The sequence below is a fragment of the Modestobacter excelsi genome (assembly GCF_005930495.1).
Lineage (GTDB): Bacteria > Actinomycetota > Actinomycetes > Mycobacteriales > Geodermatophilaceae > Modestobacter > Modestobacter excelsi.
This window is the reverse complement of the sequence record NZ_SJEX01000029.1, coordinates 1-51,149: the sequence shown is the minus strand read 5'-3', so window position 1 is coordinate 51,149 and position 51,149 is coordinate 1. Positions and strand designations below refer to the sequence as shown.

Below are 51,149 nucleotides of genomic sequence, written 5' to 3'. Positions count from 1 at the left end.
GTGGAGGGCGGGCGGCGCCCCGGGGTCCGTGCGGGCGGGGTCGCCGGGCGGCCCGGTGACGAGGGGTTCACGCCGATCCGGCTCACCGAGCGCGGTCGCCGGGTGGTCGCCGGCCTGTCGATCGCGGTCGGGTTGTCCATCGCCGCGGTCACCGTGGTCACCGTGCAGCTCGGCACCGAGTGGGGCGGGCTCGAGCTGGCCGGCTCGTCGACCGTCGTCGTCCAGCCGGGGGACACGCTCTGGTCGCTCGCCCAGGAGGTGGCCCCCGGGGAGGACCCGCGGGCCGTGGTCGACGCGATCGTCGACCTCAACGGGCTCGAGGACGTCGACCTGCTGCCCGGCGCGGTGCTGCAGCTGCCGTGACCGTGGCGGAACGGGCCGGTCGGCGCGTCCCAGCGCGTGGGGCAGGGGTGGCGCACGCGACGGGGGAAGACGCGCCGGGGCTCAGAGGTTGTACCTGTAGTGGTGCGGGGTTAACCTCACCCCAACATCTTGTAGTGACAGAGATGTAAGTCAGTCCACAGGCGCTTCCCCAGGTCAGCCCCAGGACATCCACCGGATGTCCCCCGGTCGGTCCACAGGCAGCCGCCGGGCGGTCGCCCTTCCGGGCCGCCGATCGACGAGGAGGTGCTCCGGTGCGTTGTCCGTTCTGCCACAGTCCTGACAGCCGGGTCATCGACTCACGCGAGACCGACGAGGGCGCGACGACACGCCGACGCCGGTCCTGCCCGGTCTGCGGCCGGCGGTTCACGACCGTGGAGGAGCCCGTGCTGGCGGTCGTCAAGCGCAGCGGCGTCAGTGAGCCCTTCGACCGCAACAAGGTCATCGCAGGCGTCCGCCGGGCCTGCCAGGGGCGCCCGGTCGACGAGGCACAGCTGGCCGTCCTCGCCGCCAAGGTCGAGGACGCCGTGCGCGCCACCGGTTCGGCCGAGGTGCCCAGCAACGAGGTGGGCCTGGCGATCCTGGGCCCGCTGCGCTACCTCGACGAGGTCGCCTACCTGCGCTTCGCCAGCGTCTACCGCTCCTTCAGCTCGGCGGCCGACTTCGAGAAGGAGATCGCCGAGCTCAAGCGGCTGCGTCCCGCGTCCACGGCCGGGGGCGCACCCCACGAGGGCGCACCCGGCGACGGCGATGGGCCCGGTCCACCCAGCTAGTCAGCACCCGCACCACCGGCTTCCGACGACCTCCGTCCGCCACCACCTGTACGCCCGAACGCCACACCAGGGAGCACGCCTTGACCGAGACAGCCGATCGCCTCTCAGCCAGCCGGAACCGTCGCACCGGCGGTGGTGGCAAGGCCCCGACCCGCGGGAAGGGCCTCAAGGTCAAGCGCGTCTTCACCACGGCGGGGGTGCACCCCTACGACGAGGTCGTCTGGGAGCGCCGCGACGTCGTCATGACCAACTGGCGGGACGGCTCGATCAACTTCGAGCAGCGCGGCGTCGAGTTCCCGTCGGAGTGGAGCATCAACGCCACCAACATCGTCACCACGAAGTACTTCCGTGGCGCGGTCGGCAGCCCGCAGCGGGAGACCAGCCTGCGCCAGCTCATCGACCGCGTGGTCCTCACCTACGGTGCGGCCGGCCGCGAGCACGACTACTTCGCCTCCGAGGGCGACGCCGAGGTCTTCGAGCACGAGCTGACCTGGATGCTGCTGCACCAGGTGTTCAGCTTCAACTCCCCGGTCTGGTTCAACGTCGGCACCGCCTCGCCGCAGCAGGTCAGCGCCTGCTTCATCCTGGCCGTCGACGACACGATGGACTCGATCCTGAACTGGTACCGCGAGGAGGGGCTGATCTTCAAGGGCGGCTCGGGCGCCGGCCTGAACCTCTCCCGCATCCGCTCCTCCAAGGAGCTCCTGTCCTCCGGTGGCACGGCCTCCGGTCCGGTCTCCTTCATGCGCGGCGCCGACGCCTCGGCCGGCACCATCAAGTCCGGTGGCGCCACCCGCCGCGCGGCCAAGATGGTCGTCCTCGACATCGACCACCCCGACATCGAGGAGTTCATCGAGACCAAGGCCCGCGAGGAGGACAAGATCCGCGCGCTGCGCGACGCCGGGTACGACATGGACCTCGGCGGCAAGGACATCACCAGCGTCCAGTACCAGAACGCCAACAACTCGGTCCGGGTGAACGACGAGTTCATGCGTGCGGTCGAGAACGGCACCGGGTTCGGGCTGCGTGCCCGCTCCGACGGCTCGGTCATCGAGACCGTCGACGCCCGTGAGCTGTTCGGCAAGGTCACCCAGGCGGCCTGGGAGTGCGCCGACCCGGGCATCCAGTACGACGACACGATCAACGACTGGCACACCAACCCGGAGACGGGCCGGATCAACGCCTCGAACCCGTGCTCGGAGTACATGAGCCTGGACAACAGCTCGTGCAACCTGGCGTCGCTGAACCTCATGAAGTTCCTCAAGGACGACGGCACCTTCGACTCGAAGACCTTCGTGAGGTCCGTCGAGCTGATCATCACCGCGATGGACATCTCGATCTGCTTCGCCGACTTCCCGACCGACCCGATCGGTGACACCACCCGGGCCTACCGCCAGCTCGGCATCGGCTACGCCAACCTCGGCGCGATGCTGATGGCCACCGGCCACGCCTACGACTCCCGTGGTGGTCAGTCGCTGGCCGCGGCCGTCACCTCGCTGATGACTGGCACCGCCTACCGTCGCTCGGCCGAGCTGGCCGGGGTCGTCGGTGCCTACGACGGGTTCGCCCGCAACGCCGACGCCCACGCCCGGGTGATGCGCAAGCACGCCGCGGCCAACGACGCCATCCGTCCGGTCGGCGCCGACGACGCCGACGTGCTGAAGGCAGCGACCGCCGAGTGGCAGGACTGCCTGGCGATCGGCGCGGAGAACGGCTGGCGCAACGCGCAGGCCTCGGTGCTGGCCCCCACCGGCACCATCGGCTTCATGATGGACTGCGACACGACCGGCATCGAGCCAGACTTCTCGCTGGTCAAGTTCAAGAAGCTGGTCGGCGGCGGCTCGATGCAGATCGTCAACCAGACGGTCCCGCGGGCGCTGAAGAGCCTGGGCTACCAGGACGAGCAGGTCGAGGCGATCGTCGAGTACATCGCCGAGCACGGGCACGTCGTCGACGCCCCCACCCTGCGTCCCGAGCACTACGAGGTCTTCGACTGCGCGATGGGCGAGCGGTCCATCTCGCCGATGGGCCACGTGCGGATGATGGCGGCGGTCCAGCCGTTCATCTCCGGCGCGATCAGCAAGACGGTCAACATGCCGGAGTCGGCGACCGTCGAGGAGGTCGCGGACATCTACTTCCAGGGCTGGAAGATGGGCATCAAGGCCCTGGCCATCTACCGCGACAACTGCAAGGTCGGCCAGCCGCTGTCCGGCGGCAAGGGCAAGAACGACGGCACCACGGCCGAGGTCGTGGCCGAGGCATCGTCCGGGACCCAGCCGACCACCGCGCTCGCCCACCCGGTGCGCAAGCGGCTGCCGAAGAAGCGGACCAGCGTCACCACGTCCTTCAGCGTCGCCGGCGCCGAGGGCTACATGACCGCCGGGATGTACGAGGACGGCAGCCTCGGTGAGGTCTTCCTCAAGCTGGGCAAGCAGGGCTCGACCCTGGCCGGTGTGATGGACGCGTTCTCGATCGGGATCTCCCTGGCGCTGCAGCACGGGGTGCCGCTGGAGACCTACATCCAGAAGTTCACCAACATGCGGTTCGAGCCGGCCGGCATGACCGACGACCCGGACATCCGGATCGCCCAGTCGGTGATGGACTACATCTTCCGTCGCCTGGCGCTGGACCACCTGCCGGTCGACACCCGGGCGGGCCTCGGCATCTTCAGTGCCGAGGAGCGGGCCGCCCAGGTCTCCGGCTCCTACGGCTCCTCCGCCTCGACCCCCGCCGTCGTGGAGGAGGAGGACGTCGACCTGGAGCAGCTGCGCGGCTCGGCGCCGATCGAGACGGCCAAGGTGGAGACCCAGGTCACCCCGGCCGGCCCGAAGTCGGTCAAGGAGGCCCACTCCTCGGCGGAGCTGCTCGAGCTGGTCACCGGGACGGCCACCGACGCGCCGCTGTGCATGACCTGCGGCACGAAGATGCGCCCGGCCGGCAGCTGCTACGTCTGCGAGGGTTGCGGCTCGACCAGCGGCTGCAGCTGATGGCGAGGCTTGCCGGGATGTCCTGCGGATTCTCGCGGAATGTCCCGGCAGGCTCGTCGAAATGTCACGGCGGCTTGCGCTGACATTGTGTATCAAGCTCGCCCAACCGCAAGATCTTGATACAGCCGCACTACAGCCGCCCCGGCCGCCTCGCGCGGCCGGGGCGGCTCCCCACTGGCCGTCCTGGCCACCCTTCTGCCCAACCCTGCCCTGACCTTGCAGTGGAGGCCCCACACAGTGCTGCCGCTTACCGACCACGAGCTGTGCGCCACCGTCCGCGCTGGCCAGCGGTGGGCGCGCGAAAGAGACATCCCCGACCCCGTCGCCTGGGCCGACCTCGCCCACGCCGCCGACGTCACCGCCGCGGTCATCCAGCGGCGCAGCGCTGGCGAGCTGGCCCCAGCTCGTTCGCACTCCTTGCCGCTGCCAAAGGGGGTCGGCGGGGAACTGCGTGGAATGACCGTGCCTGACCCGTTCGACGACGTTGTGTTCCGGGCACTGGTTGGGCGGGCGGCGCAGGCCATCGACGAGTCGCTGGGTGACGAGGTTGCCAGCTACCGGCTGACCGAGGCCGGCCCTGGGTGGCAGGTGCGTGACTACCGGTACGCCACCGGCCTGCGGATGTCCGAGCTCACCGAGGCGATTGCCGCACCGGAGTTCTGCGGCCTGGGCACGCTGGACGTTCGGCAGTACTACCCCTCCATCGACGTCACAGCCCTCGGCGAGCAGCTTGTCGCTGTGGGCGCCGACGCTGACGTGGCAGCAGCGATTGCCAGCTACCTGCGGTCCTGGCACGAGCTCTGGGGCGTCAAGGGGGTGCCCGTCGGGCCGGAGGCATCCGGGCTGCTGGGCAACCTGTTCCTCGTGCCGGTCGATCAGGCGCTGCGAGACGCCGGTGTCCGCTTCGGCCGGTACACCGACGACTACCGGCTCTGGCTGGACGACCCGGACTCGTGGCCGATGGCGCGCGACACGGTCATCGGCGCGGTGACCGCGCTGGGGCTGGAGGTCAACCCGAAGAAGACCCGGCACCTGCGGACAGCTCACGGTGTTGTGCGGATCTTGAGCAACCCCGACATCGGCGAGCTGAAGGACATGCTGACCGCCGACCCCGCCGGCGCGATGGCCGCGGTGCTGGACGCGTTCGACGCGGAGGTCGCCCAGCCAAAGCCGGACCCGACGCGCCTGCGGTGGCTGCTGAAGGTCCTGCTCAACCGTCGGAGCGACCATGCCCTGACCGCACTGCAGGGCCGGCCGGAGCTGATGCAGGCCGACCCGCGGCTGTGGGCGAACTACCTGAAGGTCATGTACGCCGCCCGCAAGCTGGACGTCGACTGGCTGTTGGAGCAGGCCACCGCTGAGCCCACTCCCGAGACCGCTGCGGTCGCGTACCACCTGATGGGCGTCGTCAGCGACCTGCGTGTCGGCCGCGAGCAGGGCCGGCAGCTGCGGACCTTCGCCACCGATCCGGACAAGCGGTGGATGCCGGTCCGGTGCGCCGCGGCTGAGGCATGGGGCTGGTCGGCGGACTGGAACGTGGGAGCGGCGACGGAGGCCGCACTGAACCTGGGCGATGCCCAGCAGCGGCGAGCGCTCGCGCTGACCCTGCGCCGCACCGAGTCCGGCCGGAAGGTAGACGCGGCGCTGACCAAGCTGCACACCACCGTTCCGGAGTGTCGTCCCGCGGTCGCCTGGATTCGGAGCGGAGCCCACCTTGCCGCCGCTTGATGACCCGGCCGCCGCCGGGCAACGGAGCGGGGGCAGGGTCGCTGGACAGTCGTACGCGCCGCCCGCACCGAAGAGCGCCGGCACAGGCAGCAACTGGCCGTTCCGCGACTACACGGATGTCCAGCCCGCGGCGCTGCGGGAGGCCTACGAGTGGTGGCAGGACATCTGTCGCGACGTCGCCCCCCGCCGCAGGGCCCGCCGCATGGAGCAGGCCGACCTCGCCCGCGACGCCGGCATCTCGCTGAACACCGTCCAGCGCATCGAGCGGGGCGACTGGACTGCAGCGCACAACCTGTTCCTCGTCTGCTCCGTCCTCGGCCTGCGCATCGAACAGACCGTTGAGGTCGCCGACCCCCGCCCGCCCTCGCCGGCGGACCGTGCCGCCCGACGTGGGCTGGCCCGGCCAGCCACCCACGACCGCGTCGCGACCCGCGAGGAGGTGCTCGCCGGCCGGGCAGTGCTGACGGCACTGGCGCGCCATCACGAGCTCGCCGAACCGCGTGTCGACCTCAACGGCACCGTCTACGTCCACGCCCCCCGGAGCGGCGACTTCGGCCCGCTCTGGCGGTTCTCCACCGTTCTTGCGCAGACGTTGGGCGTGTGGGTGAACGTCTCCGCCGACCAAGCCGCCGCCAATCGCAACGAGGCGCAACTGCTGTGAGCACGGGAGCTGAAGTGGCGAACAACATCATCCAGTTGACCGGGCGCTGGGAACTCGGAGCCTGCCTGGGCAAGGGCAGCTACGGAGAGGTCTTCGCAGCAACCGGAGAGGACGGGGCACCCGCTGCGGTCAAGATCGTCCCCAAGCGACCCGGCGCGTCGCGGGAGATGCTGCTGGCCGACCTGACGGCCCTGCAGCCAGCCATCCGCAACGTCGTCCCGGTTTTGGACTCGGGTGAGACGGAGAACGCCTACGCCATCGTTATGCCGCTGGCTGATGAGTCTCTGCGGGACCAGCTCGTGGCCGTCGATGGTCCACTTCCCCTGGAACAGGCGCTCGCCATCATGACGGACGTGGCTACGGCGCTGGCGGACCTCGACGGGCGCGTGGTCCATCGCGACCTGAAGCCGGAGAACGTGCTTCTCATCGACGGCAGGTGGTGCCTGACCGACTTCGGCATCTCGCGGTACACCGAGGCCGTGACGGCCACCGAGACCCATAAGGAGTCCGGGACGTTGCAGTATGCGGCGCCGGAGCGGTGGCGCTCGGAGCGGGCCACCGCAGCCACGGACGTCTACGCCCTGGGGGTCATGGCCTATGAGCTCCTGACCGGTGATCTTCCGTTCCCCGGACCGGAGGCCTCCGACTTCCGGCACCAGCACCTGGTCGCCGAACCACCACCGCTAGCCGGCGCGACGCCGCGGTTGGCGGCGCTGATCGAGGAGTGCCTGTACAAGTCGCCCGGGGCTCGGCCGGTGCCGGCGAACCTGCTCGCTCGGTTGCAGAAGGCTGCCGACACGACCCTGACGCCAGGTGGGGCGGCACTGGCCAGCGCCTACCAGCGGCAGGCCGAACGGGTCCGGGGGGAGGAAATCGCCGCATCGCGTGCCCGTGACGAGCAGGAACGGCGCGGCGAGCTCACCGACGCGGCCCGCAGGTCGCTGGAGCGCGTCTCCACCGCTCTTCTCGAGACCGTCACCGACCTCGCCCCCGGTGCCCTTGTGCAGCGCCGTCCCGAGGGCTGGTCCGTAGAGCTCCACGGTGCACGGTTCGGCGTGTCCACCCCCATTCCGATCGGGCAGGACGTCCGCTGGGACCCGTGGCGGCCATCGTTCGACATCATCGCCGCAGCAACGGTGAGCGTGGTCTTTCCCGCGAACGCCTACGGGTACGCCGGTCGCAGTCACTCGCTGTACTACTGCGACGCACAGCGGCAGGGCGCCTACAGCTGGTTCGAGACGGCATTCATGCACAACCCGATCCTGGGGGGCGTCATCCGGGGTCAGGAGCCCTTCGCTCTCCACCCGGCCGACCCCCTGGCTGGACCCGAGCCGGTTGGAAAGGCGCTGGCCAACGCGATGACGGAGTACCAGGTGGCCTGGCCGTTCACCGAGCTGGTCCCTGGCGAGTCCGACGACTTCAACGACCGCTGGATGGGCTGGTTCGCCGCCGCGGCCGACGGGCAGCTGTCGCGTCCGTCGATGATGCCGGAGTACCCGACTGATGGCTCGTGGCGGCGGTCCTGACGCTGGTCCACTTCACCTACCAGGGCGACGTCCGCTGTGCCCGTGGATCGCTACCGTCGGCCCGTGCCGTACCCACCGCGTGCCGAGGCTCGTGTCCGGCCCGAGTTCCGGGGGTCTGCCAGCCCGCGTCCTGATCCGGTGCTGCAGGAGCGGGTGGAGACCTATGTCGTCGAGCGGTACCAGGCCGGCGCGAGCCTGCGAGTCTTGGCCGAGGAGACAGATCGCAGCTTCAGCGCGGTGCGTCAGAGCCTCGACCGACGCGGGGTGCAGTGAAGAGGTACGGGAGCTCCGCGCCTCACCGACGCGACCGACGCGGGTAGTTCGCCCACCTGATGTGGGTGCCGCAGTCGGGTCACAGCAGTCTGGTGTCGGTCGGTGCGCCCGGGGCGTCCGCAGCGACGACGTTCACCCACGCCCCGACTGCTTCGGCGGCAGTTGCTGAGAACGCCCGCAGGGCTCGGTAGCCGGCGTCGTCGGCCGGCAGCGTGACGACGAGGTTGCCGAGCTCGTCGACTCGCAGGTCGGTCAGCCCATGCGCATCGGCCAGCTGCAGCAGCTGTTCCCGCGCCGTCAGGACCTGGTCACGAGTGGCGGTGTTCTGTCCTGGCCCACCGCCAGGCCCGGCCGGTCGACCGGCCCGGCGCAGCTCGACCGGCGAGAGGTCCAGGCCGGTCGCCGGCCAGACGACGGTGCCCGCGTCGTGGTCCACGACGACGGTGGCGAACAGCTCGAGGTCCCGGAGTGGCGCGCCCACCTCGCCCCACAGGTACGGCTCGACATCGACGATGGTCGTCGCACCGTCGGCCCAGCTCAGACCCAGGGTGTAGTCACCGGCCAGCTCGACGGCCGTGACGTCCACGAACGGATCCTCCCGGGGCGGGGCCCCGGACCCGGGCCGTGCAGCGGCAGCACCACCGGCTGCCGGTGAGGCCGGGGCCAGTGGGGCCGCCCGCAGCCGTAGGAGGAGCCAGCCGTCCTCGACAGCCTCGATGCGGGCCCACGACCAGGCGGCCGCCGACCCGGCCAGCACCACTGCGCCCGCCGCCGGTGCGCCGGCGGCAGGTACACGGGCCCACACCGTGCCCGGCTCGTCGGACTCGAAGTTGAGGTCCGCGGGGATGAACGGGCCGGGGCCGACGATCCGGACGTGTACCCGGCCGTCGTCGCTCACCTCGACGACCTGGACCAGGACCGGCTCCCGCTCGTCACCGGCCAGCAGGTAGGCACCCGGCCGCACGCGCGCGAGATCGCGGGCCTCGTCGGCGAACGCCCACGGTAGGCCCCGCTCGGAGGTGGTCTGCACGTCCAGCGGCAGGTCGATACGCACACGTGGTGGTGGGACGGCCAGGCCGGGCAGAGGCAGCTGACCTGCCCCGGCGGTCACCTGGTATTCGCCGAGCGCCTCGGTGAGGCGGCGGGCGAGGTCGTCGCGTTCGGCGCGCAGCGCGGTCAGCTCGGCGCGCAGCCGGGCGACGTGGTTCTCGCCAGCGCCCTCTGCGGCTTGCGACCTGTCGGGGTCGGGCTGGCTGGTCGGGATGTCGGTCACTGGGCCTCCTGCGCGGGGTCGAGCGCGGCGTGAGCATCGGTGGGAACGTCTCGTCCCGGGCGAGGCTGTGGGGGAACGAGCAGGGACACCGCGGCGTCGTCGGTGAGGCACAGGTCGCCGGCGTCGTCGGTCGTGAGCATGCCGGCGCCGCCCAGGGAGCCGGCGGCGACCTTCTCGGCGTTGGAACGGGCGAGCATGTGGCGTCCGCCGCGTCCGCCGCGCCCGGTGGGGTCGGTGACGGCGCGGGTGAGCGCGGCGTGCACCAGGCGGGCCTGCGTGGTGTCCAGGCCGGTGCGTGCGGCGTCGTAGCGCAGCACTGCGGCCAGGGCCTCGGCGGGCAGCGCGTCGGTGGCGCGGACCAGCGACACCCGGTTCTGCAGCCGGTGCACCCGCAGCCCGACCGCCGGCGCGGCCAGCTCCAGGCCGTTGATGGCGGTGGCCAGTCGGGCGGCATCCCAGCCCAGGACGTCGGCGAGGGACTCCACCGGCACCAGCACGGCCAGCGTGTGCAGCGCGGCGCCGAGCAGCCGCACGTCCTCGGGGCCCTCGCCGCGATCGTCGGCCCCGGCGTTCTCGCTGGCGACGACGTTCGGGCGGGTGGCGCTTGCCCGGCGATGGGGGAGTAGGTCGGCAAGGTCGACGCCGAGCATCCCGGCCAGCCGCAGCAGCAGGCCGAGGGGCTGTTCGGCGTGGTTGACGCCGGACTCGAGGCGGCCGACGACGGCGGTGGTGACGCCCAGGTGCTTGGCGATGTCGTTGCGGGACAGGCGCAGCTCCATCTTCCGCCGGCGGAGTAGGGCGACGTCCAGCAGCGGCACCGCGGCTGACGGCGTGCCGGTGTCTGCGGTGGGCTGGCTCGCGGCCGGCGTGGTGGTGTCCGGGGTCCCGGGCACTTTGGGACCGATGGAGGTGACGGCCACGCCCCAGCGGCGCAGCGTCGTGGCCGTGTCCGGAGCGCGCCGCTCGACCAGTCGGCTGGTGACCACGACGCCGAGTTCGGTCCGCGCTTCTGACAGCAGTCGGGCCAGCCCCTTGTGGGACAGCTCGCTGCCGGTGCTGGTGGTGAGTAGCGGAGCGCCGGGCACGGCACCGGAGGCCAGGCGCAACAGCCGCTGCTCGGCGACGTAGGCGGCGGCGTCGGGCTCGATGACCACGGTGATGCCGTCGGTGGTGACTGTGGCGCCGTCGGGTGCGACGTCGGCGACGGTGAGCGCGCAGATGGCACTGGACCCGAGCCGGGCTGAGGCCAGTGCGCACGCCGCGGCGCGGACCGGCAGGCGGTAGGCACGCAGTCGCCGCCACACCGCGGGGGTGCGGGCAGCCGCGGACGGGGCGGCCGCAGCGGTGCCCAGCAGCGCGGGCACGTCGACCTGGATGAGCAGCCCGCGCCACAGGCCGGCGACCTGCAGGCCGCGGACGTCGCACAGGAACTGGGTGAGCGTGCCGGCGCTGTCGTAGCGGTCCAGCAGCCACGCGGCGATGGCGTTGGTGGGGTCGGCCGCCGGGTCCGGGTCGGTGCTCAGCTCGTGGCTGGCGCCGCTGACGGCGGCGGCCAGCCGACGGTGGACCCAGCCTGCCTCTGCGGTGGTGAGGAGCCTGCGGCTGGCGGCCAGCAGGGTGGTGGCGTCCACCAGCGGCAGGTGCCGCGGCTCGCCGGGGTCGGCCAGTCGCGCGGGCAGGTTGTCGGCTGGGGCGGTGGCGTCGGCGGGCGTGCCGTCCGGGTCGACGAGCAGGCCGGGCCAGGCCGCGGTTGCGTCGCCGACGGTCATTTCGACCGCGCACCAGTCGCCCAGGGCGATCGTCACGGCCTCGGCGACCGGCGGGGCGGTGACCAGCCACAGCCGGGTGCGGGCGGCGGCGGCCAGCAGCACCAGGTCGGTGAGCATGGTGGGCGTCAGCGACTCGGCGCTGCCGACCAGCACGTCGGTGATGCGGCGCGCGACCAGTCGCACGGGTAGCAGCTGCAGGTTCTCATCGGCGTTGCGGCCGCTGCCGGTGACCCCGAAGTCCACCCCGAGGGCGGCCAGCAGGTCGCGGGTCAGCCAGTCGGTGCGCCGCATGCCGGGTCGAACCCTCACCGCTACCCGGCCGCTGTCGGGGTCGTTGGCTCCGGCCGGCCGCAGCAGCACGTCCTCGTCGTTGGCCACGTGCAGCACCGTGAACCCGGCGGCGTTGGCGGCCAGCGGCACCGGGTCGGCGGTGGTCGGGGTCATGGTCGTGGGCGGAGCCGCGGGCGAGGTCATGCCGGCACCTCCCAGGCGTCGAAGCCCGCGAGCGCGACCGCGGTGCCCAGCAGGCGGGTGGTGAGCGTTGGGTGGGTGGGCTTGCCACGGGCACGCAGTTCGTCGTTGGCGTCCTCTGCGGCGCGGAGCAGCTGCGCCCAGTCCCGGAACCGGCCGGCGCAGTAGCGGGCGTCGATGCGCTGCAGCAGCTGTGGGTCGGCCTGACGCAGGAGCGGATGCCAGGCCTGCAGGGTGCTCAGCAGCTCAGCGCCGGTGAGGGCGCCGAACGCGGCGGTACGGCCGCGCAGCCGGCTGCGGACACCGGCCACGCGGGCGGCCGCCGCGGGCAGGTCGCTGCCGACGAGCACCAGCGTCCACTCCGGCGCGTTCTCCTTGAGGTAGATGAGCTGGTCCAGCCCGCGGGCCTGGGCGCGGTGGGCCTCGTCGACGACGATGACCGGTGAGTGCTCGGTGAGCAGGTCGGCCAGGTCGTCGGTGCGGTAGTAGGACTCGCCGGTGGGGCGGGCACCGGTCAGCTTCTGCAGCAGCCGGGTGGTCATCTGGGTGTGCGTGGCGGTCGGCTCGGGCTGCAGGTAGACCGTGAGCCTTCCGGCGGCGGTCATCTGCTCGAGGAAGGAGAGGGCGCAGAACGTCTTGCCGGTGCCGGCCTCGCCCAGCAGCGCGGCGAGGTCGTTGTCGCCGGCGGCCCGGCGCAGCACCAGCATCGCCCGGTTGTAGGCGGCGGTGGGCACGTCGACGGCGCCGGTGAGGCCACGCAGGTGCCGGGCGTTCACGGCGCCACCTGCCCGCCGCCGAGCCCGCCATCCAGGTCGTTCTCCAGCTCGTCGGCCAGCTCATCGACGTACTCCGCGCTGAGGTCGGCGCCGAGGCGCGCGCCCAGGCCCGAGCTGCTGGGGCTGAGGTCCGCGGCCTGGCCTTCGTCGAAGTCGTCGTCGAGGTCGGGGCGCTGGTCGTCAGGGAGGACGTCGAACAGGTCGTCGAGGTTGGCGGCCAGCTCGTCGCGGGCGTACTCGGCGGCGTTCTGCCCGTAGGTGGTCTCCGCACCGTTGGTGGCCTTCGTCCGCTCGGCGACGGCGCGGCGCATCCGTGCCCCGTCGCGTTCGGCTTCCCGCAGCTGCTCGTACTGCCGGCGCCGCTCGACCAACAGGGCGGTGCGCTGCGCGGGGGTGAGGGTGGCCGACGGGTAGGCGGTGCACACCCACTCATCGCCGGTGAACACCTCGATGAACTGCCGCTCCAGCTCCACGTTGGGCAGGTAGCGGACGGTGACCTTGCGGCCGACGAGCCGGTTCAGTCCGGCGGCGACGTAGTCCACGCCGCGGAAGCGGATGCCGTTCTTGTTCACCGTGCGGGGGTTCTGGGTGGACAGCATCGCCGGCATCAGCTGCTCGACGGTGGCCTGGCGAAGCTGGTTGGTGTCCGCCGCCCAGCTGCGCAGCGGCGTGGTGTTCAGCGCCCCGTGGACGCGGGCGGTGTTGTACTGCTCCAGCGCCCACCGCTCGGCCTGGCTGATGAGCAGGTCCTCACCCAGCAGCGCCGCGCCGGAAGTGTGGTCGCCCCAGTACCGGTGGCCGGTGAAGGACTGCGGGCCGTAGGCGTAGCCGGGCATGGTGCTGTAGCACTCGCTCTGGCTGATGCCGTGCCAGGACTCGATCTTGCCCTTCTCCCAGCCGGCGTACGGGGTGACGGCTGACCCCATCGTGGCCAGCGAGACGACCAGCGCGGTGACCAGCTCGGCCAGGTTGGACTTGGCGTTGTCCCAGACAATCTGGTCGGGGATGCCACCGACCCACACTTCCTGCCCGTCGAGCATGTACGGCCGGCCCATCACGCCGCGGGCGATGCACGCGGCCACGTCTTCAGCGCGCGGCGGGCCGGGGGTGAACACCGTGGCCATCACCATCCGGTGCTTGGACTCGATGGCGGTGGTCTGGTGCAGCTTCACCGGCTTGGCGCCCCGGGTCGGAATGACGAACACCGGCACCTCCTGGCTGTCGAGCTCCCAGCGGGCGTTGCGCTGCTCGACCTCGACCTTGAGGTACATCCGCGACCCGATGAGGGTCTTGGCTCCCTCGCCCTTGACCGCGCGGGCGATGCCGTTGTCGTCGTAGCCGCGCAGCGCGGCGGTGAACGCCGGGTAGGACGGGGTGACCGGGTCGGTGGCCCGCAGCTGCTGCCAGGCCTGCTTGAGCGTGTGCGTCGCCGACACCACCCCGAGCACCTGCGGGCTGACCTGCCAGCCGACCCGGGCCGCCGGGTCGGGCACGTTGCGCACCCCGGCCACGCCGTCGGTGAGGTGCTCGGCGTGACCGGTCAGCCAGCGGCGCACCTGGCGGGGGCTCACACCGGCGGCGGCGGCGGCACGCCGCACCGCCTCATCGGGCACGCTGCCATCGGGCCGCTGCGCGGCGACCGCGATGGCCAGCGCCGCGCGCCGCAGCCATCCGGCGGTCACGCCGCCACCCCGGCAGGCCCGGCGAGGGCACCGGCGAAGTCGGTGCCGGCGAGCGGAACCAGCCCGGTGGACGGGCCGTGCAGCAGCGACGTCGCCGGCGCCGACAGCGCCAGCAGCCGGACCCCGGCCAGGCGCAGCCCGCGGGTCTCGGCCCAGGCGGTTGCCGCCGTCAGGCGGGTGAAGGTGCCGGTGTCGGCCAGCGGATGGCTGGGCGGCGCGGTGCGCACCACGTCGACAAGCACGTGGCCGGCGGCGGTGCGCCAGGTCAGCGGCGACTTCAGTGGGGCCATCGGGTCCAGCTCCCAGCTGCCGGGCAGTCGGAAGAACCGGTCGTACACGCCGAGGAAGGCGGCCAGCTGCTGGCGGGCGGCGGCGTGCCGGGCCGGCATGCCGTGTACGGCCACGATGCGGCCGGCCAGGGCGAGCGCGTCGGTGGCCCGCTCCCATGCCGGGCCACCGGCTGGAATGGCCAGGTGCTCGGCGAGGGCGAGCTCGCACCGGGCGTTGAGCGCCTCGTGGAATCCCCGGTAGCCCTGCCGCCGGCCCGGCTGCTGAGGCAGGGCGGTGGCCGGGGCGGGTCCGGCCGCTGAGGGGCGGTCGATGACGGCGTTCACGTGTGGGTGGTCCTCTCGTTTGTGCGCTCACCGGTCGGGTGCAGCGGACGGGGACCGTGCGCCCGTGGATCGAGCACAGTGGTCACCCGAACGCGACCGGTTGGCCCCCCGAGGGGAAGCGCTCGAAACGGCAGACGGCAGTCGTCGGCCCGTTTCGGGCGTCGGAGCGCCCCAGACGTCGAACAGGTGTTCGAACGCATGTTCGATCATGGAGACGCAGAACGCAAGATCATCCAGGACGGCTGACGCGTGACCACAGTGGCCGGTGGCCGGTCACCGACGTCGGCGTTGCGGTGCGCCGGGGGAGTTCAGGTCACCCTGGGCCGGAAGCGGGGGCGCCGCGGAGCTGTCGGTCCGGGCGTCGCACCAGGCACCCGGGACCTTCCTGAGCGTCGCGCGCCAGACGACTAGGAGGGTGGCGTGACGAGGCCACCGCGGTCGCGGCCGCTGCGCGCGCCCGCTGGCGGTACCGCCCCGCCCCGCGCCAGCCGCCGTGCCCGGCCGACGCCGAGGGGCTAGCCGCGCGCCGACTGGTTCCTCACCGATCCGCCTCGGCGGGATCTACAGGGTCAGCTGCACGCCGGTGTACTTGGTGGACGAGTTGGCGAGGTCGGTGGCGTCCGCGAAACCGAAGGCCGTGATCTGTGCGGTGGCCGGGACCATGTAGACGTAGGTCATGTCGGCTTCGAAGCCGGGCTGCAGCTGGTCGTTGCACTCGGGGTTGTCGCGGAGCTTGTAGAGGCTGTCGATGGTGTCGAAGTACCGCTCCTGGGCGTCGACGACAGCCGTGTCGATCGGAAATCCGCAGGTCAGATCCATGCTCACCTGGGCGTTGTTGACCACGTGCGTCTCCACGACTACGTACTTGCCGCCGGCGTCAGGCGGAGTGGGCGTGTACTCCTCGTAGCCGGAGCCGGGCGCGTAGCTGGTCTCGTTGAGCTCGATGGTGTCGGCCACGAACGCGCCGGTGACGGTGAGCGTGACGCCGCCGTTGCTGACCGTCTGCCCCACCGGGGCGAGCTGTGGCCCGTCGGCCGCACCGCTGCTGCTCGCGGCGGCCGCCGAGGTGGACGGCGCGGCTGCCTGTTGCTGGTCATCGGCGTTTTCGCCGCGCGCGGTCTCCAGCTGCACGGCGAGCGCCTGGTACTCGTCGCTGCCGGTGGGGTCGCTCAGGGCGGCGGAGGCACCGGCGCCGATGCCTCCGCCGACGACGAGGCCGACGGCCAGCGCCGCAGTCAGCTTCTTCCCCCGTCCGGCGGCGGGACGGGACGCTTCCGGTGCCGGAATGGGCGGCTGAGCGACGCCCGCCGGCGGAACAGGCGGCAGTGCGTCGGTTCGCTGCGGGCGGCTCTCGGTGTCGGTGGGCTCGGTCATTGTGTGCTCCCCGTGATTGTCTGCGCGTCAGCAGCCCTTCAGTCGGCCGCCGACGTCAGTCATCGGCATCGACGGCGTTTCGCAACAGCTGAACCCGCACGAGCAGGTGCCAGCGCTGAGAAGCTCGTCCGCCTCGCGAGCGTCGTGGATCTGGAGCGGCCTGCCCGGGCGGAGGCGACCTGCGCGGCTGGCGCCGCCCGAGCTGTCGCCAGCCCGACCCGGTTTCGCGCACCGGGTGGCCGTCAAGTTCACCCGGTCCGCAGTCACTTGATTCGTCGAACACGCGTATGACGACGCGCCGGGCCCCGCCGCGCTCCGCTTCTACGGTCAGCCGCATGTGGACCCCGACGCCGGATGAGCAGCTGAAGGCGGAGTTGCAGGCGGCGCTGGCCCGGCCGCACGCGTCCCACGTCTCCCCGCCTCGCCCGGTCGCGTTGAGCGGGGGCGGGGCCGGCGTGGACGAGCGCAAGGTCGTGGGCTGGTTGTGGGGCCGAATGAGGACCAGCGACGGGACGTGGCTGGGCCTGGCCACATTGTGGAAGGGCTCGTTCTTCGACGGCGCGGAGCTCGACTGGTTCCCGGCGGCGGATCTGCGCACGCTCGACTAAGCCCAGAGCCGGCTGGGTCAGTAGCGCAGCTGGCATGGCCGCCGGAGGGCTCTCCGGCGTTCCGGCCCGGCCGAGGTCATCGCCGCAGGCGTGCGGCCTCCTCCGCGAGGCCGGGATGGCCGGCATGTGCCGACCAGCACTCGGTGGCGCCACCGCGGGGGAGCTTCTCGGGCGGGAACGACACGGCCGCGGCGGCCAGGTAGCGGTCCAGGCTGCGCCGTTCGAATGCCAGCGCCGTGGCGCTGTCGCGCACCTCGGTGACCTCCAGGACGGTGCCGCCCGCGCGTCGGTGGGTCTGCAGCCGGGCGTCGTCTGCGCAGCGGCTACCGTGGGTGCACCGATGGCCACGTTCTCCAAGCGGACCCTCCGCATCCTGGGCGACGTCCTCACCGACTGGTCCACCCTCACGCCCATCGGGCACCTCTTCGAGGACAACAGCATCAGCCCGCCGCCGCCGGAGGTGGCCGAGGAGGCGGTGCAGGGGATCAACGGGCAGCGCCGGGGACTGACCGCGCAGTACGTCGCGTCACTCGATCTCAGCGACCCGGCGGACCGGCGCAAGCTGCTGCGCGTCTTCGACGATGTGCTCGCCGACGTCCTGCCGCGCGAGGGTGACGAGAACGGCGACCGGGCCCGCGGGAAGCTGCTGCGGGCGTTGACCGACGACGGCTTCGCGTTGGGCCCGGAGGGGCAGCTGCGCGCCGTGGCCGGCCGCCGGGTGGAGATCCCGCTGGACCAGATCGCCGACATCGAGGTCTTGGAGGAGCACTTGGTGCGCATCGACCGGGAGGTCGATACCGACCCGGCCGGCGCGCTCAGCGCGGTCAAGGCGCTTATCGAGAGCACCGCCAAGATCGTCCTGCGCGAGACCGGCGGCACGTGGGAGCGCAACGTGAAGTTCCCGACCCTCGTCTCCGGCGCGCAGAAGGCGCTCGGCCTCATGGTGGGCACTCTGGCGCCGGACAAGGCCGGGGACACCAGCCTGAAGATGGTCCTCGACGGCCTGTACAAGGTCGCCATCGGCATCGACGAGCTCCGCAACCGGTACGGCCGCGACCACGGCCGGGATACTCCGCTGCGGGGCCTCACCGAGCGGCACGCCCGTCTGGCCGTACACAGCGGCACGGCCTACTGCCGGTTCCTCCTGGACACGCTGGCCGACCCGGCGGCGCCCTGGCGCCCGGCAGCCGACCCGCCACCGGCGGGCCGCCGCGGCTAGCGTGCCGGCATGGGTCGAACGATGGGGGCGCCAGACGTCGAGGCGCTGGCCGCGCTCCTCGCCCCGTACAGCGACCCTGGCCTGGCCGCGGCGGGGCGGCTGGTCGACGTGCCGGCGGACGTCGGCGCCGCCGCGCTGCAGCACCTGCCGGCCGACCTGCGCGATGCGCGGCTCAACGGCACCCAGCCGGCCATGACCTGGCTCGTGGCGCAGGCCGCCGAGCTCGACGGCCGGCTCGTCGGCTCGCTGGTGCCCGGGCGGGCGTTCGTGCGCATCGACGGCATCCAGGTCGGCCGCGAGGTGGCGCGACCGCTGGCCACACGGATCGCCGCCGAGGTGACCGGCGCCCTGGAGACGGCGGTCGCCGAGGCGTGGGTCAGCTGGACGGCGCAGGAACCGGTGTGGACCGGGGGCGGCACCGACCTGCTCAACGCAGAGCTGCCTCCCGGCGCGGCCGTCGTCGGCCTGTGGTGGGACTGAGCCGTCCCCGCGGCGAGGTGCTGGTCGGCATGGGCGTCTCGCTTTCGTGGACAGTAGTCCCCGCCGATGCGCGTTGCGGGTGCTGCTGGTGACCGACCGACGGCTCGCCCGCCAGGTGGCGTGCAGGCCGGCCACGTGAATCAGCGCCTGCAGACGCGAGTCGTGCAGTGTGTCTGCTGTGGCCGGCGATGGCCGCCTGTGGCGCGTTGGCGCTGGCCGATGGGAAGCCGCACATACCGTCTGAACATGGCTGCTGGAGAACCCACCGCATCCGGCGAGGACACGATCCGCGAGCGCATGTGGGTCGAGCGCCCGGCCGGGACCCACCTCGGCAAGGCGAGCGATGGCGATGGCTACAGCCCGCTCGCGCGGGACGACGAGTCGAACGCGATCGACACCCACGTCCGGCTCCACCCAGACGACGAGGCCGACGAGGCCGACGACAGCGACGGGCTCCCGGACCTGCGGACGGTGGCCATCGGCGGGTTGGCGGTCGTCGGCGCCGTCCTCATCGTCAAGGAGCTGACGCCCCCCGCCCAGCGGTTCTTGCGGGAGCGCGCGATGCCGACTCTGAGGTCGGCGTGGGGCACGCTCACCCGCACCGGCGGCGGCAACAGCGAGGAGCGCCCCGACGAGCCCACCGCCGTCGTAGTCGCATCTACCGCCGCGGTCGCGGACGACCGGACCGCGATGAGCGCCGCCGAGGCGCGCGAGCGCTTCGCCGCAGCGCTGATCGCCAGAGCGTTCAGCGAAGAGCAGCTGAGGGTGCTGCGTGGCGCCCGGATCGTCGACGGCCCGGAGACTGCGGAGTCAGAGCGCGCACTCGAGCAGCTCACACCCGAGCAGTTGGAGTCAGGCGTCAGGTTGCTGCTCGAGAATGGTTCTCCGGAGGAGCTGCGCCACCTGCTCGGCTTCAACGGCCCAGAGAACGAACCCCTCGCGCTCCGTCTGACTGACGGCCCGTCGTAGCGGATGTCGTCGACGCGCGCGGTCCTCTTCAGGTCCAACCTGCGCGACTACCTCCTCGTCGAGGTGACCTGCAGGCATCCGCGCCACGGGACGCCCGCCCAGCGCGTCGCTCCCGCGAACTAGGCGGTTAGGCCCGCACGCCAGCCGGGGTAGGCGGCCAGCCGGCGTGCGGTGACCGTCTCCTGCGGCAGCCGGGCGCCGCCAGTCAGCAGCCCGACGGCGCTTCCTCGCTGCTCCTCCTCCAGCCACCGGGCAAGGCTCGCGGCCCGCTCGGGGGCTACCACCGGTTGGCCCGGCTGCGGGGTCCCGGCATCCAGGAGCAGCTGGTACAGGCCCGCCGCCGGCCGCACCGCGGGCAGTCCCTCGGCGACCGCGACCACTGCGGCCGATGCCGGGATGCGCAGCCCGTCGGCGTCGACGTCACCGAAGTACGCCACGGCGCGGACCCCGGACAGGTCGGCGGTGGAGACAACCGACGCCTCGAACGCCGCACCGGCGCCCCACGCGATGTGTCCGACCTCGCCGGGGGCGACGGTCAGGGCGCGGCTGAGGGTGTCGAAGGTGTCGGAGTTCTCCACCACCAGCAGCACCGGCCCGTCACCGACCCTCCGTGCGGCCAGCGGTGGCCGGGCCCGGAACGTCCGCAGCAGCCCGAGGGTGAGCCGGCCGGGGCTGAACAGTGCGGTGGTCAGCGTCCGGTCCAGCTGCTTCTCCCGGCCGAACAGCTCCAGCGACCGCTCCCGTAGCGGCACCACGTCGTCGTCGCGGCCGCGGTCCCGCAGCCAGGCGTTGATCGTCTGTAGGGCGCTCACCTGACCGACCGTCAGCCGGGCCGACATGGCCCACGCGAGCTCCGGTCGCCACGGGACCGCGCGGGCCAGCGCTGCGGCCGACTCGGTTGGTGCGGCCGCGGGCAGCGTCACCCGGGTCGGCAGCGGCGGCATCGCGGTCCGGTCAACCGTCTTCGACGGGGTCAGCACCCCGGCGGCAGCCAGCGCGGTCAGGGTCGCGGCGAGGGTCTCCCGCCGAGTTGGGGAGGCGGTGCTGGCAGGGTCGGCGGCGGCGAACAGCGCCCACACGTCGGCCAGCGGAACGGTGCGCCCTGGCCACTCCTCCAGTGCTGCTGCGAGCCGGCCGGCGCGGGGCGTCAGCAGGGCTGGGCCGCTCATGCCGGGCGCCGGTACACCCGGGCGGCGGTGACGGTGCCGGCCGCCGTGGAGCCGGAGGCGGTCTCCTCCGGGCGGTAGGGGTCGGGCAGGTGCTGGCGGACGACCTCGGCGACCCGGATGTGCTTCAGCCCGGCGCGCAGGTCGGCGTCGTTGCGCAGCCGCACCCACAGCGGGAACGCCGACAGGGCCCGGTCGTCGAAGATGCCGGTTGTGTAGACCAGCTGGACCCCCAGGGCGGCCGCGACGCCGCGCTGCAGGTCCAGCAGGTACTCCGCGCTGGCCTTCCCGATCGGGTTGTCCAGGAACAGGACACCGGAGTGCCGAGTGCGCAGCTGGCCGCGCTCGTTGCCCCGCAGCGCGGCCATCGTGCAGTACAGGACGATGGCTGCGGTGAGCTCCTGCCCGCCGGAGAACACCTCGTTCATCTGCTCGATGGCGACGCGTTCGTCGCGGAGCACGGAGTCGGGCTTGAGGACCTCGACGGTGAAGCCCTTCGGGACGCCCGCGTGGACGGCGGCGATCAGCAGCGCGAACCCGTCCCGCTTCGGCGCCGTCCCGCGTGCGCCCGGGACCCGGGCGGCGGTCGTGGCGGCGAGCTCGTCGACCACCTCGCCGACGCGGGCGGCGAGCAGGGTGGCGTCCGGGTCGCTGAACCGGATGCGAAGGAACTCCTTCCCGGTCCAGTCGCCGAGCCCATCGGGGAGCTTGGACAGGGTCGTGGCCTTCCGCAGGGTCTTCAGCGCGTTCTCGGCCAGCCCCGCCAGCCGGCCGACGAGCAGCGTCCGGTGCTGGTTGGCCTTCTCCAGGTCGTGGGTGAGCGAGGTCAGGCGCGCGGTGAAGGAGCGGAGGAACTCCGGCGCCCGGGCGGCCAGCGCGTCCCGCTCCAGCCCGATCAGGATCCGCCGCGACGTGCTGCTGGTCATCGGGTCGAACCGGGTGTCGCCGGCGAACCGCTGGACGGCGGCGGTCAGCCGGCTCACCTCGTCCTGGACGCTCTTCTCCGCGGCGCGGGTCGTGCGCACCGCGCGGTACCGCTCGGTGGCCTGCACGTCCGCGTCGGCGACCGCCCCGGCGAACGGGACGGGTGCGTCGGGAACGGCCACGTCATCGGCGGGGACGTCCTCGAGCACGGTCATCAGCGGTGTGGTGACCTCCCCGAACGCCCGCGCAGCCTCCGCCGCAGAGCCCAGTCGCCGGTGCAGACCGGCGGCGAGCTCGTTGGCGGCGTCGAGATCCTCCTGGGCGCGGCGTTGGTCGGCCTGCGCCGTGGCGAGCAGCCCCTGCCCGTGGGAGACGTCCTGCGGGCGGCGGTCCTCGGGCAGGGTGGTCCACACGTTGCGGTCCGCCTCGCCGGGGCTGGCCGCCTTCAGCTCGGTGCGCAGCGTCGCCGCCTGCGCCAGCGCCTCGTCGTGGGCGGTGGCCTGCCGTTCCCGTTCCCGCTCGACGCGTGCTGCTGCGGTCCGGCGGCCGGCGGAGTCGGCACCCTCGGGGTTGGCGAGCAGCCGCTCGGCCCAGGCGATGACGTCGGCGCTGATGGCTGCCGCGGCGGCGCGAGCGCGGGCGGCGGCGACGTCGGCGTTGTGCGCCTCAGCGCGCAGGTCCTGGCCCACCTCGACGGAATGGAACACCGCCAGCGCGGCCAGGTACGCGCTGCGGAGCTCGCTGAGCGGCTCGTCGGGGACGGCGGCGACCTCCCCCGAGGAGGAGGTGACGGTGCGCAGCTCGATGCGGTGCCGTTCGGCGCGGTCGCCGTCGTTCTCCGCGGCGCGGGCGGCTTCGACCGCGGCGTCCAGCGCCCGTGCGCGCTCCTCGCCCAGCCGGACGGCGGCCGCTTCGGCGACGTCGGCGGCTTCCTCCAGCTCCGGCAGCAGGCGCTGCTGGTCGCCGGCGCCGGCCACGGTGTCGGTCAGCCGGCGCAGCGCACCGGCCACGTCAGCGGCAGCGCGTTCTGCGGCGCGCAGCCCCGGCAGCGCCTGCGCCTGCTCGGCTCGGCGCTGTTCGGCGACGCCGGCGTCGGTGGCTGCGGTGCTCGCCGCGGTGGCCGCCTCGCCGAGCTCGGCTGTGGTCCGCTCGACCGCCTCGGCCAGGGTGGTCAGGTGCCCGGGTGGACACGTCCGACGCCAGGCCAGCAGTTCGGCCAGGACGTCGCGGGCCGCGGCGAGGTCGGTCTCCCGGCGGGCGATGTGCTCGCCCCGTTCGGCCATCACCGGCCGCAGCTGGGCGCGGCGTTCCGCGGCCGCATCGACGTCGAACAGTGCAGGGGTCGGCTCGACGACGAACTGCTCGGCGCCGGCTGCAGCGCCCTCGCCGTCGGCGTTCAGGTGGAGCAGGCCGGCGCCGGTGCCCACGGTCACCGCGGCGGCCGGCAGCAGACGCGCGGCCACCAGCGTCTCCCTGGCGATGTCGAGCGTGTCCGGGTCGACGAGCACGACGCCGTCGGCCAGCTGCGGGTGCGCGTCCACGAGCGTGGCCCGGTCGGTGGAGGGAACGCTCTCGGCGAGGTACCGCCACCCGGCGTGTGCGCCCAGCCCTGCCTGACGGAGGACGGCGACCGTGGCCTCGACCTCGTCGCGGGGCGGCAGCAGCCCGCCGTCACCGAGGGCGTCCAGCAGCCGCTGATCGTCGGACTGCCCCGCCTTGACCGTGGCGAGAGCGATCTCCGCGTCGCCGATGTCGCGCCGGAGCCCGTCGGTGACCGCTTCGGCGTTCGCGTCCAGGACGGCGACGTCGGGGGCGTCGAGGCCGAGCAGTCGCAGCACGTCATCGGCGCTGGCGAGCACGCCGGCCCGCTCGGTCATCCCCGCCAGCGCCGCCTCGGCCGACTGCTGCCGGCCCTCAGCCTCCCGCAGCGCGGCGGTGGCGGCGATGGCGACCTGAGCCAGGCCGCGCGCCTCGCTCTCGGCGGCGGTCAGTGCGGTCTCCGCGGCCCGCAGCTGCGCCTCGGCGTCGACGGCCGCAGCACCTGCCCGCACAGCCTCGTCGGCCACGTTCGCGTCCGGAGGCAGCAGGCCCGCGGCGACCGCGGCGTCCACCGCGGCGCGTGCGGCGGCCACGACCTGACGCGCGGCCCGGACCTCACCGCGGCGGCGCTCAGCCGCGACCAGCTGCGCCGAACGGTCACCGTCCAGCGCCTCAGCCCGGACGGTGTGCTCCCGGGCTTGCGTGTTGTGCTTCTGCTGGGCCTGCTGCGCGGCGGTGAGCTCGGCGTTCAGCTTGGCCAGCATCCTGCCTGCGGCGGTGTCGCGGGCGTGCAGCGCCGGGCGTGCGGACTCCTCGGCCGCGGCGAGCTGGTCGGCGTACTTGGCCGCCTGGGCGGCGGTGGTGTCCCGCTCCTCCACGACGTCGACCGCGGCCCACGCGTCGAGCTCGGCGTCGGCGTCATCGCGCTGCTGTGCCGCGGCCTGCTGAGCGCTCTCGGCGGCGGCGACCTGCAGGGCGAGGGTCTGCCGGCGGATCTCGTTGACGGTGTCCCGGGCCCGGTCGCGGTCGGTTTCCCGGGCGCTGGCCGCCTCGGCGGCGGCGGTGTGCTCGGCGCGCAGCGTGTCCACGGCGGCGCCCTCGGCCGCGGCCCGGGCCTGCAGGGCCGCCAGCAGCGTGCCGGCGGACCGTTCCGCGGCGCGGCGGTCCGTGGTCGCCGCGGTGAGCCCCTCGAACGCCTCGGCGGCCGGGCCGATGGTCGCCAGGACACCGGTGACGAAGTCGTGCTCGAGCACCATCGCCTGACGGTCGCCGACGACGGTGGCGTAGCTGTCGAACGTCTCCGCGGTGGAGACGGCGTCCTCGGCGTCGAGGACGGTCCGCAGCAGCCACTCGACGAAGTCCTTGCTGGACCGGAACTTGAACGCGCTGGCCGCGTCACCCTCGTCGGCGTTCATCCGCCGCTGGATGGCGAACAGGTCCGGTTCGATGCCCAGCGCCCGCAGGTGCGTGGCCCAGTCGCCCACCTGGTCCCCGGCCCAGGTCAGCTGGACCGCCGGGGTGGTGCGGTCGGCTTCGACCAGGAGCTCGCGGAACCCGTCGAGGCGGACGTGCCGGCCGTCCCGGACGAACGGCAGCGTGTCGAGCTCGAGGTCGGCGTGCGGCCGCAGCGACCACCAGGCCTCAGCCAGGCGGGTGCCGTCGGCCGCGCGGTTCCGCCGCCACTGCAGGGTCTTGCCGGTGATGACCCGCTCGCCGGTGGCGACGTGCATCCACTCCAGCACCACGTGCGCGGGGTCCTCGCCGAGGACGAACTTCTCCATCGTCGCCGCCGAGCCGCCGACGGCGTTGCGCCGGCCGGGCAGGACGACGCTGAACAGCAGGCGCAGCAGCACGCTCTTGCCGCCGCCGTTCTCCAGCATCAGCAGGCTGTACGGGCTGGGGCGCCGCGTCGGCTCGCTGAACAGGTTCCCCTGGCCGCCGGCGACGGCTCCGGCCGCGGACAGGTCCAGGACGACGTCGCTGTAGCGGGCCCCGCGGGGCCCGACGCTGAACAGCCGCATCCGGTTGAGCTCGTACATGGTCGCCCCCTACAGCGCTTCGACCGTGGCGGCGTCCCAGCCGACGGTGATGGTGCCGGTGCCGTCGCTGATCTCGGCGATGCCGAGGCTCAGCAGCTCGTCGAACATGACCGCACCGGCCTCCCGGACCTGAGCCCGGTACCGCGGGGTGGTGCGGAAGGTGCCGCCCCGGTCGTCGGAGGTCCGGACCAGCAGGCCCTGGTCGGCGAGGAACGCCAGGGCCTTGCTGGTGACGCCGATCGTCGACGTCGACAGCTTGCGACCGTCGCCGGTGCTGCCGGTGCGGGCCCTACGGGCGTACACCCGCCAGGCGGCGTCCAGGTCCGGCTCGGTGGCGCTGGCGTCGGTGTGCTCGTCGTCGACACGGTCCGCCAGCCGTGCGCAGGCCTCCCGGACGAACGCGTCGACGCCCTCGGTGCTGATGCGGCCGATGTAGGACTCATCGGCCAGGTCCGCCGGGCGCGGGTAGGCCAGCGTCGCCGCCCCCAGGTGGGCCAGGGCGTGCACGACCCGCTCGGCGGCCTTCCCCTCGCTGCTGGTCCGCCGGGCGTAGTCGGTCATCCGGATGGCGAACGGGCTGTCCTCGGTGGAGGCGACGACGATGCCGGTGCGCTCGGTGACCTCGATGACGACCAGGCCCAGGCCGGCGGCCACGGCGTGCACGGCGGCGGTGAAGTCGTCATCGGTGCGGGCCCGGCCCACCAGGGTGCGGTACTCCTCGTCGCGGGCCGGCAGCATCTTGGGGCGCAGTCCGTAGCTGATGAGCCGAGCGGCGTCGGTGGTCGTCTCGATGGTGCTCATGCCGCACCCTCCTCGGCGGCGGTCGTCAGGGCGGCGCGGGCGACGATGAGGTCGGAGCCGGCGAACTCGCGGTCGGTGAGCGGGGTGCCGTCGTCGATGGCCATGAGCACTCCGGTGGCGCCGTGCCGGACGGCGGCGTGGATCTCCTGCGCGGCGAGGGCCAGCACCCGGATGACGACCAGCGACGGCAGCCAGGGGTGCATCTCCCGGGCCGCTTCGAGCAGCCCGGACAGCCGGCGCGGCGCCTCGGGGTCCAGATCCAGCAGCTCGTCCAGCAGCTCGTAGCACTCCTCGGGAAACGGGGGTTCGGGCTCGATGACGTCCAGGTCAGGTTCGGTGACCTCGCCGCCGAGGAGTTCCCGTTCGGTGGGCGGGGTGATCAGCGCGCTGAACAGGTCCGACAGCCGCACCGCGGGCGGGACCACGGTGCCGGTGCTGGTGACGAAGTAGGCGCCCAGCACCAGGTCGGCGGCCACGACGCTGAGCTCCAGGGCGGGGACGAGCAGCTGGGCGTGCAGGTCCAGGGTGCCCCCCGCGCGGGTGGGGGTGAACGTCTGCCGATCCTGCTCGGCGCGGAACCGGCGGCCGGCCAGCTGGACGGCGGCTCCCAACTGGTCGTGCCGGCGCAGGCACTCGCGGACGATCGCGACCAGCTGGGCGGCCTGCCGCTTGCGGTCGGCGGTGTCGGCGGTGTCCCGGATCTCGGTGATGTTGAGCAGGATGGCGTTCTCCGCCTTGTACCGGGCCTCGATGTGCTCGACCGCCTCGTCGAGGAACGCCGGCATCTCGGTGAGCCAGTCGACGCTGTGCACGTCACGGCCGGTGGCCTCCAGGCGCTGGCGCAGCTGCTCGCCGTACTGGATGGTCCGGTACCGGGCGGTCTGCGCGGCCGCCTGTGCGTCGGAGAGCCGGCCACGCCGGATGAGGGTGTCCAGGCGGAGGTCGGCGGCGATCTGCGCGGACTCGATGTCGACCTCGAGGGCGCCGACGAGCACGTTGACCGCTTCGGTGGTGGCTCGCAGGTAGATCTCCCCGTCGCCGCCGGGCACCTCCTCCAGCAGCTTGAAGTCGAAGGCGTACGTGCGGTACTCGCCGTCGCCTGCGGTCAGCCCGTACACGGCGCGGAACCCGCGGTCGGTGGACCCGACGTTGATCAGGTTCTCCAGGACCCACCGGGCGGCCTTCTCATGCTCGGCCGGTGCGCGGTCGGGTGCCTGCTGCGCTGCATGCCCGGCGACGTCGGCGATGACCCGCTGCGGATCGGCACCGGTGTCGAAGTCCATCGCCAGGGTCACCGAGTCGATGATGTGCAGCGCCAGCTCGCTCATCTGGTAGACCGCGAAGTCCGCGGTCTGCACTTGCGCCTTGCGGGCGTCGAGGTCGTGCAGCGGCGCGGTGCAGGCCAGCGCCTTCACCCGCTGCGCGAACCCGACGTCCACCACTCCGGCTGCCACGGGCAGCACCGTAGGCCCCGCCTCGGACAGAACCCCCGATCCGACACCACCTGCGGGCAGCCACCTCTGTCCGGCGTGGACGGCCTGCTCGACCGGGGCAGGTCGGTGCGGCGGCCTTGCGCCCACGGCTGCAACGCCCCGATCATGCCCAGATGGCCTCGCAGCGCCCCACGACCAGCACGTTCGGACGCACCGGACGCGTGCCCGACGCGGTGTCGGCCCGGCTGCGTGAAGCGGAGCTGATGCTCGCGAAGGGGCAGGCCCGGCTGGCGCAGGCCCGGCTGGACGCGGCCGCCAAGCTGCTGGCCGACGCGCACCTGCCCGACCAACACCCAGTGCACCAGCAGATCGGCGACCTGCGGCGGGCCGTCGCGGCCCGGCTGCCCAAGCCGCGGCCGGAGCGACCACCGGTGGACGGGCCGGGGATCGTCACGCCGGCTGTGCGGGCCAGCTCGACAGCGTTCCCACGCAGCCGGAGCATCCGGACGGTGTCCGGCGGCCTGCCCACGCTGGGCAGGGACCGCTGACCACCCGGTGGGCCCCATCCTGCGGGGGCAGGCGGCGGAGGAGGCGAACGATCTTCGTCGGAGCCCGGCGCACACTGCTGTCGTGCTGACACAGGACAACTACCAGATGCTGGAACAGCAGCTACGTCTGCGCGGCATCGAGACCGACGAGCAGCTGGGATGGGCGGCCGCAGTCGGTGCGGTGCAGATGATGATCCGGCGCAGCGACGGGCAGGTCTGGGAGCTCCTGCACTGCTCCCCGGCGGGCCTGGACGACGGCGAGATGATGCGCGCGAACTGCGCGATGACGCGTCTGCTGCACGACCGCATCGACCTGTCCGGCACCGACTGGGCCGGGGTGGCTGCCGCGCTCACCGACCCGGACCGGCAGCTGCCTGACGGGCGGACACTGCGGGAGTACGCCGGGAAGAAGCTGACGGCGCTGCGCCGGGACGTGCGCTCCGGTGCGGAGACCCTCGCCTTCCGTCAGGAGACCGACGGTGCCCGGGCTGCGCTGATCGGCGCGGCGTCGCTGACCCTAGTCTGGGGCGACCGGTGGTACGGCATGCCGGCGTGGCCGCGCATCGTCGACGTCTTCTGCACCGCCGCCGGCGACCCGGAGCATCCGCACTGGCACGGCACCCCGCCGCCGGAGCGCCCGGCGTCGATCGCCGACGTCGGTCAGCTGAAGGAGCTGCTGCTCGCCGGTCCCGACCAGCTCGACGGCGACGCGGCCGCGTGGTGCATCCGGGCGCACCTGCCTTACCTGAACACCACCGAGGCGGGGTGACCGGAGCAAGGCCGTCCTGTACTTCCGGACGGCGTGGGAGCCGCCCATCGACTGGGCCAACGCGCTGGCCGCGCAGTACCCGGACCTGCGCATGAGCCTGCTGTACGCCGAGGAGGGCGAGGGCTTCGCCGGCCTCTGGGTGTCCAACGAAGACGGCATAGACGAGAACACCCTCACCGTCGCCACAGTCGGCTACCCGGCCGTGTGGTCGTTCTTGTCCACCCTCGGCTACGACTTCGGCTGGGAGCACCCGGACACCGAGGCCTACGGCCTGGGCTCGATCCCGGTCATCGGCTGACCACGTCGGTCCGTGGTCGCTGTCCGCTGACTACCCGTGCGCAGCCCGGGTGTAGACCGGCGCCGGTGAGCTGGCCGGCCGGGAAGCCCGGACATGGGCGAGCACCCGTGCGGGCGCGGCCAGGATCGAAACCACACCGGCGTCGCCCCCGGGGCGTGAGCCGCGCAGGGAGATCGCGACCAGCTCCTCCCCGGCGGCCAGCCGCTTGAGGTAGGCGCGCGCCTTCATCTTGTTGACGTACCCGGCGCGGTACTGGCCCGTGAGGTCGAAGACCGCGACCGCCTGGTCGTCGTGTGGGTTGTCCGGTTCGGGCACCAGGCGCACCGTGGCGCCGGGGGAGAAGTCCCCGGCGCGGCAGTCGGCCTCGTTGTACCGGCCGCCGCGCAGGTTGGAGACGAGCAGGCCGGCGGGCAGCAGTCGGCGGTCGGTCGGGCCGACGAGCAGGCCGGTGCTGTCCTCGCAGAACCGCAGCACCCCGTCGTACCGGATGAGGTGCACGGCGGGGCGCCCGTCGGTGCCGATGAACCGCTGGTTGTTGCCGTGGGGGGCTGCATACCAGCGGGGATTGGACTCGTCGTCGATGGCGACAGCGGACGCGCTGCGCTGCTGGGACGTCGACACCGCCGCTGGCTGCGGCGAGATCCGGACTGCCGCAATCCTGCCGAGCGGTCTGGGCGAGGGCGGAGGCGGCGGTGCGGGAGGAGCGGTGACCGGCGTCGAGGTCGTTCCATCTTCGCGCGTTCGGCCCCGCAGTCGGTCCATCAGCCCCATGCCCGGGGACCGTAGCCAGTGGCGGTGAACAGTTGGCCGACCGCCACGTGAGCGCCGCGATGTCGTGCAGGTCGCCCAGGACGCTGCCGGTCACATGGGGGCGGACCCGGTCTCCCGGGGCTGCCGGGGCTGGTGGGGCGCAGCTGCTCCTGGCTCTGCCAGAACGTCTCCGTCCGCTGACATGCTGCCCGGACAGTCGAACGACGGGGGATGGCGATGGGGTTCTTCGACAGGTTCCGCAAGAGCAAGCCGCGACACGCCGCACCGGCGGGCGGCCCGCCGCCAGTTCCGCCCGCAGTGGCGGGGCCGGCCCGGACGTCGACCCCCGTCGGGACCCGAGTGCCGGGGTTCGCGGTCATCGACGTGGAGACGACCGGCCTGTCGGCCGCTGGCCACCGGGTGCTGGAGCTGGCCATCGTCCGCACCGATCCCGCAGGCCGGGTGCTGGACGAGTGGGTGAGCCGGTTCAACCCGGAGGGACCCGTCGGCGCCACGCACATCCACGGCATCACCGCAGCCGACGTGGCCCGCGCCCCCCGCTTCACTCACGTGCTGGAGGAGATCAGCGACCGACTCGCCGGCGCGGCGATCGCCGGGCACAACGTCAAGTTCGACCTGGCCTTCCTGCGCTCTGAGTACGCCCGCGCCGGATGGGCGCTGCCGCACCTGCCCGCCGCGTGCACGCTGGCAGCCAGCTGGGACCACCTGCCCCACCTCGACCGTCGCCGACTGCCCGACTGCTGTGAGGCCGCCGGCATCCGGCACACCGGTGCCCACTCCGCCCTCGGCGACGCCCGAGCGACCGCCGCGCTGCTGGCCGGCTACCTCGGCCACGGGTTCGCCCAGCCGCCGACGGCCAAGCTCCTTGCGCTCCCGCAGTTGGCCTGGAACGTCGCCTGGCCCACCGCCCCCGGTGGCGTCGAGCCGTTCGGCGCCGACGCCCCCGCGCGGGTGCAGCGGTGGACCGCCGCCCCCAAGCCGCCAGCGATACCGCTGGTGCAGCTGCTGGAGCGGTTCCGGCTGGCCGACGCCCTCGACGACGGTGCCCCCGACGGCTCCCTGCCCTACCTGCAGCTGCTGTCGGAGGTACTCGAAGACGGCGTCCTCGACGAGGAGGAGCGCGCAGCGCTGGTCGACCTCGCGGCCATCTACGACCTCGACGCCCAGGCCGTGGCGGCCGCCCACCGCGGGTTCCTGCTCGCGCTCGCACACCTCGCACTCGATGACGGTCGGGTCAGCCGTGCGGAGAAGGCGGAGCTGACAGCCACCGCCGACCTCCTGGACGTACCGGTGAACGTGGTCACGGCAGTGCTGGACGCAGCAGAGGGGGCCCGCCTCGCCCGCCTGTCCGCCGGGCTGCGCCCACTGCCGGCCGACTGGTCCCTCGGGGAGCCGCTGCGAGTCGGGGACAAGGTCGCCTTCACCGGCTGCGACTGGGCCGTGCGCGAGCGGCTCGAGCAACGCGCTGATCAGCTTGGGGTCCGGGTGATGAGCAACGTCTCCTCCCGTACCGCGCGGCTGGTCACCGACGGCAGCTTCGAGGGCGGCAAGGCCGACAACGCCGCCTCCCTCGGCACCCGCCTCGCGCACCCCGACGAGTTCGCGATCCTCCTGGACCACCTGCAGCCCGTGGTCAGCAAGTCCGCCGTGGCCGCCCCGGTGCCGCGCCTCGGTGCTGCCTCAACTGCGTCCACTGAGTCGTCCACCGTGGTGGCCGCTGAGGGGCGGACCGTCCCGTCGGCACACGTCGGTCCGTCCCCGGCGGCCGTCCGCGCCTGGGCGCGCATCAACGGCTACGAGGTGGGGGATCGTGGGCGCCTGCCCGCCGAGGTCACCGAGGCCTACCGCCGCGCCCAAGCCGGGGCCAGCACCCACTGACCCGAGTAGGGGGGAGGCGGTCGAGGGCATGAGCTCCCCCCGACGGGCGTCGTCGGCGACAGGCCAGTAGGAAGCCTCAGCCCTGTCACCGCAGTGGCCGACCCGGCCGACCTGGTGCGGCCGTGCCGGGTCAGACTGTTGGGGATGAGCACCACCACCCCTGGTCCAGGCGACGACCGCCCATTCCGCTTGCCGCCCGAGGTGCTGCGCGGCGTACACAAGGCAATGAACCGCGTCGCGAACCTCAGCACCATCTCGGCGTTGGCCGATGTTCGGTTCCCCCTCCCGGTCCCGCCGGTTCGCCTGCCGCCCATGCCGGAACTGGACACCGCGCTCCAGCAGCTCCGGAACAGCGTCGTGCACCGAATCGACTTCGAGTCGCTGCGGGAGCCGCTGCGGCAGCTGAGCGCCAACATCGCGCGCTACTACCCCGCGAACTGGGCCGGCGTCGACGTCGATCCGGACACGGCACTGAGGGTCGCGCAGGAGGAGGGGCTGGCGCTGGTGTGGGTGCCGCGCGGCGAGCTGGTCACCACGCTGCTGGACGCGCCGGACGCGGTCAGGCGCCGGGAGCTCCTGGCGGCGCACGTGGACGACATCGTGGCCGACTGCGCCGCGGTCACCGGCGAGGTCACGCACGACGCGCTGCGCGAGCACCGGGACCGGCTGCTGGATGCAACGCGGGCCCACCAGCTCGGTCTGCACGCCCCTGCGCAGGCGATGACAACGGTCGTGCTCACCGCCCTGCTCCAGTGGGTGTTCGCGCACGGGGAGCTGCGGAAGGTGAAGACCTCCGACTACCGGGTGCCCGAGGATGCCGAGGAGCTGGCGTTCCGGCTGTTCAAGGTGGCGGTTCTCATCGAGGCCGCCGTGCCCGCCGTGCAGGGCGGCCGAGACAAGCTGCCGGACGAGGCGCTCGACCGCTTCAACCGCCACGACACGCTGCACCGCGTAGCCGACGAGGCCTACACGCCGTCCAACTCAATGACCGCGCTGCTGCTCGCCACCGGCCTGCTCGCCGAGGCCGACCAGATGCTGGAAGACGGCACGCTCACCGGGTAGTCCGGTACACCGTCGGCCGCGGGAACGTCGATGCCCGATCAGCGACCGGCCACGGTCCTCCGGGTAGGTCGGCGCCAGCGGGTCGGACGCTCCTCTGGCACCTGCTCGAGGTGGCCGAGCTCCGTGAGTCGCTGCAGCATCTTGTGCACGTTCGGCCGCTGCAGGCCGGTCGCGGTCTCCACGTCGCCGGCCGACAGGCCCGCCTCGCTGTCGAACCCGCCGAGGGCGAGGACCGTCAGCTGGCGTGGGCCCAGTCCGCCCCGGGGAACCTCTGCACCGGTCGTTGACTGCTCGATCGTCGCCACCGCTGCATCGCCGGTGTCCTCATCGTGGATGTCGGACAGTCGGGTCCCAAGCAGCGTCAGTGCACGGCCGATCGAGACCAGCGCGTCGGCGACGGCGAGCTCTCGCGCCCGGTCCCGGGCCGCCGCCCGTTCGCGCTCATCAGCGGTTGTCACGGTGTATCAACCTAGCCGACGAGCTTGACACTTGATACGGAATGTCACTGGCGAGTCTCGGGTTGACACTTGGACGAGCCTCGCCAGCTGATGGTGAGGCTCGCCGAGACGTTCCAGCGACGTGCGGTGACCTCGGGGATCACGCTCGCCTGACGGCGGGACCTCGAGGCACCGCTCTCCAGCCGCCCCGGCCGCTTCGTGCGGCCGGGGCGGTCGCTCGTCCTGCCGAACGGGAGCAACCGAGGGCGGTCAGGTGCCTGGAGCGCGGAAGACGGCGCGCCCGCTCCGCACCTTGCCCAGGACGGACTGCAGCTCGTCCTGGTCGAACAACTGGTGGGTGCCCAGGCTGCGGACCGTCCCGGTGCTGGCCGAGGTGACCGTCACGGCAGCGGCGGTCTGGGCGTCCGGTGCCTCCAGGATCACCATGCCGTCCGCCTCGCCGAGCATCCAGTACAGGGCCTCCAGCCGGGCGCCGACGGCCTCCGCCGATGCGCGCACGGCGGCCGTGCGGTCACCCGGCTGCTCGACCAGGCGGCCCCAGGTCTCAGGGCTGTAGGCGAAGAAGATGACGAACCTGGGCATCGGGACCACCTCGTCGTAGGTCGTGGAGTCACCGATTCCAGCAGCAGGTGCGGCCGGGCGGCTGGACCGCTCGCGTGGGATCCGTGGCACGCTGCCGCCCGGGACGCGGTGCGACCCCCTCAGCGCCGTCCGCTGTCGCGCGCGGGCCGGGGATGGCGCACCGACCGGCGTGTTCCAGCCCCACGTCAGCGGAGGCCGCAGATGACCAGTTCCCAGGACTCCGCCACGCGCACCGGGGCGGAGGAGTGGCTCGCCGGCGCCTCGGTCGACGCTGCGGTGTCAGCCCTGCGGCCGGACTACCGGGCGCTGCTGCTGTCCGCCGACGGCCTCCGCGGCGGGCCCAGTGACCAGACCAGCGAGCGCTTCCTCGCCACCGCGGAGGACACCGCTCGCCGGCTGCTGGACGGGCAGAAGCCGGAGCAGCTGCCGCACCCGGCCGCCTGGCGGGAGGCCTACCGCTCCTTCGGTGCCAGGCCGCAGCGGACCCGCTCCAGCGTTGAGGCGCTGCTGCGCCGCCTGGACCCGGACGGGCTGCCGCGCATCGACCGGATCACCGACGTGTACAACGCCGTCTCCATCGCCCACCTGCTGCCGCTGGGCGGGGAGGACCGCGCCGCCTACGCCGGGCCGCCGCGGCTCATCCGCGCCGACGGCAGCGAACCCTTCGACACCACCGCCGGCGGCAAGCCCGTCATCGAGCACCCCGAGCCCGGCGAGGTCGTCTGGTGCGACCAGGTCGCCATCACCTGCCGTCGCTGGAACTGGCGGCAGGGGACGCGCACCCGCATCACCACCGACACCAGCAGCGCCGTCTTCATCCTCGACGCCCTCGATCCGCTCACCGACGACGACCTGCACGCCGCGGCCGACGCCCTCACCGACGCTCTGCAGGCACTGAGCCCCGACGCCGTCGTCCACCGGCGGCTCATCCGCGCCGCCGACCGCACCATGGGGGCCTGACGTGCCCGTCCACCCCCGGCACGCCGCCCGCCACTCCGAGGGAGCCCTGCCGATGACCCTCACCGCCGCCCAGCCCGGCAGCACCACCGACCAGGTCCTGCGCGAGATCGAGCAGCGCGTGCTGTGGCTCGCGACCGTGATCGTCGACCACGCCAACCGGGTGCGCCCGAACCCCAGTGGGCTCAAGGTCGGGGGACACCAGGCGTCCAGCGCCTCGATGGTGACCATCATGACCTCGCTGTGGCTGGAGCAGCTGCAGGCCGAGGACCGGGTGAGCGTCAAGCCGCACGCCTCGCCGGTGCTGCACGCGCTGGAGTACCTGCTCGGCCAGCTTGACGCCGCCCACCTGACGACGCTCCGCGAGTTCGGCGGCCTGCAGAGCTACCCCAGCCGGCTGAAGGACCCCGTCCCGGCGGACTACTCGACCGGCAGCGTCGGCATCGGCGCGACCGCGCCGATCTGGGGAGCGATCGCCCGCCGGTACGTCAACACCCAGCTCGGCGCGGGCGGCACCGGTCGGCAGTGGTCGCTGGTCGGGGACGCCGAACTGGACGAAGGCGCGGTCTGGGAGGCCGTGGTCGACCCGATGGTGGCCGAGCTCGGTGAGGTGGTCTGGGTCGTCGACCTCAACCGGCAGTCCCTGGACCGCGTGGTCCCGACGATGGGCGCCACCCGGCTGCAGGGCATGTTCGCCGCGGCCGGCTGGCAGGTGCTCACCGTCAAGTACGGGCGGCTGCTCGAGGAGCTGTTCGCGCGTCCCGGTGGGGCCGCCCTCCGTGCGCGGATCGACGAGATGTCCAACCCCGAGTACCAGCGGCTGCTCCGGCACGACCCGGCCGACCTGCGCCGGCTGCTGCCCGGCGACGGACCGGGGGCCGCGGACGTCGACGCCCTCATCGCCGACGTCCCGGACGCCGACCTGGCCGCCGCGGTGCGCAACCTCGGCGGCCACGACCTCGCCGCCCTCCGCGACGCGTTCGCGCAGATCGACGACACCCGGCCCACCGTCGTCCTCGCCTACACGCTCAAGGGCTACGGGCTGGCCACCGAGGGGCATCCGCAGAACCACTCCGCCCTGCTGACCGAGGCCCAGCTGCACGCGCTGGCCGACCGCCTCGGTCTCGACCCCGCGGACCCGTGGGCCGGCTTCCCCGCTGACGGTGCCCCGGCCCGGCTGCTGGCCGGCGCAGCCCAGCGGCTCCGGCGCGAGGCGTACGAGGCCCAGGCCGCCCCGGAGATCCCGGGCGACCTCGGGCGCACCCCGTCGGGAACGGCGACCACCCAGGCAGCACTCGGCCGCACCCTGCTCGACCTCAACCGCGCCGCTCCCGAGGCGGGCCGCCGGGTGGTGACCGTCAGCCCCGACGTCAGCTCCTCGACCAACCTCGGCGGGTGGGTCAACAAGGTCGGCGTCTGGTCGCACGAGGACCGGCGCAACTGGTTCGCCGACGACGCCGAGACGATCCTGCACTGGCGGGAGCGTCCTTCCGGCCAGCACATCGAGCTGGGCATCGCCGAGACGAACCTGGTCGGCGCGATCGGCGAGCTGGGGGCGACCTGGAGCCGGTGGGGGCAGCCGCTGCTGCCGATCGGCGTGCTCTACGACCCGTTCGTCGAGCGGGCGCTGGAGCCCTGGTCGTTCGGCATCTACGCCGGCGGCCAGTCGATCCTCGTCGGCACCCCGTCCGGGGTGACGCTGGCCGCCGAGGGCGGCGCGCACCAGTCCATCACCACGCCGTCCGTCGGCCTGGAGCAGCCGGGCTGCGTGACCTACGAGCCGGCGTTCGCGCTCGACACCGAGTGGTGCCTGCTCGCCTCGCTGGCCCGGCTCGGCCGGCCCGACGGGTCCTCGGCCTACCTGCGGCTGTCCACCCGACCGGTCGACCAGTCGCTCGCCTCGGTCCCTCCCGACCCGGCCGCCCGCGGACGACGGAGGCGGCACGTCGTGGCCGGTGCCTACTCCCTGCGGCACGACGTCTCCGACCCCGGCGTCACCCTGGTCGCGATGGGCGCCGTCGTCCCCGAGGTGCTGGCCGCGGCCGACCGGCTCGGCGACCTCGGGATCGCCGCGGACGTCGTCGTGGTCACCAGCCCCGGGCTGCTGTTCCGCGCGCTCCAGGCCCGCCGGGGGTTGGACGACGCCGCGACCTGGGTCCTCGACGCCGTCTTCCCGGCCGACCGGGCCCGGCCGATGGTCACCGTCCTCGACGGGCACCCGCACACCCTGGCGTTCCTGGCCGGTGTCCGCGGGGTGCCGGCCGCGCACCTGGGGGTCACGCAGTTCGGGCAGAGCGGCGACCTGGCCTCGGTGTACGCGCTGCACGGCCTCGACACCGACACGGTGATCGGCGCAGCCCTCGACCTCGTCGACTGATCCCTGCGCCTGCTCGGGGCTTGCGGCGCGGACGGGCCGAGGGCCCCCTCGATGAGTTCGAGAGGGCCCTCGGGTCGAGCGGTCGGTCAGGTGCGCAGCGGCTCACGCACCGCCGCAGCCGACGCTGATCCCGGTGACTCCCTCGCCCAGCAGAGCGACCCCGCAGGAGTTGCCGGCGAAGTGGATGCCCGGACCGGGCACCGGGGTCGGGACGACGTTGCCAGCTGCATCGGTGAACACGGTCCCCGGCGGGAAGCCGACGAGGACGTCCAGCGGTGCGAGGAACGGCTCGGCGGGCCCGGGGCCATCGGTGTCCACCGACGTGATGTTGCCTTCGATCACGTTGTCGACGACCGCGACGTCCGTGACCGGACCCGCCGCGTCGGGCTGGTCGGTGTTGAACAGCGGCAGGGTGAGCAGCAGCAGCCCGGCGGCCGGGAAGTCGAGCGTCCGTGCCGGCGGCGTCGGACCGTTGTCGGTGATGGTGTTGCCCTCGAGCAGCACCGAGTCCATGTTGACGACGGCGACGCCGGTCCCGGAGACGGCCAGCTGGCCCTCCACCTGACCGATGCCGGCCAGGCAGAACCGGTGGTCGTCCCGGACCGTGTTGCCCAGGACCGCCCATGCGCCGGCCTCGATCGTGGACGGCGCGACCACCGGCACCTCGGTGTTGCCGTCGTCGAACATGTTGATGCCCACGCAGTTGTTGGTGACGGTGTTGCCGACCAGGGTCCCGGTCCGCGCCTCGCGGATGAAGATGCCCAGGTTCCACCCGTCGGACGTGTTGTCCGCGACGTAGGCGTGGGCGTCGGCCGAGTCGGAGACGGAGATGCCGGCGGTCCCGCTGCTGCCGCTGGTCCCCTCCTGCTGGATGCCGCGGTCGAGGCCCTGCTCGACGTTGTCGGTGATCCGGCTGTCGGTCGAGTTGCTGACCAGGATGCCGTACCGGTCGTGTGCGACGCCCTTGGTGTGGGTGACCTCGACGTCGCGGCCGGTCTCGACGACGATGCCGTTGGCCGGGTGGTTCACCGTCTGCAGCCCGGTCACGGTGACGGGGCTGTCCGGGTTGAAGAAGAAGAGCGCCGAGACGTCGTCGGAGAGGCTCTGCTGGAGCTCCGCCCCGGAGCCCGTGACCGTGCTCTCGGGGTCGTGGCGGGCCCACTCCAGCCAGCAGGCGTTCCCTGCCGCCGGGGCCGCCTGCTGGTCCTCGACGACCGTCCAGTCGGGCCAGGTGATCCGGGTCTCGTCGCTTCCCGCGCCGACGATGCTCAGGCCCTTGCCCTCGATGCAGACGGCCTGGTCCGCGTACGTGCCGGCGAGCAGCTGGATGGTGTCGCCGCTGCTGGCCTGGTCGACGGCGTCCTGGATCGACTGACCGGGCTCGACGACCCAGGTGTGTCCCTGCGCGGACGCGACGCCCGCCGGCAGGACGGCGAACAGCAGGGCGAGCACGCTGACGAGCGAGAGCTCGCGTGCCAGCCCAGCACGCGGTCTCGGCCTCTCCGAGTGGTGCATGGTGGCTCCTCCTCCGGTCCAGGGCACGCCTGCGGGTCCCGCGACGTGGACGTTGGGAGGTGGATGAGTCCAGCCTGTGAATCACCTGGCAACGCCGGGACCACGATCGCGGGCCGGCTCCGGTGGCGTGAACGGACCGCTGGTCGGCACTTCGTGCCCACCGCAGGTCGCAGGCCCGACCTGCGGAGGGAGGTGCCCCCGCCGGACGGCGGGCCACCCCACCCGCCCCGGGGCGGACCCGCCCGCAGCGAGGTCCCTGTGCGGGCGTCGTCGTGCGTGGGGTCAAGCGCTGCGGCCGCGCCTCCGGGCCTCGACGTACCCCTCGGGCATGCCGGGCCCCGGTCGGGCCTGCACGTCGTCCGGGTCCTGCGCCCCGCACCGGGTGCACACGCTGTGCGACTCGACGGCGCCGCCGCACCCGGCATGGGTGTAGAGGATGGGGGGCTCGCCCGCACCGGCCCACCGGTCGCCCCACTGCGTCAGCGCGACGATCGACGTCGACAGGTCGCGGCCCATCGGCGTGAGCACGTAGTCGAACTGCTCGGGCTGGTCGGCGTACCGCCGCCGCTCCATCAACCCTGCGCTGACGAAGGCGTCCAGCCGCGCCGCCAGCACGTTGGGGGCGATGCCCAGCCCACGCTGGAAGTCACTGAACCTGCTGATGCCGGCGAACAGCGCGTCCCGGACGATCAGCAGGCTCCAGCGTTCGCCCACCACCTCCAGGGCGCGGGCCATCGAGCAGACCTCACGGTTGTACGTCCTCCCGAGCATGCGACGAGACTACTTGCTTCACGCTAGTTGAGGCTCTACCGTGACTTGCATCACGAAAGTACCGATGTCGAGCCGGTGACGGTCCCGGACGGCACGAACCGAGAGGTGCACCCAGCATGGACACCAGCCTCAGCTACACCTTCTCCGTCGAGCAGACCCCGGAGCAGGCATTCGCCGCGATCACCGACGTCCGCGCCTGGTGGTCCGGGACGATCACCGGCCGGACCGACGTGCTCGGCGGCGTCTTCAGCTACACCGTCCCGGACATCCACTGGTCGGAGTTCCGGATCACCGAACTGGTGCCGGGCCGGCGGGTGGCCTGGCTGGTGACCGACAGCTACCTGAGCTTCCTGGAGGACAAGGAGGAGTGGACGGGGACCACGGTCGTGTTCGACATCGCCGAGCGCGACGGGCGGACCGAGGTGCGGTTCACGCACGAGGGGCTGGACCCGCAGCACGAGTGCTACGACGTCTGCTCCCGCGCCTGGGGCGAGTACGTCACCGGCAGTCTCCGCGACCTCATCGTCGCCGGGGCCGGCCGGCCCAACTCCTTCGAGGGCCCGGAGGCGCTGGCGGCGGCACAGACGGGCGCGGCCTTCGGCTGAGCCGCGCCGACGGCGCCGGACCGACCCGGACGGGCAGGCGGTGCCGCCCGTCCGGGTCCACCGCGGCCGGGCTCAGCCCCAGGACGGACGTCCTCGGCGCAGGACGACGTTCCTTCTGCCGCCGGTGGTCGTCAAGGGGACCGTGAGCCGCGTGGCCTCGGCGTCAGCAGGACGGGGTCAGGCCGCCGAACCGTCCACCTACCCGGCTCAGGGACCGGCGTCACCTAGCCTCCTCGCGTGCGACAGCTGTTCCGGTTCGCCTGGCTCGAGGCGCAGTGCTGCCTGTTCGCCGTGTTGTTCTTCCTCGGCCTGGCGCTCGTCCGGGTGCTGCCGCTCCCGGTCGACCCGGCCGACGCGCTGCTGGGCTGGTGCCTCGCCGTGACCCTGGTGCTGTGGCTGCTCGGCTGGGAGACCGGCCGCGAGGTCGCCGTGATCTTCGGCTTCCACCTGGTCGGCCTGGCGCTCGAGCTGTTCAAGGTCCGGCAGGGCTCGTGGTCCTACCCCGACACCGGGCACGTGGCGATCGGCGGCGTCCCGCTCTACAGCGGGTTCATGTACGCCGCGGTCGGCAGTTACGTCTGCCAGGCGTGGCGCCGGTTCGACCTGCGGATCACCGGCTACCGGCCGCGTACCACCGCCGGGGTGGCCGGCCTGGTCTACCTGAACTTCTTCACCTCGCACGTCACCTGGGACGCGCGGCTGCCGCTGGCTGCCGCCCTGCTGGTCGTCACCCGGCGCACCTGGGTGCACTTCACCGTCGGCCGCCGCCGCTACGCGATGCCGCTCGCGCTGTCCTTCGGCCTGATCGGCTTCTTCCTCTGGGTCGCCGAGAACGGCGCCACCTGGCTGCGCGCCTGGCAGTACCCGTCCCAGGAGTCGGTGTGGACGCTGGTGCACGCGGCCAAGCTCGGCTCGTGGTCGCTGCTCGTCGTCGTCAGCATCGTGCTGGTCGCCGCGGTGAAGTCCCGCGAGGGCCGGCTGTACGGCGACGCCGGCGACCTCACGGTCCAGCGGGCGTACGACGCACCACCGGAGCGGCCGGCGCAGCGGGAGCGGACGCCGGTGCGCTGAGCGGTCGGACCTGCGTGGCGCAGACCGGGTGGGCCACCGGGTCGCCGCCGCCGGGACCTCGACGGCGGGGCCCGGTGGGTGTAGATCATCCTTGATGACGATCTCGCTGGCCGGCCTGGACATGCCGGTGCTGGTGCCGGCGGGCGTGCCCACCCGGTCCCTCTGCCTGCTCGCCGCCGGCCGGGGCAGTGCCGCGCCCGGCGCACCCACCTGGTGGGAGGACGTCAGCGTCGGCCCGGTCCCGCCGCCGGGCACGCCGGCGGACGCGCCACCGGCCTGGTCAGTGCGCACCATCGCCCGGCGCGGCTCCCGCCCGGACGCGGACGGCGGCTGGACCGTCGACGGCAGCCTGCGCGGCATCGCCGAGACGGCGGTGACGAGCATGCTGCTCAAGCTCATCCCGCACAGCGCCTCGGCCGCGGACACCCTGCGGTGGACCCAGCAGGCCGGCGCGACCGGCCGGTCGGTCGCCGCCCGGCTGGACGACGTCCGGACCTGGCCGCGCACCACGATGGACGTCGACGGTCACCCGTTCCTGCTCTGGCTGCACCAGCGCGCCGAGGGGTTCGCCGGCGTGGCGGACCTCGGCGCCTGCCGGGTGGTGCTGCACGGGCGGCGACCACCACCGGCCTGGCGGTTCACCCTGCTGACCGCGTCGACGGCGCGGGCAGCGCTGGCGGCCTGACCCGGTGCGTGCCCGACCCGGTGCCCGCTGCGCGGCCGGCCGGTCAGCCGGTGAGCTCGCTGGGGACGGTGATGACGTCGACCATCGCGCCCCGGCGGACGACGGTCACCGGCAGCGGTCGGCCGATCGCCTCGGCGAACAGCAGCCGCTGCAGGCTCTGCGCCGCGGCCACCGGTGCCCGGCCCGCCTCCAGCACCAGGTCGCCGGCCTTGAGCCCCGCCCGGTCGGCCGGGGAGCCGGCGATGACGTCGAGCACCTGCAGCCCGCGCCGCTGACCGGTGCGCGTGGCGAGATCGGCCGGCAGCGGCACCGGGCTGCTGACCAGCCCCAGGTAGGCGCGGCGCACCCGCCCGTCGCGCAGCAGCGTCTCCACGATCCGCCGGCTGGTGTCGTTGACGGGCACGGCCAGGCCGAGCCCCCAGCCGGCCACCGCGGTGTTGATCCCGACGACCCGGCCGCGGGCGTCGGCCAGTGCGCCGCCGGAGTTGCCCGGGTTCAGCGCGGCATCGGTCTGGATCACGTCCTCGACCACCCGCGCCGTGCGCCCGTCGCGGGTCGGCAGCGAGCGGCCCAGGGCGCTCACCACACCGGCGGTGACCGAGCCGGCCAGCCCGAACGGGTTGCCCACCGCCACCACCAGCTGGCCGACCTGCAGCGTCGCGGCGTCGCCGAGCACCGCCGGCGGCGGCGTGACGCCGCGGGCGCGGACCACGGCCAGGTCCGACAGCGGGTCCGCGCCCACCACCTCCACCGGCGCATCCGAGCCGTCGCTGAACACCGCCCGGCCGCCGGTGGAGTGCGCGACGACGTGCGCGTTGGTCAGCAGCAGCCCGTCGTCGCTGACGATGACGCCCGAGCCGGCGCCGCCCCGGCCGCCGGGCCCGCTCACCTCCAGCGCGGCGACGTGCGGCGCCATCTCGGCGGCCACCGTGGTGACCACCCGCGAGTAGGCGTCCAGCGCCGGCTCGGTGTCGTGCTCGTCCGACAGGCTCATGGCACCTCCTGATTACCCGCTTACGAGTGATCAGTGAACGCCTGATGGTGGCGCTGCGGGGGCCTGCCGGTCACGCCCGGAGCGAACAGTGGTCAGCCCATCGTCTTCTGGCCGTCGATCGACTCCCGCAGGATGTCCGCGTGCCCGGCGTGCTGGGCGGTCTCGGCGATCACGTGCAGGAACACCCGGCGGGCCGAGCGGGTGGCGCCCGGGGTGAACCACGGCGCCTCGGGCAGCGGGTGGGCGGCGTCCAGGTCGGGGAGGGACCGCACCAGCTCGTCGGTGCGTGCCGCCACGTCCGCGTACTCCGCGAGCAGCCCGGCCAGGGTCTCGGTCGGCAGCATGACGAAGTCCGCGGCCCAGTCGGCGGCGGTCGACTCGTCGAAGACGGGGAACGACGCCGGGCCGTCGACGGCGAAGCGCGCCCACATCCGCTCGGTGGCGGTGACGTGCTTGACCAGTCCGCCCAGGGTCAGCTCGCTGGCGGTCGGGCGGATCCGGGCCTGCTCCTCGCTCAGCCCCTGCACGGTGTGGGTCAGGAACCAGCGGTGGCCGGTCAGTGCGTCGAGCAGGTCGGCCCGCTCGGCGGTGAGGGTGGTGGTCGCGTCGGTGGTGGTCATGGGTGTCTGCCTCTCGTCGATCCGATCTGTACGGACGACGCTAGGAGCAATTGGTGCCATGTCCTGGCCGCTTTCCGGAAGACTCTGGTGCCATGGCCGACCCGACCTCCCGTGCGCTCCGGTTGCTCTCGCTGATGCAGGGGCGCCGGGACTGGGCGGGCCCGGACCTCGCCGTCCGGCTGGGCGTCTCCCTCCGCACGCTGCGCCGCGACGTCGAGCGGTTGCGCGACCTGGGTTACCCGGTCGAGGCCCGACCAGGGGTCGACGGCGGCTACCGGCTGGCCGCTGGGGCCGCCCTGCCGCCGCTGGTCCTGGACGACGACGAGGCCGTGGCCCTCACCGTCGGCCTGCAGGCCGCCGCGGCCGGGGTGGTCGCCGGGATGGCCGAGCCGTCGGTGCGGGCGCTCACCAAGGTGGTGCCGGTGCTGCCGGCCCGGCTGCGCCGCCGGGTCGACGCGTTGCGCGCCGTCACGGTGCCCGCGCCGCCGTGGTCCGACGGTGGGCCGGAGGTCGACCCGCAGGCACTCGTCGAGGTGGCGCAGGCCTGCCGGGAGACGCGGCGGCTGGAGTTCGCCTACACCCGGGCGTCCGGGGAGTCCGGTGCGCGGCTGGTCGAACCGCACCGCCTGGTGTCGCTCGGCCGGCGCTGGTACCTGGTCGCCTACGACCCCTCGCGGGGCGACTGGCGCAGCTTCCGGCTCGACCGGATGTCCGGCGTGCGCGGCACCGGGGCCCGGTTCGCGCCGCGGCCGCTGCCCGCCGAGGACGCCGCCGCCTTCGTCCGGGCGGGCATGGACCAGTTCCGGGTGAGCCGCTCGGTGGAGGCGGTGGTCGAGGCGCCGGCGGCGGTGGTGCGGGACCGGGTGGGGCGCTGGGTGCAGGTCGCCGACGAGGGCCCGGACCGCTGCCGGCTGCGGATGGAGACCGACTCGCTGGACTGGCCGGTGCTGGTGCTCGGCGCCGTGCGGGCGGAGTTCACCGTGGTCGCCCCGGACGAGCTGCGCGAGCGCCTGGGGGAGTGGTCGCAGCGCTTCGCCCGCGCCCTCGCCGGCGACCGTGGCGCTGCAGGCTCCCGGTCCGACCCGGTGGGGTAGCGGCATGCTGCAGGGGTCCCTGACCGCCGGCGGAGAGGAGGAGCGGTGGACGACGACGCGCTGGACGGCATCGCCGAGGAGCTCTACGGCGTGCCGCCCGAGGAGTTCGTCGCGGCCCGGACCGCCGCCCGCGACCGGGTGAAGGACGGGGACAAGGAGCTGGCCAAGGCGGTCATCGCACTGCCCAAGCCGACGACCGCGGCCTGGGTCTGCAACCTGCTCGTCCGCCGCCGGCCCGAGGAGGTCAGCCAGCTGCGCGAGGTCGGCGAGATGCTCCGCCAGGCCCAGCAGGCGTTGTCCGGACCCGAGCTCCGCAAGCTCGGCCAGCAGCGCAACCAGGTGGTGGCCGCGCTGGCCCGGCAGGCGCGCGGGCTGGCGCACGCGGAGGGCCACGACGTCAGCACCGCCGTCGCCGAGCAGGTGGAGAGCACGCTGCGGGCCGCCGTCGTCGACCCCGACGCCGGGGAGGCCCTGGCCGCCGGCCGGCTGACCACCGCGCTGACCTACAGCGGCCTCGGACCGGTCGACCTCAGCGGTGCCCTGGCGACGCCGGTGCGCTCGGGGCCGGCACCGCGACGCCAGGCGGAGGAGGCGCCGACGGAGGACGGCGCGGACCGGCGCCGCCGCGAGGCCGAGGAGCGCCGGCAGCGGGAGCTCGACCAGGCCCGGCGCGACGCCGAGGAGGCCACCGGGGTGGCCCGGGACGCCGCAGCGGCGGCCGAGGCGGCGGAGCAGGAGCTCGCCGACGCGCAGCAGCGGCGGGAGGACCTGCGCCGGCGGGCCGACCAGCTGGCTGGTGAGCTGCGCCGGGCCGAGCGGGAGGCCGCCGAGGCGGTGTCCCGCGCGCAGCAGACCGAGCGCCGGCGGGACGCCGCCGTCCGCCGGTCGGAGACCGCCGCGGCGATCCGGGACCGGTCGGCCGCGCGGGTGGCGGAGCTGGAGGCGGGCGGGCGCTGACCGCCGGTCAGGTCTCCCGGCGGGCGCGCTTGCCCTCGTAGAGCCGGACGTCGGCGCGCCGCAGCAGCTCGGTCAGCGAGTCCCCGCGGTGCGCGGTCGCCGTCCCCACCGACCAGCCGACCGGCAGGCCGCCGTCCAGGCGCTGCAGCACGTCCGCGGCGGTGCGGGCGTCGGTGCCGGGCAGGCAGAGCACGAACTCGTCCCCGCCGTACCGGCCCAGCAGGTCCGAGGTGCGCAGCCGGGTCCGCCACGCGGTCGCGACCTGACGCAGCAACCGGTCCCCGGCGCCGTGCCCGTCGCGGTCGTTGACCGCCTTGAAGCCGTCGAGGTCCAGGATCGCGACGGTCAGCGGTTCGCCGGTGCGTGCCGCGCGGGCCAGGCCGCGGGTGGCCTCGGCCTCCCAGGCGCGCCGGTTGGCCACGCCGGTGAGCGGGTCGACGGAGGCCTGGGTGCGGAGTCGGCCGTTCAGCCGGGCGTGCGCCTCGGTCAGCACGAGGGCGGCGAGCACGGCGATCGTCCAGGGCAGCAGGAAGCCGGTCGGGCGGGCGGCGAGCGCGCCGAGGGTGGCCGTCACCACGGCGAGGAGCACCTGCGCCCGGGCCGCCCGCAGGGAGAGGAAGTGGGCCGCGTAGAGGCCCGTGCAGATCAGCACCGGCCCGAGGCCGACGACCCCCTGCGGGGTGGCCGACCGGGCGGCGAGCAGGGCCAGCAGCAGCGAGAACAGGGCCAGCGCGGTGTGCTGGGCGACCGCGGGGAGCCGGTCGCCGGCGGTGGCCAGCAGCGCGGCCACCGTCAGGCCGACCGCCGCCAGCACCCAGGCCAGCCCGACCGGCGTGTCCGGGCTCATCGGCCGCAGCGCGCCCACCGCGCAGAGCAGGCCGCCGGCGCCGTGCAGCAGCGCGAGCAGCCCCACGTGTGGCGGCAGCCTGCTGCCCGTCGTCTCCGTGTCCATGTCACCGGGGAGATCGGCCGGGTCGTCGGGTATCGACACCGGGCGCCGGGTCCCGGCGACCCTTCGGGGTGAGGGAGAGGGGCCGGCAGCCGGGCCCGGACGCCCTACCGTTCTGAACGAAGCGAGGCCCCGTCCCCGCAGCTGCGGGGACGGGGCCTTCGTCGTCCTGAGGGGGTGTCAGGCGGACTCGCGCCCGGTGACGTCGACCGGCACCCGGGTGTCCTTCTGGCCGCCGGTCTTGGAGACCTCGAAGGACGACCCGAGCTCCTCCAGGGCCAGCCGGCCGTAGACCTGCTGCTGGGTGGCGGTGCGCTGCCCGCGGCCGCGGCCCAGGAAGCTGACCGCCCAGCCGAGCGCAGTGGTGAAGCGGCTCTTGAAGCCCACGACGTAGAAGATGTGCACGACCAGCCACATCACCCAGGCGATGAAGCCGGTGAACTTCAGCTTGCCCAGGTCGGCGACCGCGGCGAACCGCGCGACCGTCGCCATGCTGCCCTTGTCGTGGTAGTGGAACTCCGGCGTCGTCGAGCGGCCGGCGATGCGGGCCTTGATGGCGTCCGCGGCAAAGCGCCCGCCCTGGATGGCGACCTGGGCGACACCGGGGAGCCGGTTCAGCGAGATCATGTCGCCGACGACGTGCACCTCGGGGTGCCCCGGGAGGGTGAGGTCGGGCTGCACGGACACCCGGCCGGCCCGGTCGACCGCCGCGCCGGACTGCTCGCCGAGCAGCTTGCCCAGTGCGCTGGCCTGCACGCCGGCGGCCCAGATCTTGGTGGCGGAGTGGATCCGGCGCTCGTGCCCGTCGCCGTCCTTGACCACGATGCCGTCGGCGTCGACGTTGGTGACCATCGCGCCGAGCTGGACCTCGACACCAATCTCGTTCAGCCGCTTGTGCGCGTTCTGGCCGAGGGAGTCGGCGAACGGCGGCAGCACCTTCGGCGCGGCGTCGAGCAGGATCACCCGGGCGCTGGTCGGGTCGATGTTGCGGAAGTCGCGGCGCAGCGTGCGGCGGGCCAGCTCGGCGATCTGCCCGGCCATCTCGACCCCGGTCGGGCCGGCGCCGACGACGACGAAGGTCAGCAGCCGGTCGATCTCGGCGGGGTCGTTGGCCAGCTCGGCGAGCTCGAAGGCGCCGAAGATCCGGCCGCGCAGCTCGAGGGCGTCGTCGATGCTCTTCATGCCGGGGGCGTACTCGGCGAACTGGTCGTTGCCGAAGTAGGACTGCCCGGCGCCGGCGGCGACGATCAGCTCGTCGTACTCGTGCACGGTGGTGCGGCCGAGCACCACGGAGGTGACGGTGCGCGCGGCGAGGTCGATGTCGGTGACCTCACCGAGGACGACGCGGGCGTTGTCCTGACGGGAGAGGATCTCCCGGGTGGCCGGGGCGATCTCGCCCTCGGAGAGGATGCCGGTGGCCACCTGGTAGAGCAGCGGCTGGAAGAGGTGGTGGGTGGTCTTCCCGATCAGGGTGACGTCGACAGGGGCCTTCTTGAGCCGCTGGGCGGCGAAGAGACCGCCGAACCCCGACCCGACGATGACGACCCGGGGTCGCTGTCCGGTGGGCTGGGTCGCGGTGGTCACGGTGCCTCCTGATATGTCGTCATGATGACTCATCATCCCACCGCGCTGTGGGCTGCTGCGCTCCACCTCCGCCGGGTGACGTGGTGAGCTCCACCCAGGACAGCGCTGCCGAGGCCGCAGCTGTTCCCAGGATCGTGCTCGTGCCAGGGCTGGGCCTGGACGTGCGTTCCTCCGCCCGACTGCGACGGCGCAGTGGCGGGACGGTGGTCATTCTGCCCGGTATGGGGCTGCGCCGCTCCGTCGGCTCGCTTCCCGAGCTGGCCGACGAGCTCCGCGCGGGCCTCGGCAGCGGGCCGGTCGTGCTGGTCGGGCACTCGCAGAGCTGCCAGGTGGTGGCCGCCGTCGCCGAGCGGGACCCGCGGGTGGTCGGCCTGCTGCTGCTGGGGCCGACCACCGACCCGCGGATGCGCCGGCTGACCGTGCTGGCGGCCCGCTGGGTGCGCACCGCCCTGCGCGAGCCCTGGTGGCAGTTGCCGCTGGTGCTCTCCCAGTGGCTGCACACCGGGCCGGCGGCGATGACCGCACTGTGGCGGCGGCTGTCCGACGACCGGGTCGACGACCGGCTGCGCCGGGTCGCCGTCCCGGTCGTCGTCGTCCGGGGGGAGCGGGACGTGCTGTGCCCGCACGACTGGGCTGCGCACCTGGCCGACTGCGCGCCCCGGGGCCGGCTCGTCGAGTTCCCCGGGGCGGCGCACATGACCCCGCAGACCCACCCCGCCGCCGTCGCCGAGCTCATCGCCGGGCTCGTCCGCTCCCAGGCCTCCTCGTAGGAGCCCGCCTCGAGCTCGCGAGTGGTGGGGGCAGGGGGTTACTTCTAGGAGGCGGCGACGGCCTCGCGACGCGCCGCGGCGGCGATCCCGGCCTGCTTGGCGGCCTTCCGGCTGGCCCGCTGGCTCACCTGCGCGGCCTTGCGGGCCTGGGCCTGACGTGCCTGCTTGGCCTTCGCCTTGGCGGCCCGGCGCTGCGCGGCGGTGTCGGCGGCGGCGCGGGGCTGCCGGTCGAGCAGCCCCTCGGTCAGCAGCCCGATGCCGATCCCGAGCATCCAGACGTCCTTGGCGATCGGCAGGCCCTCCTGGGTGGGGGCGACGCTCCTGCCGGGCTTGGTCATCCCGGGCGTGCGCAGGTAGAGGCCGAGCAGCGAGGCGGAGAAGCCGGTGAGCATCGCCCCGGCGACCGCCGTCGGGACCAGCGGCGTCAGCAGGGCCGCGCCGATGGCGATCTCCGCGGCGGACTGCACCTTGGCGAAGGTGGTGGGCGGGACCCTGGCCAGGAAGGGGTAGGTCCCGACGGCGAAGCCGTGCAGGTAGGCGGCGGTGCCCTCGTCGGCGCCGCGCTTGCCGAGGCCGGAGTTGAGGATGAACGCACCGGTGGCGATGCGCGGCGCGATCTCGGCGGGGGTGATGGGCAGGCGCATGGGAGACCTCACAGGCGACGGGATGCTGCAGTGCTCAACATCATCGTTCCTGTCCTGCCGCCCGCCCGCGACCGGGGGCCCTCTGGGCGAGATCGGGCTGGCGGTGGTCATCCGAGACGGATGACCACCACCAGCCCGGGGTGATCAGGTGGGTCAGCGACCCGACCGGCCGCGACCCCGGCCGGCGCCGCTCGGCGCCTGACCGGCGCGTGCGGCGAGCTCGGCCCGGGTGCGTGCCGGACCGGCCGAGCGGGTCTGGCCGCCACGCCCACCACCGGAGGACGACGTCGTGGAGCCCGACGACGTGCCGGCCCCGCCGGACCGACGACGGCGGCCGCCGTTGGCGCCACCGCCGCTGCCCTGCGGCTGGGGTGCGGCCACCGGGGCGGGCTCGACGAACTCCGCGGCCGGCCCGGTCAGCGCGGTGATCTCCCGGGCGCCCGGCTTGATCGCCGAGACCTCGGGGGTGATCCCGGCCTGGCGGGCCAGGGTGCGCACCTCGGCGGCCTGGTCGGGCGTCGCGATGGTGACCACGGTGCCGCCGGCGCCGGCGCGGGCGGTCCGGCCCGAGCGGTGCAGGTAGGCCTTGTGCTCGGCCGGCGGGTCGACGTGCACCACGATCGCCACGTCGTCGACGTGGATGCCGCGGGCGGCGATGTCGGTCGCGCAGAGCACCCGGGTCTCGCCGGTGCTGAACGCCTCGAGGTTGCGCTCGCGGGCGTTCTGGCTGAGGTTGCCGTGCAGGTCGACGGCGGGCACGCCGGCGGCGGTCAGCTGCTTGGCCAGCTTCTTCGCCTGGTGCTTGGTCCGGGTGAACAGGACGCTGCGGCCGAGGCCCGAGGCGAGCTCCTTGACGATCTGGGACTTGTCCAGCGGGTCGACCCGGAACACGTGGTGGGTCATCGTCGACACGGGGGCGACGGCCGGGTCGACCGAGTGCGTGGTCGGCCGGTCCAGGTAGCGCTTGACCAGCACGTCGACGCCGTTGTCGAGCGTCGCGGAGAACAGCAGCCGCTGACCGACCTTCGGGGTGCGGTCCAGCAGCCGCTTCACGCCGGGCAGGAAGCCCAGGTCGGCCATGTGGTCGGCCTCGTCGAGGATGGTGATCTCGACGGCGCCGAGGTCGGCGTGGCCCTGGCCGATGAGGTCCTCGAGCCGGCCGGGGCAGGCGATGAGCACGTCGACGCCGGCGGCCAGCGCCTGCACCTGCGGGTTCTGCCCGACGCCGCCGAAGACGACGGTCGAGCGCATGCCCAGGGCGCGGGCCAGCGGGTCGACGACCGCGTTGACCTGGTTGGCCAGCTCACGGGTCGGCACCAGGATCAGCGAGCGCGGGCGCTTGGGCTGCCGCTTGCTGGTGGAGGCGGCCAGCCGGGCGACCAGCGGGATGGAGAAGGCCAGGGTCTTGCCCGAGCCGGTGCGGCCGCGGCCGAGCACGTCGCGACCGGCGAGCGTGTCGGGCAGCGTGGCGACCTGGATCGGGAACGGCGCGGTGATGCCGCTGGCGGTGAGCACCTCGACCAGCGGGGCCGGGACGCCGAGCGCGGCGAAGGTCGTGTCGGTGGCGACGACGGTGGCCTCGTCGCCGACCGGGACCACGGGTGCGACCGGCACGGTCTCCTCGGCGCGGGACGGGGTGCGGGTCGTGGTCTGCTGGCCCTCGGGGCGGGGGCCGGTGCCGCGGCCGCGGCCACCGCGACGGCGCCGCGCGGTCTCGCCGTCAC

At 73.5% G+C, this 51,149-nt stretch carries 46 protein-coding genes and 1 pseudogene; 25 read left to right on the top strand and 22 right to left on the bottom strand.

All coding sequences use genetic code 11. From position 1 onward, the window contains the following. From FHL80_RS11795 to FHL80_RS26235, 7 genes are all read left to right on the top strand, one after another. The coding region (locus FHL80_RS11795; RefSeq protein WP_216870644.1) for a LysM peptidoglycan-binding domain-containing protein at nt 1-363 on the top strand (363 nt) is incomplete at its 5' end. A gap of 272 nt (nt 364-635) precedes the next feature. After that, a complete protein-coding gene (gene nrdR / locus FHL80_RS11790) occupies nt 636-1,154 on the top strand; it encodes a transcriptional regulator NrdR (protein WP_138733607.1) in 519 nt (172 codons plus the stop codon). 80 nt (nt 1,155-1,234) lie between these two features. Then, nucleotides 1,235-4,141 (top strand): vitamin B12-dependent ribonucleotide reductase, encoded by a 2,907-nt coding sequence (locus FHL80_RS11785; protein ID WP_138733606.1) that lies wholly within the window; start codon nt 1,235-1,237, stop codon nt 4,139-4,141. 462 nt (nt 4,142-4,603) lie between these two features. Continuing rightward, nucleotides 4,604-5,869, top strand: coding sequence for an RNA-directed DNA polymerase (locus tag FHL80_RS11780; protein WP_216870643.1), 1,266 nt, complete (start codon nt 4,604-4,606; stop codon nt 5,867-5,869). Then, a complete protein-coding gene (locus FHL80_RS11775) occupies nt 5,856-6,530 on the top strand; it encodes a helix-turn-helix domain-containing protein (RefSeq protein ID WP_281283468.1) in 675 nt (224 codons plus the stop codon). The genes FHL80_RS11780 and FHL80_RS11775 overlap by 14 nt, the downstream gene beginning before the upstream one ends. Before the next feature lie 14 nt (nt 6,531-6,544). Continuing rightward, nucleotides 6,545-8,056 carry a serine/threonine-protein kinase gene (locus tag FHL80_RS11770; protein ID WP_216870642.1) on the top strand — a complete coding sequence of 504 codons (1,512 nt, stop codon included), beginning with the start codon at nt 6,545-6,547 and terminating at the stop codon, nt 8,054-8,056. Nucleotides 8,057-8,194: 138 nt separating this feature from the next. Next, nucleotides 8,195-8,329 carry a helix-turn-helix domain-containing protein gene (locus FHL80_RS26235; protein ID WP_246078626.1) on the top strand — a complete coding sequence of 45 codons (135 nt, stop codon included), beginning with the start codon at nt 8,195-8,197 and terminating at the stop codon, nt 8,327-8,329. Nucleotides 8,330-8,408: 79 nt separating this feature from the next. Here the strand turns inward: FHL80_RS26235 and FHL80_RS11760 are convergent, their stop codons facing one another. The 6 genes from FHL80_RS11760 to FHL80_RS25490 all read right to left on the bottom strand — a co-directional run bounded on the left by FHL80_RS11760 (nt 8,409) and on the right by FHL80_RS25490 (nt 16,288). Next, a complete protein-coding gene (locus FHL80_RS11760) occupies nt 8,409-9,602 on the bottom strand; it encodes a DUF2442 domain-containing protein (RefSeq protein WP_138733602.1) in 1,194 nt (397 codons plus the stop codon). Then, nucleotides 9,599-11,845 carry a helix-turn-helix domain-containing protein gene (locus FHL80_RS11755; protein WP_138733601.1) on the bottom strand — a complete coding sequence of 749 codons (2,247 nt, stop codon included), beginning with the start codon at nt 11,843-11,845 and terminating at the stop codon, nt 9,599-9,601. Before FHL80_RS11755 ends, FHL80_RS11760 begins: the two co-directional genes overlap by 4 nt. Then, entirely contained in the window at nt 11,842-12,618 is a 777-nt protein-coding gene (locus FHL80_RS11750; protein ID WP_138733600.1) for an AAA family ATPase, read from the bottom strand. Before FHL80_RS11750 ends, FHL80_RS11755 begins: the two co-directional genes overlap by 4 nt. Further along, nucleotides 12,615-14,300, bottom strand: a complete 1,686-nt coding sequence (locus FHL80_RS11745; protein WP_138733599.1) for a TnsB C-terminal domain-containing protein — start codon at nt 14,298-14,300, stop codon at nt 12,615-12,617. Before FHL80_RS11745 ends, FHL80_RS11750 begins: the two co-directional genes overlap by 4 nt. Further along, the gene (locus FHL80_RS11740; RefSeq protein WP_138733598.1) at nt 14,297-14,914 is read right to left on the bottom strand and encodes a hypothetical protein; all 618 of its coding nucleotides are present in this window, start codon (nt 14,912-14,914) and stop codon (nt 14,297-14,299) included. Before FHL80_RS11740 ends, FHL80_RS11745 begins: the two co-directional genes overlap by 4 nt. Nucleotides 14,915-15,475: 561 nt before the next feature. After that, nucleotides 15,476-16,288, bottom strand: a complete 813-nt coding sequence (locus FHL80_RS25490) for a DUF4352 domain-containing protein (RefSeq protein WP_216870641.1) — start codon at nt 16,286-16,288, stop codon at nt 15,476-15,478. A gap of 335 nt (nt 16,289-16,623) precedes the next feature. Between FHL80_RS25490 and FHL80_RS11725 the strand changes: the two genes are divergently transcribed. Further along, nucleotides 16,624-16,896, top strand: coding sequence for a hypothetical protein (locus FHL80_RS11725; protein WP_138733595.1), 273 nt, complete (start codon nt 16,624-16,626; stop codon nt 16,894-16,896). Nucleotides 16,897-16,972: 76 nt separating this feature from the next. Here the strand turns inward: FHL80_RS11725 and FHL80_RS25485 are convergent, their stop codons facing one another. Further along, nucleotides 16,973-17,149, bottom strand: coding sequence for a hypothetical protein (locus tag FHL80_RS25485; protein ID WP_216870640.1), 177 nt, complete (start codon nt 17,147-17,149; stop codon nt 16,973-16,975). An 87-nt stretch (nt 17,150-17,236) separates the two neighbouring features. On the opposite strand from FHL80_RS25485, the gene FHL80_RS11720 reads away from it, so the two are divergent. From FHL80_RS11720 to FHL80_RS11710, 3 genes are all read left to right on the top strand, one after another. Further along, on the top strand, nt 17,237-18,115 hold the full coding sequence (locus tag FHL80_RS11720) for an abortive infection family protein (protein ID WP_138733594.1): 879 nt from the start codon (nt 17,237-17,239) through the stop codon (nt 18,113-18,115). Between the two features lie 9 nt (nt 18,116-18,124). Continuing rightward, nucleotides 18,125-18,595, top strand: a complete 471-nt coding sequence (locus FHL80_RS11715; RefSeq protein WP_138733593.1) for a hypothetical protein — start codon at nt 18,125-18,127, stop codon at nt 18,593-18,595. 297 nt (nt 18,596-18,892) lie between these two features. Further along, the gene (locus tag FHL80_RS11710) at nt 18,893-19,564 is read left to right on the top strand and encodes a hypothetical protein (RefSeq protein WP_138733592.1); all 672 of its coding nucleotides are present in this window, start codon (nt 18,893-18,895) and stop codon (nt 19,562-19,564) included. 119 nt (nt 19,565-19,683) lie between these two features. On the opposite strand, the gene FHL80_RS11705 is transcribed toward FHL80_RS11710, so the two are convergent. Genes FHL80_RS11705 through FHL80_RS11690 form a run of 4 tightly spaced genes read right to left on the bottom strand, consistent with a single transcriptional unit; the run spans nt 19,684 to nt 27,487 of the window. Next, nucleotides 19,684-20,733 (bottom strand): Wadjet anti-phage system protein JetD domain-containing protein, encoded by a 1,050-nt coding sequence (locus FHL80_RS11705; protein WP_138733591.1) that lies wholly within the window; start codon nt 20,731-20,733, stop codon nt 19,684-19,686. Then, nucleotides 20,730-25,232, bottom strand: a complete 4,503-nt coding sequence (locus FHL80_RS11700; protein WP_138733590.1) for a hypothetical protein — start codon at nt 25,230-25,232, stop codon at nt 20,730-20,732. Before FHL80_RS11700 ends, FHL80_RS11705 begins: the two co-directional genes overlap by 4 nt. A gap of 9 nt (nt 25,233-25,241) precedes the next feature. Continuing rightward, nucleotides 25,242-26,033: a hypothetical protein gene (locus FHL80_RS11695; RefSeq protein WP_138733589.1), complete on the bottom strand. Its 792-nt coding sequence runs from the start codon at nt 26,031-26,033 to the stop codon at nt 25,242-25,244. After that, nucleotides 26,030-27,487, bottom strand: a complete 1,458-nt coding sequence (locus FHL80_RS11690) for a hypothetical protein (RefSeq protein ID WP_216870639.1) — start codon at nt 27,485-27,487, stop codon at nt 26,030-26,032. Before FHL80_RS11690 ends, FHL80_RS11695 begins: the two co-directional genes overlap by 4 nt. Before the next feature lie 152 nt (nt 27,488-27,639). Here FHL80_RS11690 and FHL80_RS11685 point away from each other — a divergent pair, with 152 nt between their 5' ends. From FHL80_RS11685 to FHL80_RS11675, 4 genes and pseudogenes are all read left to right on the top strand, one after another. Further along, the gene (locus FHL80_RS11685) at nt 27,640-28,014 is read left to right on the top strand and encodes a hypothetical protein (RefSeq protein WP_138733588.1); all 375 of its coding nucleotides are present in this window, start codon (nt 27,640-27,642) and stop codon (nt 28,012-28,014) included. Nucleotides 28,015-28,096: 82 nt separating this feature from the next. Then, a complete protein-coding gene (locus FHL80_RS11680; protein ID WP_138733587.1) occupies nt 28,097-28,783 on the top strand; it encodes a hypothetical protein in 687 nt (228 codons plus the stop codon). Between the two features lie 16 nt (nt 28,784-28,799). Further along, a pseudogene (locus tag FHL80_RS27070) lies at nt 28,800-28,868 on the top strand (hypothetical protein); the annotation flags it as partial. Nucleotides 28,869-28,874: 6 nt separating this feature from the next. Then, nucleotides 28,875-29,081 carry a hypothetical protein gene (locus FHL80_RS11675; RefSeq protein ID WP_138733586.1) on the top strand — a complete coding sequence of 69 codons (207 nt, stop codon included), beginning with the start codon at nt 28,875-28,877 and terminating at the stop codon, nt 29,079-29,081. 30 nt (nt 29,082-29,111) lie between these two features. On the opposite strand, the gene FHL80_RS11670 is transcribed toward FHL80_RS11675, so the two are convergent. After that, nucleotides 29,112-29,702 (bottom strand): HIRAN domain-containing protein, encoded by a 591-nt coding sequence (locus tag FHL80_RS11670; protein ID WP_138733585.1) that lies wholly within the window; start codon nt 29,700-29,702, stop codon nt 29,112-29,114. Nucleotides 29,703-30,191: 489 nt separating this feature from the next. Between FHL80_RS11670 and FHL80_RS11665 the strand changes: the two genes are divergently transcribed. Then, nucleotides 30,192-31,730, top strand: a complete 1,539-nt coding sequence (locus tag FHL80_RS11665) for an exonuclease domain-containing protein (RefSeq protein ID WP_216870638.1) — start codon at nt 30,192-30,194, stop codon at nt 31,728-31,730. A 93-nt stretch (nt 31,731-31,823) separates the two neighbouring features. Then, nucleotides 31,824-32,792 carry a hypothetical protein gene (locus FHL80_RS11660; protein WP_138733583.1) on the top strand — a complete coding sequence of 323 codons (969 nt, stop codon included), beginning with the start codon at nt 31,824-31,826 and terminating at the stop codon, nt 32,790-32,792. Between the two features lie 38 nt (nt 32,793-32,830). Here the strand turns inward: FHL80_RS11660 and FHL80_RS11655 are convergent, their stop codons facing one another. Beyond that, nucleotides 32,831-33,250, bottom strand: coding sequence for a MarR family transcriptional regulator (locus FHL80_RS11655; RefSeq protein ID WP_138733582.1), 420 nt, complete (start codon nt 33,248-33,250; stop codon nt 32,831-32,833). Between the two features lie 249 nt (nt 33,251-33,499). Continuing rightward, nucleotides 33,500-33,832 (bottom strand): GYD domain-containing protein, encoded by a 333-nt coding sequence (locus FHL80_RS11650; protein WP_138733581.1) that lies wholly within the window; start codon nt 33,830-33,832, stop codon nt 33,500-33,502. A 201-nt stretch (nt 33,833-34,033) separates the two neighbouring features. Between FHL80_RS11650 and FHL80_RS11645 the strand changes: the two genes are divergently transcribed. Together FHL80_RS11645 and FHL80_RS11640 are read left to right on the top strand one after the other, a co-directional pair. After that, nucleotides 34,034-34,792 (top strand): B3/B4 domain-containing protein, encoded by a 759-nt coding sequence (locus FHL80_RS11645; protein WP_138733580.1) that lies wholly within the window; start codon nt 34,034-34,036, stop codon nt 34,790-34,792. A 52-nt stretch (nt 34,793-34,844) separates the two neighbouring features. Continuing rightward, a complete protein-coding gene (locus tag FHL80_RS11640) occupies nt 34,845-37,166 on the top strand; it encodes a thiamine pyrophosphate-binding protein (RefSeq protein ID WP_138733579.1) in 2,322 nt (773 codons plus the stop codon). A 102-nt stretch (nt 37,167-37,268) separates the two neighbouring features. Here the strand turns inward: FHL80_RS11640 and FHL80_RS11635 are convergent, their stop codons facing one another. Together FHL80_RS11635 and FHL80_RS11630 are read right to left on the bottom strand one after the other, a co-directional pair. Beyond that, nucleotides 37,269-38,618, bottom strand: a complete 1,350-nt coding sequence (locus FHL80_RS11635) for a right-handed parallel beta-helix repeat-containing protein (protein WP_216870637.1) — start codon at nt 38,616-38,618, stop codon at nt 37,269-37,271. A gap of 345 nt (nt 38,619-38,963) precedes the next feature. After that, a complete protein-coding gene (locus FHL80_RS11630) occupies nt 38,964-39,452 on the bottom strand; it encodes a winged helix-turn-helix transcriptional regulator (RefSeq protein WP_138733577.1) in 489 nt (162 codons plus the stop codon). Nucleotides 39,453-39,568: 116 nt separating this feature from the next. Here FHL80_RS11630 and FHL80_RS11625 point away from each other — a divergent pair, with 116 nt between their 5' ends. The 3 genes from FHL80_RS11625 (at nt 39,569) to FHL80_RS11615 (ending at nt 41,813) form a co-directional block, all read left to right on the top strand. After that, nucleotides 39,569-40,057, top strand: a complete 489-nt coding sequence (locus FHL80_RS11625; protein ID WP_138733576.1) for an SRPBCC family protein — start codon at nt 39,569-39,571, stop codon at nt 40,055-40,057. 237 nt (nt 40,058-40,294) lie between these two features. Then, nucleotides 40,295-41,128, top strand: coding sequence for a DUF817 domain-containing protein (locus tag FHL80_RS11620; RefSeq protein ID WP_138733575.1), 834 nt, complete (start codon nt 40,295-40,297; stop codon nt 41,126-41,128). A 94-nt stretch (nt 41,129-41,222) separates the two neighbouring features. Next, complete coding sequence (locus tag FHL80_RS11615) at nt 41,223-41,813, top strand: hypothetical protein (RefSeq protein WP_138733574.1); 591 nt, start codon at nt 41,223-41,225, stop codon at nt 41,811-41,813. Between the two features lie 43 nt (nt 41,814-41,856). Here FHL80_RS11615 and FHL80_RS11610 read toward each other — a convergent pair whose 3' ends face one another. Continuing rightward, the gene (locus tag FHL80_RS11610) at nt 41,857-42,807 is read right to left on the bottom strand and encodes a S1C family serine protease (protein ID WP_138733573.1); all 951 of its coding nucleotides are present in this window, start codon (nt 42,805-42,807) and stop codon (nt 41,857-41,859) included. 92 nt (nt 42,808-42,899) lie between these two features. Further along, nucleotides 42,900-43,427: a DinB family protein gene (locus FHL80_RS11605; RefSeq protein ID WP_138733572.1), complete on the bottom strand. Its 528-nt coding sequence runs from the start codon at nt 43,425-43,427 to the stop codon at nt 42,900-42,902. Between the two features lie 92 nt (nt 43,428-43,519). On the opposite strand from FHL80_RS11605, the gene FHL80_RS11600 reads away from it, so the two are divergent. Both FHL80_RS11600 and FHL80_RS11595 read left to right on the top strand, forming a co-directional pair. Further along, nucleotides 43,520-44,521 carry a helix-turn-helix transcriptional regulator gene (locus tag FHL80_RS11600; protein ID WP_138733571.1) on the top strand — a complete coding sequence of 334 codons (1,002 nt, stop codon included), beginning with the start codon at nt 43,520-43,522 and terminating at the stop codon, nt 44,519-44,521. A gap of 45 nt (nt 44,522-44,566) precedes the next feature. Beyond that, complete coding sequence (locus tag FHL80_RS11595; RefSeq protein WP_246078625.1) at nt 44,567-45,478, top strand: hypothetical protein; 912 nt, start codon at nt 44,567-44,569, stop codon at nt 45,476-45,478. A gap of 7 nt (nt 45,479-45,485) precedes the next feature. On the opposite strand, the gene FHL80_RS11590 is transcribed toward FHL80_RS11595, so the two are convergent. Both FHL80_RS11590 and FHL80_RS11585 read right to left on the bottom strand, forming a co-directional pair. Continuing rightward, nucleotides 45,486-46,469, bottom strand: a complete 984-nt coding sequence (locus FHL80_RS11590) for a GGDEF domain-containing protein (protein WP_138733570.1) — start codon at nt 46,467-46,469, stop codon at nt 45,486-45,488. 138 nt (nt 46,470-46,607) lie between these two features. Next, nucleotides 46,608-48,011: an NAD(P)/FAD-dependent oxidoreductase gene (locus FHL80_RS11585; RefSeq protein ID WP_138733569.1), complete on the bottom strand. Its 1,404-nt coding sequence runs from the start codon at nt 48,009-48,011 to the stop codon at nt 46,608-46,610. Between the two features lie 83 nt (nt 48,012-48,094). Here FHL80_RS11585 and FHL80_RS11580 point away from each other — a divergent pair, with 83 nt between their 5' ends. Continuing rightward, a complete protein-coding gene (locus FHL80_RS11580; RefSeq protein WP_216870636.1) occupies nt 48,095-48,781 on the top strand; it encodes an alpha/beta fold hydrolase in 687 nt (228 codons plus the stop codon). Nucleotides 48,782-48,825: 44 nt separating this feature from the next. Here FHL80_RS11580 and FHL80_RS11575 read toward each other — a convergent pair whose 3' ends face one another. Both FHL80_RS11575 and FHL80_RS11570 read right to left on the bottom strand, forming a co-directional pair. Continuing rightward, nucleotides 48,826-49,425, bottom strand: a complete 600-nt coding sequence (locus tag FHL80_RS11575; RefSeq protein WP_138733567.1) for a hypothetical protein — start codon at nt 49,423-49,425, stop codon at nt 48,826-48,828. A gap of 153 nt (nt 49,426-49,578) precedes the next feature. After that, nucleotides 49,579-51,149: DEAD/DEAH box helicase (locus FHL80_RS11570; RefSeq protein ID WP_246078624.1), on the bottom strand; the 1,571-nt coding region annotated here is incomplete at its 5' end.

Coding starts and splice junctions, on each gene's coding strand:
- FHL80_RS11755 (WP_138733601.1), bottom strand. CDS start 11,845: ATGACCTCGCCCGCGGCTCCGCCCACGACCATGACCCCGACCACCGCC.
- FHL80_RS25490 (WP_216870641.1), bottom strand. CDS start 16,288: ATGACCGAGCCCACCGACACCGAGAGCCGCCCGCAGCGAACCGACGCA.
- FHL80_RS11725 (WP_138733595.1), top strand. CDS start 16,624: ATGTGGACCCCGACGCCGGATGAGCAGCTGAAGGCGGAGTTGCAGGCG.
- FHL80_RS11720 (WP_138733594.1), top strand. CDS start 17,237: ATGGCCACGTTCTCCAAGCGGACCCTCCGCATCCTGGGCGACGTCCTC.
- FHL80_RS11715 (WP_138733593.1), top strand. CDS start 18,125: ATGGGTCGAACGATGGGGGCGCCAGACGTCGAGGCGCTGGCCGCGCTC.
- FHL80_RS11710 (WP_138733592.1), top strand. CDS start 18,893: ATGTGGGTCGAGCGCCCGGCCGGGACCCACCTCGGCAAGGCGAGCGAT.
- FHL80_RS11705 (WP_138733591.1), bottom strand. CDS start 20,733: ATGAGCGGCCCAGCCCTGCTGACGCCCCGCGCCGGCCGGCTCGCAGCA.
- FHL80_RS11700 (WP_138733590.1), bottom strand. CDS start 25,232: ATGTACGAGCTCAACCGGATGCGGCTGTTCAGCGTCGGGCCCCGCGGG.
- FHL80_RS11695 (WP_138733589.1), bottom strand. CDS start 26,033: ATGAGCACCATCGAGACGACCACCGACGCCGCTCGGCTCATCAGCTAC.
- FHL80_RS11685 (WP_138733588.1), top strand. CDS start 27,640: ATGGCCTCGCAGCGCCCCACGACCAGCACGTTCGGACGCACCGGACGC.
- FHL80_RS11675 (WP_138733586.1), top strand. CDS start 28,875: ATGAGCCTGCTGTACGCCGAGGAGGGCGAGGGCTTCGCCGGCCTCTGG.
- FHL80_RS11650 (WP_138733581.1), bottom strand. CDS start 33,832: ATGCCCAGGTTCGTCATCTTCTTCGCCTACAGCCCTGAGACCTGGGGC.
- FHL80_RS11645 (WP_138733580.1), top strand. CDS start 34,034: ATGACCAGTTCCCAGGACTCCGCCACGCGCACCGGGGCGGAGGAGTGG.
- FHL80_RS11640 (WP_138733579.1), top strand. CDS start 34,845: ATGACCCTCACCGCCGCCCAGCCCGGCAGCACCACCGACCAGGTCCTG.
- FHL80_RS11630 (WP_138733577.1), bottom strand. CDS start 39,452: ATGCTCGGGAGGACGTACAACCGTGAGGTCTGCTCGATGGCCCGCGCC.
- FHL80_RS11625 (WP_138733576.1), top strand. CDS start 39,569: ATGGACACCAGCCTCAGCTACACCTTCTCCGTCGAGCAGACCCCGGAG.
- FHL80_RS11615 (WP_138733574.1), top strand. CDS start 41,223: ATGACGATCTCGCTGGCCGGCCTGGACATGCCGGTGCTGGTGCCGGCG.
- FHL80_RS11610 (WP_138733573.1), bottom strand. CDS start 42,807: ATGAGCCTGTCGGACGAGCACGACACCGAGCCGGCGCTGGACGCCTAC.
- FHL80_RS11605 (WP_138733572.1), bottom strand. CDS start 43,427: ATGACCACCACCGACGCGACCACCACCCTCACCGCCGAGCGGGCCGAC.
- FHL80_RS11600 (WP_138733571.1), top strand. CDS start 43,520: ATGGCCGACCCGACCTCCCGTGCGCTCCGGTTGCTCTCGCTGATGCAG.
- FHL80_RS11575 (WP_138733567.1), bottom strand. CDS start 49,425: ATGCGCCTGCCCATCACCCCCGCCGAGATCGCGCCGCGCATCGCCACC.